The sequence below is a fragment of the Nonomuraea sp. NPDC049269 genome (assembly GCF_043197155.1).
Classification (GTDB): Bacteria; Actinomycetota; Actinomycetes; order Streptosporangiales; family Streptosporangiaceae; genus Nonomuraea.
Genome location: NZ_JBICSO010000001.1, coordinates 699,120 through 756,790 on the forward strand (window position 1 = coordinate 699,120; position 57,671 = coordinate 756,790).

Genomic DNA, 57,671 nt, shown 5'->3' on the forward strand with positions numbered 1-57,671 from the left:
GTAGGCCCGTACGGTCTCCAGCAGTCCCCATCTGGCCGCGCCGGAGTGGCGGCGCACGATGAGCAGGTTCTTGTCCGCCAGGCGACCGAGCATGTGGGCAGCCGCGCTCTGCGTCATGCCGGGGGTGACGGCCACGACGGATTCCAGGTTGAACGGGCCGGCGAAGACGGCAAGCCGCCGAAACAGCGCACGCTCCTGGTCATCCAGCAGCTCGTGGCTCCATCCGATGACCGCGCGCAGCGACTGGTGCCGCTCGTCGGCGCCCCGGCCGCCGACCAGCAAGCGCAGGTGGTCGTCCAGACCGACCAGGAGGGCATCGACCCCCAGGGTGGCCACCCTGGCCGCGGCCAGTTCGATGGCCAGCGGCATCCCGTCGAGCCTCGTGCACAGCAGCGCGAGCGTGGCGGGGTCGGTGGTGAAGCCCGGATCCGCCGCGGTGGCCCGGTCGAGGAAGAGCAGCTCGGCGTGGGAAGTGAGCGGCACCGGAGCCACCGTGGCCGACGTCAGGGGGAAGGGCAACAGGGAGAGGCAGCGTTCGCCGGGCACGCCGAGGCGTTCCCTGCTGGTGGCCAGAATCCGGACGCGGGGGCAGCGGCTGAGCGTCTGCTTGGCGAACCGGGCGACGGCGTCGATCACATGCTCGCAGTTGTCGAGGATCAACAGCGCCTCGCCCTCACCGAGCCGTTCGGCGATGGCCTCGTGCAGGTGCAGGTCCGGACGTTCAGTGACGCCCAGTGCGGCGGCCACCGCCTGGGCGACGTACGCCTCGCTCACGGGCACCAGGTCGACGAACACCCCTCCCGAAGAGAAGGAGCCCTGCGCGGCACCGGCCACCTCGATCGCCAGCCGCGTCTTGCCGACGCCGCCCGGACCCACCAGCGTCACCAACCGGGCGACCCTCAGCGCCTCCAGCAGCCGCTCGCGCTCGGCGCCGCGGCCGATGAACGTGGTCAGCGGCACCGGCAGGCCGGCGATGCCGCGAGACTCGCCCGATCCCCGCCTGGCCAGCCTGCCGAGCTCCCGTCGGTTGGTGACATCGCATTTGCGCAGCAGCGACGACACGTGGTTCTCAACCGTGCGGACCGACAGGTGCAGGTGATCGGCGATCTCCGCGTTGGACAGCTGCGCGCCGACCAAAGCCAGCACCTCTGCCTCACGCTTGGACACAACCCCTGAAGACGCGACGAACACGGGCCCATCATGCCCTGGCCCCGAGGCATAGGCGGTCCTTTGCGTGGTCCTTTGAGTGGTGAACCAGGTACCCGCCCCGGATGTCCGGACGATCCCGCATCCCCATGATGAGCAGACCAGCAAGAACACCGAAAAACAATGGAGCCGCATCATGGGACGAGTCGTTCTCTCCGTCTTCACCACCCTCGACGGCGTCATCGAGAACCCACACGAGTGGACCTTCCAGTTCGTCAGCCCGGACGCCATGAAGACCGGCCTCGACCAGATCCGCGCCGCGGACGCGCTGCTGCTCGGCCGGGTCACCTACGACGGCTTCGCCGCGGCCTGGCCGAGCATGACCGACGAGGCCGGCTACGCCGACAGGATGAACTCCCTGCCCAAGTACGTCGTCACGACGACCCTCGACCAGGGCGAATGGAACAACACCACCATCATCCGCGAAAACCCCGCCGAACGGATCGCGCGGCTCAAGAAGGAGATCGAGGGCGACATCCTGATCTTCGGCAGCGCCGCCCTCGTCCGGTGGCTGCTGCGCGAGCAACTCGTCGACGAGCTGCGCCTGGTCACCTACCCGGTGGTGGTCGGCAAGGGCGCGCGGCTGTTCGACGAGTCGATGGACACCACGGTTCTCCGCCTGACTGGATCACAAGCCTTCTCCTCGGGAGTCGTGGCCCTGACCTACGAGCCGACCGGCGAAGGGCTGATCGATGGGAGAACAGCATGAACGACGAAGTCACCCAGTACATCAGTAACACCGCACCATGGCAGAAGGAGATCTGCGAGAAGTTGCGCGGGATGACCCACGAAACCGTTCCCGTCGTCGAAGAGCGGCTTCAGTACGGCAAGCCGCACTTCCTCAAGGACGGGCATCACGTGGCCGTCATAGCGGTTGCCCGGGACAAGGTCTCCTTCATGGTGTTCAACGCCACGGACATCCCCGCGGTCAAAGGTTTCATCCGAGCGATGGGCAAGGGGGACCGCAAGTGCGCTGACTTCGAAGAAGGGCAAGAGGTCGACTACAAGGCACTCGCCGAGATTCTGGAGAAGACGACGATCGCCTTGTAGGGGCCCGAACTGGGCCTGCGGCCTCCTACCGCTCTTGAGTTCGCTCTTGAAGGCCGCTCCGGGAGTCCGGTAGTTGATCAGCGTTGCGCGGACGCTCGTTCGCCGCGGTCGGCCGCGTCTCGTGCGGCGCGTTCGGTCGCGAGGACGTCGAGGTGGACCTCGCTCGACAACCGGCCCGCAAGGCGTCGTATCCCTCGTCGCGTAGGGCCCGAAGCGCCGGGTCGACCATGGCGCGGGAGGCCGACTCGGGTGGGCTACGCCCGCTGCAGCACTGCCCAGCAGGAGTTGCAGAGCCAGCTAGACGCCCTGCGCGCGGCGGGGTGCGACCCGGTCTTATCGGAGAAGATCAGCAGCCGAATCAAGGTACGGCCGGAGTTCGTCAAGGCGATGGACTACGTTCTCACCATCAAAACGGCGGTCCCGCACCAGCGGGTGATCTTTGTCGTCCATGAGATGAAGCGCCTGGGCCGCGGTGCCGCCGAATTGCTCACCATCGCCGAGGACCTTCGCCGGGCCGATATTGAGCTCGAATTGCTCACGAGTCCGCTACGGGGCATTTACCACCCCAGCGGGCACGGCACGGCGTTGTTCGCGTTCTTCGCCGGGATGGCCGGGTCCGAACGCGAGTACGTGCGCGAGAAGTTCCTGGAGGGTCAGGCCTCGGCTCGCCAAGATCACTCCCGGACAGCACACTGTCCCCGGACTACGGCGCAGCGAGGTCGCCGCACTGGCCGGGATGAGCGTGGAGTACTACGGCGGCTGGGCACTGAGTGGCAGTCTGCTCACCGACGCCGACCGAATCCTGGCCCTCCTCGCCCACGGGCAGGACGCCCCTCCGGCGAAGGCCACGTGAGACACCAGCCGGCATGGTCGTTTTCGAGGTGCCGGAGTCGGCGAAGCTGGTCAAACTCCAGTTCGCGCTGAACAGCGGTTTCGCTGATCAAAAGGGCGAATGGACACTCAATTGATGCAGCAGCCGCAGTTCCCACCGCGATACGGCGGTTAGACACCCGGCATCAAGATCTCCCGCACCCAGTGGGCGGCCAACGGAGCGATCGGCCTGCTCGCGCTCAAGATTGCTCATGTAGAGGGCGCACCGCTGCCTGATGAGCTGGGCGGCAGCCTCTTGCCCCGGAACCTCTCACAAACACATTTCTCACTACCAACCGAAACAAAACATATTCTTTAGGCCCTCAATGAACCTCTGCACGTACTTTGGGCCGCATGGGCTGGATCGAACGCTTGTCAGACTTCTGGTTCGGCAACCGGGGACGCTGTGGCAGGACCGCAGGGTAGCCGCTCGATCCCGGGCGCGGCGGTGGAGTCGTCTCGCCTGGACGATCTGCTGATTGAAGCCGTGTACAGCGCCGGGGCCCATTTCGGCATCGTGTATGTCCTGGACGCAAGCTGTCAGCTCCTGCAGATGGAGACGACGATCGGGCTTCCTGCCGCTATCGCCCGAACCTGGTCCAGGATCAGGACCAACGATTGCGTGCCCGTTGCGGTCTCGGTGCGTGAGCGGCGGCTGACCTGGCTCAGCGACCGGGTGGCCCTGGCCCGCGAGTTCCCGGCGGCGGCGCTGTCGCTGCCGTACCACTTCGCGATGGCCGCCTCTCCGGTGTGCTCCGGTGGTGCCATCTGGGGTGGGTTCGTCCTGGGGTGGCCTACGGGAGGCGAGTCCGGGCTCACCCAGTGTCAGCTCGATGTCATCGACGACACCTGCGCCAGAATGGGCGACCTGCTTCGCCGGGCGAGTGAGCGGGGCCGGCCGATCGTCCCCAAGCCCTTGCCCCGGATCTTGGACCCGATCCAGGCTCACCGGCCGGGGCCGTACGCCGGGCTGACAGCACTGGCGTGTCTCAACTGCTTGCCCGAGGGCTACTGTCACCTGGACACGCACGCGCGCGTGACCCTCATCACGGCGCCGGCCGCGGAGTTGCTGGCTGCGAAGGCGTCCGAGATGGTCGGCCAACGCCTGGGCACGGCGCTGCCGTGGCTGGACGATCCCCTCTATGAAGACCGCTGCCGGACCGCGATCGTCAGCCACCGGGCCACCCAGTTCGCCGCCCGCCGCCCCGACGGGCGGCGGCTGTTGTTCCAGTGCTATCCGAGCCTGCCCGGTATCACCATGCGGATCACGCCCATCACCACGTCCGAGGCTCCCGTCGAGGATGCCGACCGGCGTCCGCGGGTGATCGGGCTACACGGCATGTTGCATCTGGCGGTCTCCCTGGCACGGGCGATGACCGCGCAGGATGTGGTGGACCTGGTGGCCGACCACGTCATGCCGGTGTGCGGCGCCCAGGCGATGGCCATCCTCACCTGGGACAGCGGCCGCATGCGCGTGGTCGCCTCACGCGGCTACAGCCGCCAGGGCCTGGAGGGGTTCAACGGCCGTCCGGTGGTTCATCCGGTCCGCTGGGCGCGCGGTTATGACGAGGGCAGAGCGGCGTTCTACGCCACCTGGGAGGAGTTCCGCCAGACCTACCCCGACGCCATCCGCATCGACGACATGGGCGCTTGGGCGCTGCTGCCACTGGTCGCTCACGGGCGGTCCATCGGCACCTGCGTTATCGCCTACGACCGTCCCCATCAGTTCAGCGACAGCGAGCAGGCCACGTTGACCGCGCTCGGCGGGCTGATCACCCAGGCGTTCGAACGTGCCTGGCTCTACGACAACAAGCACCAGTTCGCCCAGTGCCTGCAGGCGAGCCTGCTGCCGCACGCGTTGCCCCGGATCCCCGGCCTGGACGTGGCCGCCCGGTATGTGGCCGCCACCCCGGGCATGGACATCGGTGGCGACTTCTACGACCTGATCCGCCTCAGCGACAGTATGGCCGCGGCCGTCATCGGCGACGTACAAGGCCACGACATGACCGCCGCCGCACTCATGGGCCAGGTCCGCACCGCCATCCGCGCCCACGCCACCGCCGGCGCCGCCCCGGGCGAGGTGCTCGCGCACACCAACCGGCTGCTCACTGAGCTGGCCACCGACCGCTTCACCAGCTGCCTGTACGTCAGCTTCGACCCGCGCCGGCGCACCGTCGGCCTGGCCAGCGCGGGGCACCCGCCGCCGGTGCTCGGCCTGCTCGGCGCCCCGGCCGAGGTCATCGACACCTCCCCCGGCCTGCTCCTCGGCATCGACCCCGACGCCGAATACGTCACCACGGACGTGAACATGCCACCCGGCGCGGTCATGGCCCTCTACACCGACGGCCTCATCGAACAGCCCGGCCGCGACATCGGCGAGTCCATCGCCCAACTAGCTGCCCGTTTCACCCCCGCGCCCGGCCAGGCCCTGGATGACCTGGCGGAGTTGCTCATCGGTCCGATCACGAACGAGCAGCGTATCGACGACACCGCCCTTCTCCTCCTGCGGAACACCCCGGCCCCCCGATGACCGCCGGCGGGGGTATCTCTCTAGGGTGTGAAAACGATCATCGCGACTCCACCGAAGCCCCCGAGGGATCCTCACAGAAACCGACTGGTCCCAAAAGCCGCCCACAGCCGCCATGCTGAGCTGTAAGTTCCGGTGCTTTGCGGCCGAGAAAGTCCGACGCTATCCGGCTGGGCCGCCGGTGCCCATGAGCTTTGCCGCGGCGCCTCAGTCGTCGACTGGAGCTGAGGATTCTGATCACCGGTGGAGACGTGGGGCGCGGGCCCCACGCGTTCGCCTGGTCATCGAGAGAACGAAACCTGGCGCCGCGGACAGCCCGTCGGTCTCGGCGATGGTGATCGGCCCGGCTCGCGTCATGTACGCGAACGGGTGATCCGGACTCCCTGGGCGGGGATGCCGCGCAAACATATCTCTGGCCGAGGAGCATGCCGCCGACATGGGGTCAGGACCGGCATCGTGGAGTGATTTCTCCGGCGTTACCGCCTCGGACGTCTCGGCCTCGTCCGGCGCGGCCGTCCCTCGTTGGGTGTGGAACTGAATGGAACGCCCTTGGAGTGAGCACGACGACCCGCTCGTGCCGATGACCGGCCCGGGACCGAGGGCCGACTCCACAGAATCGAGGAAGATCCATGATGACCCGGATTTCGCGTCGTCGCAAAATGGTCGCCGCGGTGGCCGCCTGCGGTGTGACCGCGGCAATCACAGCGTTCGCGCTGGCCCAGCCGGCCTCCGCCCTTCCCTTCAGCCAGGCGATGTGCGATCCCCGCGGTTTTCCGCTCACCGCGAGTTCGGCCGTGTACGTGGGGCTCCTCGATAATCCGGTCTTCGTCGACGTTCCGGCGGCGACGACGGTGAAGGTGGAGGTCACTGCGGACGTTTCCGTCCAGGCGGGCTCCGAGCTGCGGCTCACCTACAGCCTGAACGACTCCCTCAAGCAGGAAGGGACTTTCGGACCCGCCAACTTCGCCAATCACCAGGAGTTCGCCGAGACTCGGTCGACCTTCGCCCTGATCCCCGTGGGTCCTGGAAGGACCAACATCAGGCCGGTGATCAGGCTCAACGGTCCCGCTGGCAAGACGGGCGTGGTGCTGCACCGCTGTGTTTCGGTGGAGGCCTCGACCAGCTGAGCGCCGGTCCCCGCCCGATTACGGCGAACCCGCCGAGGGTGAGGCCGGGGGCTGTCCTATGCCTTGGTCTGCGAGTTAGGAGATCGGGCCGCTGGCTGGCTGTCGTCGCGCTCCGATTGTCCCGGCTTCGTACGGTGGCGGAGGTGAAGATCTGCCGAATCGCGTGGCTGACCACCCTTGCCACCTCGATCCGCGAGGGGGGTGGGTGCGGCCGACGCGCTGCCCTGGGCGATGTTCAGGGCAGGTAGTTCTTCGCGGCTCAGGGGTTCACCCCCGCGTTGAGCGCGCTCCCGGACCGAATCCACGTCCGCGTCGAATTGCACCACCAAGCCGCGGCCTCGGTCCGAGGGTCGGCCAACCGGCTCGCCGCAGCCGACGATCTGGACGTTACCGTGGTCGAGTGAGCATCCACGACCGCAACCACGATTACGGATATCTTCCACCACGGTCAAAGAAAAGGGCTGCGGGCGCTGATTCCACTTTCTTTTCACCAATTATGAAGTACGCACTCATACGCTGCGGACGTGAGTGATGAGGCGCGTCGACGCGCTCGGCGGCATCATCACCGAACCCGCCTGGCGCGCCAAGCCCAGCTGGTACCTGGTCGCGACCGAGGACCGGATGATCCCGCCATCAGCTCAGCGGGCCATGTCCGAGTGCGGGCGCCACCGTGGTGGAAGCCGTCGGCAGCCATGCCATCTACATCTCCCATCCGGAGGCCGTCGCCGCACCGATCAGGAAGACTGCTGCCGGCGGCTGAGCGAACGGCCCGCAGATCCGGTGGACACCCCCGCCCGTGTCCACCAGCACGTCGGGACGGCCAGGCCCAGAAGGAACCGCCTTGGCTCAGGAGATCCGCGATGAGTTTTGCGGCGTCCGGCGGTCGTACTGTCGAACCCGGCACCGAGAAGGACTTCTGATGCGCAGCGTGACCTATTCGATGGGCGTCTCACTTGACGGCTACATCGTCGGGCCGGACGGCGGCTTCAACTGGACGGCGCCCGACGAGGAGGTCTTTCGCTCCTGGATCGACGAGATACGAGAGGTCGGCGTCCACCTGTTGGGACGACGGCTGTACGAGACGATGCTGTACTGGGAGACCGCCGACCAGGATCCATCGCTCGACGACTCGATGCTCGAGTGGACCGCGCTCTGGAAGCCGCTCCCCAAGGTGGTGTTCTCCACCACGCTGTCGGCGGTGCAGGGCAACGCCCGCCTGGCCTCCGGCGGCCTGGCGGAGGAGATCGAGCGGTTGCGCGCCGAGCCGGGAAAGGGTGACATCGCGATCGGCGGCGCGACTCTCGCCGCCGAGGCGGCCGCGTCGGGTCTGATCGACGAGTACCGGGCCAGGGTCTACCCGGTGCTGGTCGGCGGTGGCATTCCGTTCTTTCCCCAGCGCGAGCGCCGGGTGGATCTCGAACTCGTCGAGACCCGCACCTTCAGCTCGAAAGTCATCTACCTCCGCCACCGCGTGGCGCGCCAGGGGCGTGGCTGAGCGAACGATCCCGGCTCGATCTCCGCGAGGATGCCCTGGTTGACCAGGCGTTTGAGCATGGCGCGGATGTTCTCGGTGTTCTTGCGCACGATGGCAGGTCCAGCGCTCGCAGCGGGCGGCCGAGATCGGCGAGGGAAGCAGGGGCTTACGGGTGATCCGCAGATCCTCGCGTCGATGCCGGCACCCGGTCAGAGCGCGCACGGCAGGACGGGGCGGCCGCGTACGCCGGGGTCGGCCGCGAAGAGTGCGCCCGCGTCCGGTTGTTCCGTCCGGTCGACGTCGAGGGCCGAGGTGGTGATGAACAGCCGATCGAGGTTCTCGCCGCCGAAGGTGACCGCGGTGACCTTGCGCACCGGAAGCCGGATGACGGCGTCGAGACCGCCCTCCGGGCTGTAGCGGTGCACCGCGGCGCCTCTCCACAGAGCCACCCACACGCCGCCCTCGGCATCGACCGTGAGCCCGTCGGGAGCGCCGTCGGCCGGGTCCACGGACACGAACGGCCGCCGCCCGGTCAGCCCATGCTCGCGGTCGTAGTCCAGGACGTCGATCCGGCGGGTGGTCGTGTCGGCGTAGTAGGCGAGGTCACCGCCGGGGCTGAAGTCCAGGCCGTTGGAGATCGTGACCTCCGGCAGCACCACGCGCAGCCCGCCGCCGGGCTCGGCCACGTACAGCGAGCCGCGGCCGGGGGTTTCGTCGTAGGCCATGCTGCCGATGTAGAAGCGGCCGTCGGGGTCGCAGCCGCCGTCGTTCATCCGTACCGACGGATCGCTCCACGCCTCGCCCAGCGAGCGCAGCGGGGCGTCCAGCTCGTCGGAGTCGGACAGCAGCAGCTCCCGCTCGGCCGCGACCACGTAGCCTTCGCACACGTAATCCCCGGACACGGAGCCCGCGGCGCGCGGGCGGATGGCCGCCGCGACCGCGCCGACGTGGCGGCGGCGGACCGTGCCGTCCGGGTCGAGCGCCAGCACGTCACCGGCCAGCATGTCGACGAACCGGAGCCCGCCCCAGCTTCCGCACCATACGGGGCCCTCCCCGTGCTCGGCGACGGGTGCGGTCACGGTGTACGCGGCGATGGTCATGCCGTTCTCCTCACTGGGCTCGGACCTCCCCATTGTCGATCACGAGCGGCTGACCCCCGGGTAGGTCCACCGGTGTCCCGTCGGCAGGTTCACCACCTCGGGCCCCTCCTCGCGGGCGTCCGCCAGGGACTTGGCCTCGATTCCGGTGCCGTTGCGGCGGATGACGCGGGCGAGCAGGTCGTCGTCGCCGTGGGCGTCGTGCACGGGGACGAGCACGCGGGCGCCCAGGGCGCTGCTCCCGGCGACGGCCTGCTCGGGACCCATGACGATCGGCGGCCCGGCGAACACCCGCAGCCCGTTGACCGGCAGCAGCGCCAGGTCAACCGGCGGGTGTTCGGCGCGGTACCGCTCCAGGAGCGACACGTCGCGGATTTCGCCGCCGAAGAAGACCCGGATCCCGCCGGCGCTGAGCACGTACGCGTTGTGGCGCCACAGGAGGGTGCGCCCCGCGGGGGTCGCCTCGATCGAGAGCTCCTGGGTGGGGTGGCCGGTCTGTCCCCATTCGAGGTGTTCCACCCGACGGAAGCCGAGGTCCCGCGCCTGGCGGGCCATCCGGGGGCTGCTCACGAAGACGGGGGTGGCGTCCTTGCGGGGGAACGTCCGCAGCGCGCGCAGGTCCCAGTGGTTGGGGTAGGAGTGGCTGGCGACGATGGCGTCCAGCCGGGGCAGCTCGCCGACGGTCATGCCGAGCGGTTCGCCCCGGTGCAGATGCCAGCGTTCGGTGAAGAACGGGTCGGTGAGTACGGCATGGCCGTTGATCTCCAGGAGTACGCACGAGTTGGCCACGCGTGTCACGGCCAGAGTGGCTTGGTTGCTCATGCGGCCACGATGAAGGTTAATGTGCGCATGAAGTCAAGCATGACCATCGGCGAGCTGGCCGCCCGGTTCGAGCTGCCCACGCACGTCCTGCGGCACTGGGAGAGCGCCGGGCTGCTGGCTCCGGCCAGGCATGAGAACGGCCACCGCCGCTATGGCCCGGCCGACCTGCGGCGGGTGGCCATGATCTTGATGGGCAAGGAGGCCGGACTGGGGCTCCGCGCGTTGCGCGAGGTGCTCGCCGGGCCCGATCCGATGAACCATGCCGACCTCCTCAGGGAACATGTGGCCCTGCTCGAGCAGCGCATCGCGCGGGCGCGGGCGGCGAAGGAGCTGGTCGAGCACGCGCTGGAGTGCCCGCTGAGCTTCGACGACTGCCCGCACGCCCGCGAGCAGATCGAGTCCCGCATCCCGTAACCCGCTACGAGACGGCTGCCGGCTCCAGGCAGAAACATCGCCCGACGCCATCAGAACCGCATGGTCAATCCCGGCAGGTGTCGAGCATCTCGATCAGCGCGGCCTTCTCCTCCTTCGTGATGCGCAGGGCGTAGTGGTGCTTGACGGTGATCCACGAGCGGGCGTACGTGCACCAGTAGCCGGTGACCGGCGGCCGCCAGGTGACCGGGGTCCGGCCGCCCTTGGCGATGTTGGTGGTGGCGCTGACGGTGATCAGTTCGGGGCGGATCAGGTCGTTGGCGAAGGCCTGGCGGCGGGCGTCGCTCCAGGTGTTCGCCCCCGAACGCCAGGCGTTGGCCAGGGGGACGAGGTGGTCGACGTCGATCTGGGCCTCGCTGGTGAGCATCTTGCCGTCGTACTGGCTGTACCAGGTGCCGGCGACGACCCGGCAGGACGCGTCCCGCTCGACGGCCTCGCCATCACGCTTCAGGACGATCTCTCGGGTGTCGCACATGCCCCACTTCGGGGCCCATTCGGGCATGAAGCGGTCGTGGCTGTAGCCGTCGAGCGTGCCCCGCTCGGCGACGGTCAGCCAGTCGAGTGCCGTACGGGCGCCGTCTTCCGACATCGGGTGGGGCAGCGCGCTCGCGGAGGCGCTGAACGACGGGACAAGCAGGAGAAGCGTGAGAAGTGGGACCACGAACCGCCCTGAGAAGATGGTCATGGATCAGCAGTAACAGCCATCGCCGATCATGTCACGAGAAGTAATTGAGATGGCACCGAAAGTGACTCCATCAAGTGATTGACGGAGCGGCTCAGCCGAACTAGGTTCGCTCACATGACAGAGAACGGCCAGGTCGCCGTGATCTTGAAGGTCGCGACGCAGCTCTTCGCGGCGCTCGGTTACGACGGCACCTCCACCAGGCAGATCGCCGACGCGGCAGGCCTGAACATCGCCACGGTCAACTACCACGTGGGCGGCAAGCGGGAGCTCTACCTCGCCGTGATGGAGCGCGCCCACCAGGCCGAACGCGCGGCCCTGGAAGGGGCGCTGGCCCGCCTGCCGGGCGACGACCCGGTCACCGGGATCCACCGGCTGATCGACGACTACGTCGACTTCTGCGTGTGTCATCCCGAGGTGCCGGCGCTGTGGATGCACCGCTGGCTCTCCGACGCCAGCGACCTCACCGAGCTGGAACGCCAGTACGTCCAGCCACTGGTGGCCATGGTGACCGATGCTCTGCGTCCCGCGGTCGCGGCCGGGGTGATCGACGACGCGATCGACCTGGAGTACACCATGTGGTCGGTCATCTGGTGCGTGCACGGGTTCGCCAAGGGCGGCGTGCTGGACGAGGAGGGCCACCGCAGGGGCGGCAGCGACCAGGTGGCGCTGCGGCGCTTCCGCGCCCACCTGCACCTGACCCTGCACCGCGCGCTCGCGTTCCCCGGCGACGTCCCGTGACCACCGCGCCGGCGGGTGAGCGGCTCGCCCGGAGCCGGTTACTCGGCTACGGCGCGGGCTCCGTGGGCACCGGGGTGTTCTCGGCCGTTCCCGGGCTGCTGCTGCTCTACTACCTGACCGACACGCTGGGCGTGCCGGCCGCCGCCGCGGGTGCCGTGCTGGTCGCGCCGAAGATCTGGGACGTGCTGCTCAATCCGCTCGTCGGCGCCGCCAGTGACCGCGAGGCCGTGCGGACCGGCCGGCGGACGCGGCTGCTGCTGACGGGGGCGGCCGCGCTGCCCGTGGCGTTCGCGTCGATGTTCGCCGTACCGGACGCCGCGCCCGGCGCGCTCTGGGCGGGGGCGGCGTTCCTGGTGGCCGCGACCGCGTTCGCCTGCTTCCAGGTGCCGTACGTGGCGCTGCCCGCCGAGATGTCGGCGAGCCGGGCCGAGCGGACCAGGGTCATGTCGTGGCGGGTCGTCTGCCTGACCGTCGGCATCCTGGTCGCGGGCGGGCTGGCCCCCGCCGTGGTGGACCTGGCCGGTGGCGGCCGGCCCGGCTACGCGGTCATGGGCGTCACGATCGGCGCGGTCATGGCCGCCGCGCTGGTCACCGCGGCGCTGGCCACCCGCTGGGTGACCTCGCGGCCGGGTCCACGGCAGCTCGGCCCGGTGGCCGCGTTCCGCATGGCGCGGGGCAACACGCCGTTCTTCGCGCTGCTGGCGGCGTTCGTCACGCAGGCGCTGGGGGTCGCGGTGATGCTGGCGGGCGCGCCATACGTGGCCTCCTACCGGCTCGGCGACTACGGCCTGACCTCGGTGATGTTCGTCTGCCTTGTCGCCCCGAGCATGCCTGCCGTACCCCTGTGGGCGCGGCTGGCCCGTACCCACGGGCCCGTGCGCTGCTACCTGGCCGCGACGCTGGGCTTCGGGCTCGCGGCGCTGGCGCTCGTCCCGGCGATCGCCGGGCGGTCTTTGGTGGCGACGCTGGCGCTGACCGCGCTGGCCGGGGCCTGTTACGCGGGGCTGCAACTGCTGCCGCTGTCGCTGCTGCCCGACACCGTGCACGCCGACACGGCCCGGACCGGGCACGCGCAGGCGGGCGCGTTCACCGGGCTGTGGACGGCGGGCGAGACGGCCGGGCTGGCGCTCGGTCCCGGCCTGTTCGCGCTGGTGCTGGCGGTGTCGGGGTTCGTGTCCGCGCCGGTCGAGGCGCCGGTCGCGCAGCCGCCCGCCGCCCTGACCGGACTGCTGTTGGGCTTCACCGCGCTGCCCGCCGCGCTCATGCTGATCAGTCTGCCGTTCGTCGTCCGGTACGGCAGGGCCGCAATGAATCACGAGGAGCACGCGTGAACCTGCCCGACACCGGGAGGAGCACCGAGGATCTGCTGGCCGAGCTGGCCAGGCTCAAGGAGCACGACCTGCCGGTCAGGGGCGGCCAGGTGACCGCCTACGTCTACGACACCGGGCGCGACGAGGTGCACGAGGCGGCGGCCCGCGCCTACGCGGAGATGCTGGAGGTCAACAGCCTCGACCCGACGGCGTTCCCCAGCGTGGTGGAGATGGAGAAGCAGGTCGTCGGCGCCGTCGCCGACCTGCTGGGCGGTGGCCACGGCATCTTCACCAGCGGCGGCACCGAGTCGATCATGCTGGCGGTGAAGGCCGCCCGTGACGCGGCCGGGCGGGCCCGGCCCAATCTGGTGCTTCCCGTCACCGCCCATCCGGCCTTCCACAAGGCGGCGCACTACCTCGGTCTGGAGGTCCGGCCGGTGCCGGTCGATCCGGCCACGTTCAAGGCCGATGCGCGGACCGTGGCGGCGGCCATGGACGATGACACCGTCCTGGTCGTCGCCTCGGCGCCGTCGTACCCGCAGGGCGTGATCGACCCGATCGGGGAGATCGCCGCCGTCGCCGCCGCGGCGGGCGTCTGCTGCCATGTGGACGCGTGCGTGGGCGGGTGGCTGCTGCCGTGGCTGCGGGCGGCGGGCGCGGCGATCCCGGCGTTCGACCTGTCGGTGCCGGGGGTCACGTCGCTCTCGTGTGACCTGCACAAGTTCGGCTACGCGCCGAAGGGCGCCTCGGTCGTGCTGTTCGCCGACCCGGCGATGCGCCGCGGGGCGTACTTCGCCTCGGCCGCCTGGCCCGGCTACACGATCATCAACGCCACCGTGCAGAGCTCCAGGTCGGCGGGGTCGCTCGGCGGCGCGTGGGCCACGCTCCAGGCCCTGGGCCGGGACGGCTACCTGGCGCTGGGCCGGGCCACGCTGGAGGCGACGGCCAGATTACGCGCGGGCATCGCGGCGGTCCCGGGCCTGCGGGTGCTGGGCGACCCGGAGAGCGCGCTGGTGGCGTTCACGTCGTCGGAACTCGACGTGTTCGTCCTGGCCGACGAGGCCCGGCGGCGCGGCTGGTTCCTCCAGCCGCAACTGTCGTACGCGGGCATCCCGGCCAACCTGCACATCACGGTCACCGGGGTGACGCTCTCGGGGATCGAGGCGCTGCTGAAGGTCATCGGAGAGTCGGCGGCGGCCGCGCGGGTGCGCGGCCCCACCGTACTCCCCGACGGGCTGGTCGACCTGGTCGTGAACCTGGATCTGACGGAACTGGACGACGCGGCCTTCGCCGAGCTGGCCGCGGCGGTCGGGGTGGACCTGCGGCCCGGCGCGGGCCAGCCGGAGATGGCGCTGGTCAACGCGGTCCTCGACGCGTTGCCCGCGGCCACGCGGGAGGCGGTGCTGGTGCGCTTCCTGTCAGTGATCTACAGCTGAAGCGCGGCGAGCGTGCCGTTCCGTGTCGAGCAGCAGGTCCGCCTCCCGTTGCAACGCGTCGCGGTCCCAGGTGACGACCGCTCCGGGGACGGCGTCCGGCAGGACGTCCTCCATGTAGCGCAGCTTGCGCCACCGCAGGCCGTACACCGCCAGTGCGATCTGGGCGACGCCCAGGACGACGATCATGAGCGCCATGCCCCGGCCGGGCCCGGTGCCCAGTACGGTGCCCGCGGTCCCGCTCAGCCAGCCGCCCTCGCGCATCGCCGGTTCGAAGAACGCGTCGGCGAGCCGGCCGGCGCAGAGGTAGCCGAGCGGTTCCGTGAGGTTCGCGATCATGCGGTTGCTGGCCAGGATCCGGCCCTGGAGCTCCATTCCGACCTTCGTCTGGATCATGGTCTGCCAGTGGCCGTTGAGCAGCGCGAGGGAGGCGGCGACGGCGGCCAGTCCCACGGCCAGGAACAGCGCCGAGGGCAGCAGCCCCACCAGGATCATGCCGGCACCCGTCAGCAGGGTGAACCCGACCATCCCCGTCGCCCGCCGCTCGAACCCGCCCCAGAACGCCATGGCCACTCCCCCGGCGATCCCGCCCACGGCACCGACCACGGAGGCGACGGTCAGCGTGGCGGGTGACGCGAACGACAGCACCAGCGGCGGGGTGAGGGCGATGGCGAAACCGAGCATGAGGTTGAACGCCAGGAAGAAGGCGATCATCGCCACGAAGCCGGGGCGCCGGGCGATGTAGCGGACGCCGTTGGAGATCTCCTTCCAGATCGTCTCCTCCCGCCTGCGGAACAGCGTGTCGGGGAACCGGACGACGAACAGCGTGAGCAGCGAGACGAACACCGTCGCCAGATCCACCACGAGCACGCCGCCGAGCCCGATCAGCACGATCAGCGCGCCGCCGAGCAGCGGTCCCCCGGCCTGGCTCAGCGCGACCAGGGCCTGGGTGACGCCGTTGGTCCGGCCGAGGTACTGCTTGGGGACCAGTTGCGTGGTCGCCGCCAGGTAGGCCGGCTGCTGGAAGGACCCCGCGATCGAGCTGAGACCCGTGGCGATGTAGAGATGCCATACCTCCAGCGACCCCGTGGCGTACATGACCAGGCAGAACCCGGTCCCGCAGACGGCCACCAGATCACCGGCGATCATCACCAGGCGGCGGTTCCATCGGTCCGCCGCCGCGCCCGCGAACGGCAGCACCAGCAGCGCGGGCAGCAGCCCGCAGACCAGGATGACGGAGAACTGCGTCGCGCTGCCCGTCTCCAGATACACCCACACCCCGAGGCCGAACGCCAGGGCCCTGGTGCCGAGCATGGACACGAGCTGGCCGAGCGTGACGAGCAGGAATCCCCACAGGCCCGAGGCGGCCGGCGGGACAATCGGTTTCTCCTGTGCGGGCTCCCGATGTCGCCGCTCGAACCAGCGGGTGAGGATGGCGGCGAGCTCGGCGGCCTGGTGCTTGAGGAAGAAGTGACCGGCGTCCGGGATCACCTCCAGCTCGGTGTCGGCGCAGAGCAGGTCCCACTCGCGGTGCCGTTCCTCGTGGAACTCGGTGAGCCGGTCCCGCTCGCCGACCACGCTCAGCGCGTGCAGCGTGCGGGGACGGTCCTTCGCGTGGCAGTGCTCGGTGTAGAACTGTTCGGCCTGCCGGGAGTCGTGCCGCAGGGCGCGCAGGATGAACGCCTGCTCCTCCGGGTCCAGGCTGTCGGTGAGCCCGCCGATGCCGCGCAGCGTGTCGCGATACAGGCGGTCGGATCGCCAGCGGTCGCTGGGCAGGAGCCTGGCCCACAGGTCGAAGAGCCGTCCCGGCAGGCGCGGCGCCGGGAACGCGCCCCCGAACACCACGCCGACGACGTCCCCGCCCCCGGCCTCCAGACGCTGGGCGATGTCGAAGGCCAGCGCGGCGCCGAGGCAGTGGCCGTACACGATGACGGGGCCCTGGACGGTCGCGCGGATCTCGGCCACGCACCGGGCCGCCAGCGTGTCGAGCGGCTCCATCGGGGCCGACGGGTCGCCGAAGTCGTGTCCCGGCAGGTCGACGGCGAGCAGCGGGAACTCGGGCGGCAGGGCGCGGGCGAGTTCGCCGTAGGCGGCCGCGTTCCCGCCGCCGAAGGGCACCGCGACCACGGTGGCCGCCGTTGCCCTCGCCTGGGTCGCCGGCGCGCCTGGCAGCCGTACGAGGAGTCCGCCTCCGGGGTCGCTGCCTTTGAGCAGGTCGGCCAGCTCGCGGATGGTCGGGTGCTGGAAGATCGCCGCGACCCGCAGCCCGTCCCCGATCTGCCGGGCCAGCCGCATGGCCGAGAAGGAGTCGCCGCCGAGCGCGAAGAAGTCGTCGTCGATCCCCACCTCCGCCAGCCCGAGCACCTCGCGCCAGATCCCGGCGAGGCGCTCGTCGGCCCCGTCGCGCGGAGGCGCCGACGGCCGGTCGCCCGCGATGCCGGGTCCCGGCTCGGGGAGCGCGCGCCAGTCGAGCTTGCCGTTCGGGGTGATCGGCAGCCGGTCCATCTCCACGAAGGCCGCGGGCACCATGTACGGCGGCAGCTTCGCGCGGGCGTACTCGTGCGGCGCCGGGCCTTCCCCGCGGGCGTACTCGTGTGGCCGCGCGCCGTCCCCGCGCATGACGTAGTACGCCACCAGCCGGGCCCGCCCCTCCTCGTCGTGCCGGACCACGACGGCGGCGTCACCGATGCCCGGATGCCCTCGCAGCACGGCCTCGACGTAACCCGGCTCGACCCGGTACCCGCGGATCTTCACCTGCCGGTCCAGCCGCCCGAGGAACTCGAACACCCCGCCGGGCAGCAGCCGCCCCCGATCACCCGACCGGTACGCCAGGGCACCCGCGTCGAACGGATCCCGGATGAACCCGTCCCCCTCGGACAGGTACCCGCGGGCGACACCCGCGCCGCTGATCAGCAGCTCCCCCGCCGCCCCCACGGGCACCGGGCGCAGCCGCGCGTCCACCACGCGCACCCGCACGTTGTCGAGCGGACTCCCCAGAGGGACGACCGGCCCGCCACGATGGCCGCGCCCGGCATCCGGAACGCGGTGGGCGAGCACCGCGACCGTGGTCTCCGATGGCCCGTAGTTGTTCCAGATCGAACAGTCCGGCCGGACCTCGCGGACGGCGTCCACGAGCTCCCACGGGCACGCCTCCCCCGCGAGGACGAGGTAGCGCGCCGGGACGACCGCCGCCAGCAGCCCCGCGTCGCGGACGGCCTGGAGGTGGCTCGGCACGAGCTTCATGAAGTCGATCGGGTGCCGCCGGAAATAGCCGGCCAGCTGCTCGGGATCGACCGCCCACTCGTACGGCACCACGTGCACGGTCCCGCCGGTGGCCAGCGCCCCGTACAGGTTCGTCAGCCCGAGGTCGGCGGCGAGCGTGGACACGAGCGCGAAGTGCAGCTTCTCCGGCACGTCGAGGCGGGTGAGGATCGCGGTGAGGTAGTTGGTGAAGCTGCCGTGCTCGACCACGACCCCCTTCGGCCGCCCGGTGGATCCCGAGGTGAACACCACGTACATGGCCTCATCCCGGGCGATCGGCCGCCCCAGGTCCACCCCGGGATAACCGGCCAGGATCGCGCCGATCTCCTCCAGCACCATGACCCGGACCGGTCTCGTCTGGATAGGCGCGTGGTCGACTTCGGCGTGAGTCAGCAGCACCTTCGCGCGTGACTCGGTGAGGACCGCCGTGAGATGGCTCGCGGGCGCCGCCGGGTCGAGCGGCACGTACGCCGCCCCCGCCTTCTGCGCGGCCAGCATCGCGACGACATGGTCCACGGAGCGCTCGAACAGCAGGGCCACCAGGTCACCGGGCTGTACGCCCTCGGCCACCAGGTGCCTGGCCAGCCGGTTCGCCCGTTCGTTCAGCTCGCCGTAACCGGCCACGTCGTCACGGCACCGGACCGCGTCCCGTCCGGGCTCGAGCGCCGCGTACGCCTCGAACCGGGCCAGCAGGGTCGCGGCCTCGTCGAAGTGCGGCAGTACGGCCGGCGCCGGCCGTACCGTATCCAAGTCGTCGGCTGGGACGGCGGGCGGCGCGCCCGGCCGTACCAGCTCCAGATCGACGGCCGGGACGGCGGGCAGTGCGGCCATCGGCGCGTCCAGCCCGGTCAGGGGCGGACCGGTGAGCAGGGCGTCGACGACCTCGGCGAAGTGGCCGCCGAGACGCTCCACCAGCTCGTGCGACAGCAGCTCCGCCGCGTACGTCAGCGTGACCCGCAGCTCCCCCTCCGTCTCGACCACGGCGCAGGACAGGTCGAACCGGGCCCGCGCGTTCCCCGCCCGCAACGGGGTCACCTTGAGGCCGGGCAGGTTCTCACCGAGGTCGGTCGCGGTGTGGTAGTTGAACATCACCTGGACGAGCTGACCCGCGCCGAGGTCCCGCTCGGGCGCCAGCTCCGCCACCAGCCGCTCGAACGGCAGCTCCTGATGGTCGTAGGCGTCCAGCGCCCGCTCACCGACCCGCCGCACGAGATCGCGGCAGGTCGGCGCCGGGCCCAGGTCGAGCCGGAGCGGCAGGGTGTTGATGAAGCAGCCCACCAGGTCCTCGGCCTCGGGGCGGTCCCGGCCGGAGACGGGCACGCCGACCACGACGTCCTCAGTGGCGCAGTGCCGGTGCAGGACGTACCCGAAGGCGGTCAGCAGGAGCACGAACGGCGTCACGGACGCTTCCCGCGCCACCTCGCGCAGGCGGCGGCAGGTCCGGCGGTCGAGCGTGAGGTCGAGCTCGGCGCCCCGGTCGGAGCGGATCGCGGGGCGTGGCCGGTCCAGCGGGAGTTCCAGGATGGGCGGCATGTCGGCCAACCGCTCGCGCCAGTGGTGGAGGTGGTCGCGTACGACGTCGTCGGTCAGGCGTTCGCGCTGCCAGGCGGCCACGTCGGCGTACTGGACCGGAAGCGGGGCGAGCTCGTGGCCGGCGTAGGCGTCGAAGAGATCGCGGACGAGTCGCCGCGACGACCACGCGTCGGTCGCGATGTGGTGCGTGACGAGCAGCAACGCGTGATCGTCGGCGGCCAGCCGGACGAGCGTGGCCCGCAGCGGGAACTCGCTGTCAAGACGAAAGGGGCACTCCGCCTGCGCGGCGAACACCTCCCGCACGGCGCCGGGCAACTCGGCCCGTCCCCCGTCGGACGGCTCCACCCGTCCCCCGTCAGCCGGCTCCACCCGAGCCGCGTAGGACGGCCCCGCCTGGGCCGCGTCAGGCCGGTCGGCGGCTGTCAGGTCGATGACGTCGAGGGACGGGCCGTGGCCGGGTGGGGCCAGGACCAGTTCGGGTTCCGCGCCGTCGGATGAGCAGGTGGTGCGCAGGACCTCGTGACGGTCCATCACGGTCGCCAGGGCTTCGCGCAGGGCCCCGGCATCCAGCGGACCGGTCAGCCGCATGGCCTGGACGACGTTGTAGGCGGGGCTGGCCGGGTCAAGGTTCTGTAGGAAGTGTAGGCGCCGCTGCGCGAACGACATGGGCAACCGGCCGGTGGTCCGGTCCAGGTGCGGGATGGGGGCGGGCACGGCGGCGGTACGAGAGGCCGCCAGACGGCTCAGCCTGGCCCGCTGTTCGGGTGAGAGGCGTGAGAGCCGTTCGGCCAGCGCGGCGGGCGTCATGCCGCACCCCTCTCGCATCCGTCGGTCAGGCTTCCCTGCCTATCCGGCATACCGGATACTTCCTGCTCACTCACGTCGGAGACGTCCTGAACGACCGCACCGCAACGACCCTGCCGGGCCGCGCCGGAGACGTTCTGCCCGACCACGCCAGAGAAGTCCCGCCCGGCCACGCCGGAGGGGGCGTCCATGACGGCGTCCGAGGCGTCCTGCTCGACGGTCTCCAGCATGGCCAGCAGCTCGTCGGCGTCCATCGCCAGCAGCCGTCGGTCGGCTATCTCCCGGGCGATGGCGGTGACGGTGACCGCCGCGAAGATGTCGCGCACCGACAGCGTGACGCCGAGGTCGCGCCGGATGCGGGAGACGAGCTGCATCGCCGAGATGGAGTCGCCGCCGAGCGCGAAGAAGTCGTCCCCTGCGGAGACCCCGCTGGTCTCGAACAGCTCGGCCCACCGATCGGCCAGCCACCGCTCCACGTCACCATCCGGCACGACGTGCGCTCCGACCTCCACAGACCTCCCCCGGATCGCAGCGGGTTCCGAGTCCGCTGAACTCCCCCGCGCAGTGACAGATCGCGGGTCCGGGAGGCTCTCCGCCTCTACGGGCCGCTGGTCCCATGGGCCCTCCGTCTCAACAGACCGCCGGTCCTGCGGGCCCTCCGTCTCAACAGACCGCCGGTCCTGCGGGCTCTCCGTCCTGACAGACCGCCAGGCCCGCGGGCCCTCCGCCCCAACAGACCGCCGGTCCTGCGCCCCAGCAGACCGCTGGTGCTGCGGGCTCTCCGCTGTGACGGGTCGCCGGTCGGGCTCCGGCGCCGTGATGGGTCGCGTGGCCGGCTCCGTCGTGGGGGTTCCCGGGGACGCGCCCGGCTGGGCGAGCAGGCGCAGGGCCGTACGGTCGATCTTGCCGTTGGGGAGGGACGGGAGCTCGGCCAGTTCGACCAGCGCGGTGGGGATCATGGCCACGGGAAGTGTCGTGGTCAGGTCGCGCCGCAACGCGAGCAGGTCGAGGGCCCGGCCCTTCGCGGGGACGATGTACGCCGTCAGGCGGGCCCGCCCGGCCGACCGCTCCGCCGTCACGTGGACGTCGTTGACCGGGCCGCAGGCGCGGATCGCGGCGGCCACCTCGGCGGGGTGGATCCGTACACCGTTGACCTTCAGCTCGTCGTCGGCCCGGCCGAGGACGACGAGTTCCCCGCCGTCGGACACGCGGCCGAGATCACCGGTGCGATAGGCGGTGACGCCGCCGAGGTCGGCGAAGCGGGCCGCCGTCTCCTCAGGCATCCCCACGTAGCCGTGACCGGTGTGCGGGCTCACCAGGACGATCTCGCCCTCGGCCGCCGGGTTCCGCAGCGCCGCACGGACGAGAGCGGCGTCGAACGGCCCGGCCGGGTCGATGAGGCAGAAGCGCGTCTGGGGGACGGGCCCGCCCGCCGGGAGAGCGCCTGTGAACCGCTCGGAGACGGGCAGCCGCTTCCAGATCTTGGGCAGCGTGGTCTCGGTGGTGCCGTACAGGTTGACGCGGGTCCGGGTGCCGGGGAACACGAGCTGCCACTCCTCCAGCAGGGACGCCGCCAGCGGCTCCCCGGCGAAGAACACCGTCCGCATGGACTCGCACCGGGTACGGCAGTGCCGCAGCCAGCCGCGGGCCACCGACGGCACCACGTTGACGACGCTGACGCGGGAGTGCCGCAGCCAGGCCACGGTCGCCTCCGGCGAGTCGGCCTCGCGCAGGGCCGGGATGACCAGCGTCGCGCCGGCCCACAGCGGCAGGAAGACGTCGCGGACCGCCACGTCGAAGCTCAGCGCGGTCAGGAACGCGACCCGGTCCCCCGGCTCGACGCCGAACTCGGCGCACTGCCAGGCGAGGAACGAGGTCAGCGCGGCGGCTGAGCCCAGCACCGGCTTCGGCCGCCCGGTGGAGCCGGAGGTGAAGAACACGTACGCCCCATCGGCGACCGCGGTCGTGCCGGGCTCGCCGAGGCCGGACGGCCCCGCCGCACCACGAGACACCAGCCCGGAGATCGCCGCCCCGTCAGGCAGCACGACACCGGACGGCTCCGCCGCGTCACGAGACACCAACCCAGGCATCGCCGCTCCGTCACGTGACATCACACCGAGGATCGCCGCTCCGTCACGCAGTACGACGCCGGGTCTGATCAGGCCGAGCAGGGTCTCCTTGCGGCGGGCGGGCAGGTCTGGGTCGAGGGGGACGGGGACGCCGTCGAGCGCCAGGACCGCCAGGAAGTCCACCACGAACTCGATGGACCTGCGCCGTTCGATCACCGTGAACCTGCCCGGCCCCACCGAACCGGACAGCGTTCCGACTCGTTCGTCCATTTTCCCGGCGAGGGCCGCGTAGGTGAGTGATCGCGTGCCGCATTCCAGTGCGACCTGCGTGGGCCTGGTTATCGCGTGCAGGTATATCCGATCGACAAGCCGGCGCTTCTCGATCGAGGGCGTGTATGCCCTGGTGTGCTCCTTCACCGCTCTCCTCAGGTGTCACGAGATATCTGGCCGCGCCATCGCGACCTCACCTGACAAGGCGTTCCAGGGTGTTCCAAGGCGGAGAGGGTCTGTCATACCAGGGGAGGACGAAGAACATACCGGGGGTGGATGTCCGCCGGCGGCATTCGCGAGACGGTAAGGCCATGATTCGACTAGCCCGGACTGCCGCCGCGTTCGCCGTGGTCGCCCTGCTCGCCTCGTGTGGGACGGCCACGACGGCCACCCCGGCGACCCACACGAGTCACGCCGGTGGCCACGCGGCCAAGGCCACACCGGTGGCCGCCCCGTTACGGGCCGGCGAGCGGTTCGAATCCCTGACCATGGCCGAGGCCTACACGCCGAGCGGCCCCAACGGCGGCACCGACGACTACCGATGCTTCGTGATCGACCCCAAGCTGACCAGTCAGGCGTTCCTGACCGGGGCCCAGTTCCAGCCGCAGAATGCCGACATCGTGCACCACGCGATCTTCTTCAGGCTCGGGCCCAAGCAGGTCGCGCAGGCGAAGGCGCTCGATGACAGCACTCCCGGCCAGGGCTGGACGTGCTTCGGCGACTCGGGCGTGGACGAAGCCTCCTGGGTGGCGCACTGGGCGCCGGGCACCAACGAGACGCTGCTGAATCCGCGCTACGGCTACGCGCTGCAGCCCGGCAGCAAGCTCGTCATGCAGATCCACTACAACACCCTCAACGCCAACGGCCACCCCGGCTCCGACCAGTCGAGCATCCGGCTGCGGCTCACCGACAAGACCCTGGAACCGCTGGAGACCGCGCTGTTCCCGGCACCGATCGAGCTGCCGTGCACGCCGCAGGAGACCGGCCCCCTGTGTGACCGGGCCGCCGCCGTCAAGGACGTGGTGCGCAGGTTCGGTCCCGGGGCCGACGGGGAGGCGAATGGGCTGGCCAAGCAGTGCGGGCCGCTCAAGCCGGGGCCGACGCAGCACTGCGACATCCCCATCCCGGGCAGCGTGACGCTGCACGCGCTGGCCGGGCACATGCACCTGCTCGGACGCTCCATCAAGGTCGAGCTCAATCCCGGCACACCCAAGGCGCAGACGCTCCTGGACGTCCCGAAGTACGACTTCGACGACCAGGCGCTGCGGCTGCTCGCCAAGCCCGTCACGGTCAAGAAGGGCGATGTGGTGCGGGTGACCTGCACGCATGACGCCGCATTGCGCTCGCAACTACCGCAGTTGCAGAAGCTGCAGCCGCGCTACGTGGTCTGGGGAGCGGGGACCAGCGACGAGATGTGCCTGGGCATCGCCATCTGGTCAAAGGCCGCATAAGGCGTCAAGGACCGCGCAGAGCGGGCCGCAAGAGAGGGCCTCGTAAGGCTCGAGGACCGCATACGGAGTGCAGGGCGCACGCATACCGCCAGGTCGGTGTACGTGCGCCCTTGATCGGGGTCGGAGCCGGGATCGGGGTCCAGATCCGAGGTCCGGGTCCGAGGTCCGGGCACGGATCCGAAGTCCGGGACCGGATCCGGGGACCGAGGTTCAGGACCGGAGTCCGGAGTCCGGGTCCGGGGTCCGGGCACGGGGTCCGAGGTCCAGGTCCAAGGTCCGGACTCGGGTTGGGGTTGGGTTAGCCGAGTGTGATGCGGTCCACGTTGGGGCCGCCGCCTGCGGTGGTGGCGGTGAGGCGGATCGTGTTGGCGCCGGCCTGGAGGTTCACCGCGACCGTGCCGTTCACCCAGGTGTCCCAGTTTGCCGTGGCTGGGAACGACTGGGTGGTCACCGCCGTGCTGTTCACCGCGACCTCCATCGGCCGGTCCACCGCTGTTCCGTTGGCGTAGCGGATGGTCAGGGTCGCGGCGCCCGCGGTGGCGGCGTTGACGGCGAACTCGACGTACGAGCCCACGAGGTTGTCGTAGTTGACGAAGCCGGTCCCGGTGAAGCCGGTGTGGTTGGACTCGGCCACGCCCTGCGAGATCGTCGCGTCCTCGGCTTGATACTCGGTGCCGACCGGGGTGGGGGCCGACACGTCGACGTAGTCCGCGTTCGGGCCGCCGTTGGCGGTGGTGGCCGTCATGCGGATGGTGTTGGCCCCGGCGACCAGCGGCAGGGTGAACGTGGCCGTCGCCCAGGTGTCCCAGTTGCCGGTGCCGGGGAAGTCACGGGTCAGCGTGGTGCCGTTCGCGGTGATGGTCATCGGGCGGTTCACCGTGGTGCCGTTGGCGTACCTCAGGGTGATGTTGGCGTTGCCCGCGGCGGTGGCGTTGACGCCGAACTCGACGTACGAGCCGACGACGTTGTCGTAGTTGACGAAGCCGGAGCCCGAGTAGCCCGCGTGGTTGGACTCGACCACGCCCTGCGAGATCGTCGCGTCCTCCGCCTCGTAGTGGGGGCTCGCCGTGGTGGGCCGGGCGCGGATGAGGCGGGTCTCGCCGGGGCGCAGGGTGGCGCTGTAGGAGGAGGCGACGGTGCCTTCGGAGCCGCCGGACCACAGGTTCGTGACCTCGGCCGGGCCGGTGAAGCCCACTTGCGACCAGGTGACGCTGACCGTGGAGTTGCCGGACGTACCGGTGTTGTAGAGGGCGACGATGTAGTCGCCGTTCGACTCCCGTTTACGCCATACCTGGTTGACACCACTGTTCACAATGCGCTGGGCGGCGACGCCGTCCTGGTCGACGGCGATGAGCCGGTCGTTGGTCAGCATGGCCAGGTCGGTCGAGGTGAGCGCGGTCAGGTCGGTGCCGAGCAGCAGCGGGCTGGAGATCATCGCCCAGTGCGTCATGTGCGTGCGCCGCTGGTCGGCGGTCAGGCCGACCTGGTCGCCGTTGCCGACCTCCAGCGAGTCGTAGTCGTTCCAGCCGCCGGGCCCGGCGTACTGCTGCCAGGAGGCCGCCGAGGCGAACCGGCTGGACACGTGCGACCAGTCGGTGAGCGGGAACCCGCTCCCGTTCGCCCCGGGACCGCAGTAGCACTCGACGTCGCCCTGGGTGCGCCAGCTGTTGGCCAGCCGCTTCCAGGTGGTGGCCTGGGCGATGGGCAGGTTGTTGGACAGCGCGAAGTTGATCGGCCGGCCGGTCTGGCGCAGCGCCTTGTCCCAGGCTTCGACGTCGGCGACGGTCGTCGCGTCCACGCCGTCGATCTTCAGGTAGTCGACGCCCCAGGAGGCCATCTGGTTCGCCCACGAATTGATGAACAGCTGCGCGCCGGGGTGGGAGTAGTCGAGCCGGTACATGTTCTTGCAGTTGTAGTTCTTGTGCGTCTGCGAGGTGTCGGCGATGTCCTGCGCGTGGTACGAGGTGCCCTCGATGGGTTTGTTGGCGGTGACGGCGTTCTTGGCGATACCGGGCGTGACGTAGAAGCCGAACTTCAGGCCCTTGGCGTGCACGTAGTCGGCCAGCGCCTTGATCCCGCTGGGGAACTTGGCGGTGTCGACGGCCCACCGCCCGAAGCCGTCGACCTGGAAGCCGTTGGAGTCGCACTTCTGGAAGAAGTCGTCGAGGTTGATGTAGACGTAGCCGTGCGCGGCGAGGCCGCTGCTGACCAGCGCGTCGGCCTGGGCCTTCATCTTCGTCTCGTCGGGCCAGCGCCGCACGAAGCTCCAGCTGCTCCATCCCATGGCGGGCCTGATCGACAGGCCGTTGTCGGACGCGACCGCGGGCTGGACGCTCACGAACAAGCCCGCTAAGAGCACGGCCACCGCCGCGACTATCCCTCTCCGTCTCACGGGATTTCCTCCTTATGTTTTACGGCCGGCCCGGTGGGCGCCAAGCGCCGTGCGGGGCCGGGGTCTGTCCAGGGGAACGCTCTTCCGGTGGAGCCGGCGCGCCACCGTTACGTGCGTCTTCTTGACCGTGGCTTCCGTTGGTGCGGCCACCGTGCGGTTGGTGCGGCCACTGTGCCGTTGGTGCCGGCCGCCGTGCGGGCGGTGCGCGTCCGCACGGCGGCCGGGGTTCAGCCGATCGTGATCCGATCGAGGTTCGGGCCGCCGCCGGCCGTCGTGGCGGTGGCGCGGATGGTGTTGGCGCCCGCGTTCAGCGGCACCGTGATCGACTTGGTGACCCAGGTGTCCCAGTTGGTCGTCGCGTCGAAGGCGAGTTCGTCCGAGACGAGCGCGCCGTTGACCGTGATGTCCATCGGGCGGTTGGCCGTGGTGCCGTTGGCGAACCTCAGCGTCAGCGCGGCATCCCCCGCCGACTCGGCGTTCACCGCGAACTCGACGTAGGAGCCGACCAGGTTGTCGTAGTTCACGAAGCCGGTGCCGGTGAAGCCGGTGTGGTTGGACTCGGCCACACCCTGCGAGATCGTGGCGTCCTCGGCCTGGTAGTCGGTGGTGCCGCCACCGCCACCAGGTGTCACGTCCACGCCGATGTAGTCGAGGTTCGGGTTGCCGTTGGCGGTGGTGGCGGTGGCCCGCAGCGTGTTGGCGCCCGCGGTGACCGGCACGGTGAAGGTGTCGACGGCCCAGGTGTCCCAGGTGCCGGTGCTGCCGTAGTCACGGCTCGCGAACACCGTCGTGCCGTTGACCGCGATCGCCGACGGGCGGTTCGTCGTCGTCCCGTTGGCGTACCCCAGCTTGATCGTCGCCGTGCCCGCGGCGGCGGCGGTGAACGACCACTGCAGATAGGAGCCCGCGGCGTTGTCGCCGTTGACATAGCCGGTGCCGCTGTAGCCCGGGTGCGAGTTCTCGAAGATGCCCTGCGAGATCGTCGCGTCCTCCGCCTCGTAGCGGCCGGGTGGCGGCGTCGTGCCGCCGCCGCCCGCGTACTCGCCGCCGACCCAGGCCTCGTCCACCCGCCACCGCGAGATGCCGTGGTGGCCGGTCTTGGTGAGCCGTACGTACCGATGGGTCGAGGCGGTCAGGTCGATGACCTGCACGCCGCGCGCGTTCGGCACCGTGCCGGTCTTGACCGCGCTGCCCCAGCTCGTCCCGTTGTCGCTGACGTACACCTGATAACCGGAGATCCGCGCGGACCCGGACGACGGGTAGACCGTCGAGTCCTCCCGCTGGTTGAACGCCAGGTACTGGATCCGCTTGGCCGAGCCGAGGTCGAAGGTCAGCGACGCGGGTTCGGCGGCGTTGCTGTCCCAGTAGGTGAGGTAGTCGCCGTCACCGGCGGCCGAGGCGGCGTGCCCGCTGGTGGACGAGGTGGCCGACAGGGTGACGCCGCTGTAGATCCCCTCCCGGCCGCTGGAGATGACCTTGAAGACCGTGTCGTACTGGTCCCACGAGGAGATGCCGCTCAGCGTCAGCGTGCCGCCCGCCTGTGTGAAGGTGACGGGGGCACCGGTGCGCAGGTTCGTCACCGAGCTGATCCGGTAGCCGTTGTCGCGCAGCGACAGCGTGCTGCCGGACGGCGGCGTGACGACGTGGATGTAGTGCCGGTTGGGATCGTTCTTGGCGATCGTGGTCACGCCGTGGGCGCCGTTGTTCCAGAAGCCCGGTTTGAGCCCGCCGAACATGTAGCCGCCGCCCTCGGTGCCGCCGAGCGACTCCCAGATCTCCCCCAGGTAGGTGTCGGCGAAGTTGTTGAAGCTCACCTGCTGGGCGGGGAACTTGCCGTTGACCATCGCGGTCTCGGCCATCAGCGCCTTCACCGACGATCCGGCGTTGGTGATGAGCCGGCCCAGCGTGAGCTTGCGGTCCACCGCCTGGTCCGACCCGCCGTACCACCAGGGGCCGCCGGTCGGCAGCTTGAAGTCCGCCTCGATCAGCCTCGGCAGCGCCGTGTAGACCGCCTGCGGGTAGTCGTACGACGGCGTCATGCCGGTCTTCTGCTCGTTGCTGATCATGTCCATGATCGCGGTGTCTTCGTTGTTGTTCGAGATCGTCATGTCGGGACGCTGCTGGTAGATCTTGGCGTAGAGGTTGTTGCTCTCCCAGTAGGCGTTGTCGTTGTCGATCCAGAACCCGGCCAGCTTCGGATAACGCTGCATCTGCTCGAAGAACTGCAGGTAGCTGAACTCGCCGAACCCGTCACGCGTGGTCAGGTCCACGTTGTGGCCGACGTAGCTGGAGAAGGCCGAGGAGTTGAGCCAGTCGCCGGAGCTGAGCCCCTCGTTGTGCCACTGCGGGTCGTCGGTCATGTAGTTGATGACCTTCAGCCCCTGCGCGTCGGCCGCGTCGATCAGCTCGCCGAGGAAGTCGCGCGTCGTGCGGCACGAACCGGGGATCGACGACGGGTACGGCCTGGCGTAGCCGAGCCGGCTGTGGAAGGTGGCCAGGACGATGTACTGGGCGTGCAGCTTCTTGGCCTCGTTCACCCAGTAGGAGGCGCTCCAGCCGCCGTTGGTGACGTCGGCCTCCCAGCCGCTGCAGCTGGTGTGCTGCGGCGAGGTGCGCTCGCCCCAGTGCAGGAAGACTCCGGAGATCGAGTTGCGCAGGAACGCCTGCCGCGGGTGCTGCAGGTCGGCCTGGGCGGGCAGAGCGGTGGGCAAGGCCGTGAGCAGGCCGAGCAGGAGGGCGAGTACGGCGAGCACCGCCGTACGCGACAGCTTCATACCAGGACCTCCAGGTAGTCGAGGTTGGGGCAGCCGTTCGCGGTGGCGCCGGTGACCCTGACGGTGTTCGCGCCCGCGACCAGCGTGGCGTTGACGCTCTTGCTCGCCCACGTGGTCCAGGCGCCGGTGCCGCCGAAGCTCAGCCCCGAGGCGACGACCACGCCGTTGACCGTGACGTTCATGGGGCGGTCGACGGTGGTGCCGTTGGCGTACCGGATCGTGAGGGTCGCGGGGCCGGCGGCGGACGCGTTGTGCGTCCACTGGACGTAACACCCGGCGGCGTTGTCGGTGTTGACGAAGCCGGTGCCGGAGAAGCCCGCGTGGTTGGACTCGACCACGCCCTGCGAGATCGTCGCGTTCTCCGCCTCCAGGCGGGTGGCGACGGCCGCCACCTGCTTGTACGCCCGCATGTTGGTGAGCAGCAGGTAGCAGTTCTGCAGCGAGCCCGAGGTGTCGCCGAGCGAGCGGTAGATGCCCCACTTGGGACGGACCCGGTCGCCGAGGAACGTGTCGCCGGTCTTGGTCGCGTCCACCAGCGTGGTGGCCCCGTCACGCAGCACCCAGCGGACCGAGCCCGCGCTGCCGTCGTCGATCCTGATCTCGTACTCGGCGTCGATCCACTTGTTCTGCAGCGGCTCCAGGTTGGTCCGTCCGACCAGGGTGTCCGACTGGAAGATCTTGTGCTCGATGGTCTGCACCCCGTCCACCCGGCGCAGCGACGTGACGGTGATCGGGTTGGTGCCGGTGCCCGGCATCTTGGTCTGGCTGATGTGGGTGAAGGTCGTGGTGGCCTTCAGCGAGCTCGGGATGAACATCGAGTACGTGACCCGCCACGTCTCGCCCTTCAGCCACTGCAGGTAGCCGCTCGGGTTACGGGTGCCGGTCACCTCCTGCCGCTGCCGGTCGGTCATCGAGTCGCGGTCTACCGTGTGCATGTTGAAGCGGAAGTTGTTGCCTTCGGCGAAGATGTGCGGCTGACCGGCGGGGTGCGAGTCGGCGCGGTCGTCCTCGATCGTCTCGAACGCGCCGAGCCCGACGGACGACGCTTCCGGGGCCCACATGAGCTGCCAGGCGGTCGCCGCCGAGGCCGGGCGGGCAGGCAGGTACGGGGTGAGAAGCGCGGCGCCCACGAGGGTTCCCAGCTGGCGTCGGGTGATTTCCATGACTCCCTATCCAATGGTGATCTTGTCGAGGTTGGGTCCCCCGTTGGCCGTCGTGGCGGTCGTCCTGATCGTGTTGGCCCCCGCGGTGAGCTGGACGGTGAGCGTGGCGGTCTGCCAGGTGTCCCAGTCGCCGGTGCCGGTGAAGTCGCGGGTCACGCCGGCGCCGTTGACCGCGATGGTCATCGGCCGGTTGACCGTGGTGCCGTTGGCGTAGCGGAGCGTCAGCGTGGCGCTGCCCGCCTGCGCGGCGGTCACGGCGAACTCCACGTACGAACCGGCGACGTTGTCGAAGTTGACGAAGCCGGTGCCGGTGAAGCCGGTGTGGTTCGACTCCACGACGCCCTGCGAGATCGTGGCGTCCTCGGCCTGGTAGTCGGTGCCGCCCCCCGAGGCGGTCGCCACGTCGATGTAGTCGATGTTCGGGTTGCCGTTCGCGGTCGTGGAGGTGGCCCGGAGCGTGTTGGTCCCGGCGTTGACCGGGACCGTGAAGGTGTCGGTGGCCCAGGTGTCCCATGTGCCGGTGCTCGCGTAGTCACGGCCGGCGAACACCGTGGTGCCGTTGACCGCGATCGCCGACGGCCGGTTGACCGTGGTGCCGTTGGCGTACCGCAGCTTGATCGTCGCCGTCCCCGCCGTCGTGATCGGGAAGGCCCACTCCACGTACGAACCGGACACGTTGTCGCCGTTGACGTAGCCCGTACCGCTGTAGCCGGTGTGGGAGTTCTCGAAGATGCCCTGCGAGATCGTCGCGTCCTCCGCCTCGTAGCGGCCCGGCGGCGGTGGCGTGTCCGCGCCCGGCAGGCCCCAGGCGGCGCCCGGTTTGGCGATCGGCACCGGCGCGATGACCAGGTCGGGGACGGCGCCCGCGTAGACGAGCACCTCGCGGTCCTTGGGCAGGGCGATGCCCAGCACGCCGCCGCCCAGGTCCTGGACCGTGGCGGGAGTGCCGTCGTCGAGCACGGCGGTGACCGTACCGGTCAGTCCGTGGTCGAGCTTGAGCGGCTCACCGGCCAGGCTCCTGACCCGGATGAAGCGGGTCGTGCCCGCCTGCCGTACCGCGGAGACGAGGAACGCGCCCTGCGTGCGGAAGTCGTGCAGCGTGACGTCCGGCCACGACCCCGGGACGGCGGGGAAGACGCGGACGACGCCGCCCCAGCTCTGGCAGAGCAGGTCGTGGATCGACTGCGAGGCCGACAGCGGCGTCTCGATGACCGGCCCGGCCTCGGTGTAGTGGGTGTTGGCCCGGCACGGGTAGGAGGTCGAAGGGTCGAAGAACTTCAGCAGATAGGACAGCGCCGTGTCGCCACGCCGCATCATGGCGTACATGGAGGCGGCGCCGGTGTAGCTGTAACCGCGGTGGGCGCCGGTCAGGGCGTGCCAGCGCACGATCGACTTCTCGATCAGCGCGCGGTTCCCCGTCTGATCCCAGTTGACCAGGTAGAGGGGATAAATCATCAAAAGGTGGGAGTAGTGGCGGTGGGACTGCGCGTACGGCGTGCTGCCGCCGATCATGTAGCCGTTCGTGTCCGTCGGGTACGCCACCAGCGTGCTGAGCACCTGCTGCCACCTGGTCTTCAGCGGGTCGTCGATGCCCAGGCGGCTCGCCGAGTCGAGCAGCGTCTGGCAGCCCCACCTGATGAGGGCCAGGTCGTAGTTGGTGTCCTGCGGCGGGACCACGGGGTACTCGGGCGACAGCGTGCTCGGCAGGTGCAGCTTGCCGTCACTGCCACTGGCCAGGAAGCGCAGGTAGTAGTTGATCGCCCGGCGCAGCAGCGGGAACAGCGTGTCCCGCAGCAGCGCGTCGTCCATCGTGTGCCGGTAGGACAGCCACACGTTGTGCAGCGCCCACGTCAGGTCGCCGACCTCGGCACCGCTGCCCGGCGTGCCGACACTCCGGTTGGCGAACATGTCGGAGCTGCGCCCCACGCCCGAGGAGTCGCTCCGGTACGCGCTGGGCACGTTGGCGGTGAGCTGGGCCCGGTTCTGGTCGAGCGTGCTGGTGACCGAGTCGAGCTCCAGGTGGTTGGAGCCGTGGATGAGCCAGTACTCCAGCTGCACGTTGAGGTTCCACCACACGCCGGGCCACGGGGTGGGCTCCAGCCACGGCCCGGTCGTCGCCATCACCGGTGCGCCCGCGCGGGTGGCGGAGGCCACCTTGTAGAGCTGGATCCAGTGGAAGCTCTGCAGCCGCTGGTCCGGGATGGACACGAAGCTCTTGCGGTAGAAGGCGTGCCACCAGGTCCGGTGCGCCGCCCGCAGCGTGTCGTACGTGCCCGCGTTCTGGACCTTGCCGAGCGAGGCCGGCTCCGCCGCCGTGTTGGACGGGAAGCTGTGGGCGACCGACAGCAGCAGCAGGTTGCCGCTCTGCCGGTAGGCGGTGGCGGTCTGCCCTCCCCCGGCCAGCGCCTGGAGCACCTGCTTGACGTCGCCGGTGGTCTTGGTCGTCGAGGCCGGGTTGTGCGTGTAGCCGGACGGCGGGTCCTCCGACGCCTGCCTGGGGCTGTCGGCCACCTCCGGGTGGAACGTCCATCGCACCTGCTCGCTGCCCGTGACCGAGGCGCTGGCCACGAACAGCTCGTCGTGGATGAACGCGGTGAACGTGATCTTCCCGGAGGAGGTGGTGACGGTGCCGGTCAGCTCGGCGTCCCACAGGCTCAGCCGCCAGTCGACGGCGGTGATCGTACCGACGGGGTCGAGCGTGAGATGGCCGACCGGCAGCCTGCACGTGCCGAACCCGCTGCCGAACTCCGGCCGGTGATCCTGGACGCGGCCGTGCTGGGTGGTGAAGCGGATCTTGTTGGCGTCCGGCTCCTTGTAGATCATGCTGCCGAGCAGGCCGTCGCCCAGGAACGGGCCCTCGTGCCAGAGCGTGGGCAGCTTGGCCCACCGCAGGTCCTGCTCCCGCAGGAACGCGGCCCACTGGGCGTCCGTGGACATCCGGACGTCGAGCGTCCAGGGCGCCTCGGCATGAGCGGGGGCGGCCAGTGGGCCGGTCAGCGCCGCCGCGGCCAGGGTGCCGAACGCGCCGCCCAGCACCGCCCGGCGCGTCGGCCCGCTCTCACCGCCGTCAGGTTCCATCACGCGAAATCTCCAGTTGACTCGGGGGGTGACAGGCGGCCGCGCCGAAGCGCGGCCGCCTGGTGAGGGGGCGTGCGTCACTGGATGTTGGAGCGCCTGATCACGTCGGCACTACCGTCGCCGTTGTTGTCGGAGTTGGTGGAGCCGAACCAGATGGCGCTGGCGTTCGGCACCTTCTCCACCGCGCGGAGCCGGCCGTACGTCCCGTTGAAGTAGGAGTTGACCGTCGAGACGTTCTCGCCGTTGAGCACGATCCGCCACAGCCGCTGGCCGCGCAGCGCCGCCATGAACACGGTGTTGTTCACGATGGCGATGCCGCTCGGCGACGCCTCCGAGACGCTCCACGTGTACTTGGGGTTGGTCATGCCGGAGGTGCTGCAGGTGCCCTCGCAGGTGGGCCAGCCGTAGTTCTTGCCCGGCTGGATCAGGTTGAGCTCGTCCCTGGAGGAGTTGCCCAGCTCCGACTCCCACAGCCGCCCGGCCGAGTCCCACGCCAGGCCCTGCGGGTTGCGGTGGCCGTAGCTGTAGACGCGGGTGTTGAACGGGTTGCCCGGCGCGGCCGCGCCCGTCTTGGTGATGCGCAGGATCTTGCCGTTGAGCGAGCTGAGGTCCTGCGCGTTGCTGCTGGCCTGCGCGTCGCCCGCGGTGACGTACAGGTAGCCGTCGGGGCCGAACCTGATGCGGCCGCCGTTGTGGTAGCGGTTCTTGTCGATCATGCCCTGCAGGATCGCGCTGTAGCCGCTGAGCGTGGTGCCGTTGAAGTTCATCTTCGCGACACGGTTGCCCTCGGAGGCGGTGTGCATGAAGAACACCTCCTGGTCGGTCGTGCCGTTCCAGGTGGGCGAGAAGTCGAGGCCCATCAGGCCGCCCTCGCCGTCGGTGGTCACGGCGTTGGGCACGGTGCCGACCTGCGTCTTGGTGCCCGACGGGGTGATCTTGAACACCTTGAACGAGTCCCGCTCGGTGACCAGCGCGTACGAGCCGTCGGGCGCCCAGGAGATGTCCCAGGGGATGTCCCAGCCGCCGGCGATCGTGGTCGGCGTCTGCGGCACGGTGCCACAGCTACCGGTCGTGAACGACGCCGACGCCGTGCTCGGGGTGGAGAGCTGGTTGGCCGTGTCCCGCGCGACGACGTCGAGCTGGTAGGTGTGCGCGCACTCCAGCGGCACGCTGGTGCTGGTCGCGGGCGGCGTGCCGGTGACCGTCTGCAGCACGGTGCCGGTGGCGTGGTCGCGGACCAGGTAGGCGCGTACGCCGTTGTCGTCGGTCGAGGCGGTCCAGGTCGCGGTCGCCGAGGTGGGCTGCACGGCGGTCACCGTGGGCTGGCCGGGCTGCGACGGCGGGTCGTCCGCGGGCGCGGGCAGCGTGCGGCAGTTGGCCTCAGGGCTGCTCAGCGACACGTTCCCGGAGGCGTCACGGGCGAACACCGAGATCTGGTACGGGAAGTCGGAGTTCAGCCCCGTCACCGTGTACGGCGGAGCGGGCGCGGTGGCGATCTGCGTGCCCTGGTGGAAGATGTCGTACGCCACGACGCCGACGTTGTCGGTCGAGGTCGGCCAGTCCAGCCGGATGCTGTTGTAGGTGATGTCACTGCAGACCGGCTGCCCCGGGGCGGTCGGCTTCTCGGTGTCGCCAGGGCCGCTGACGCGCAGCCGGTCGAGGTTCGGCCCGCCGTTCGCGGTGGTCCCGGTGGCTCTGATCGTGTTGCCGCCGGCGGTCAGCGTGGCGTTGACGCTGATCTCCTGCCAGGTGGTCCACGCCCCGGTGCCGGGGAAGGACTGACTGGCCACGACGGCCGTGCCGTTGACCGAGATGCTCATCGGCCGGTCGGTGGTCGTGCCGTTGGCGAAGCGGAACGTCAGGGTCTGCGGCCCGGCACTGGCGGCGCTCACCGCGAACTCGACGTAGGAGCCGGCCACGTTGTCGTAGTTCACGAAGCCGGAGCCGGTGTACCCGGCGTGGTTGGACTCCACGACGCCCTGGGAGATCGTCGCGCTCTCCGCCTGGTAGTCGGTGAAGTTCGTGGAGGCGACCTCGGCCTCCAGGTAGTCCCAGTTCGGGTTCCCGCCCGCGCCGGCGGCGGTGGCCTTGATCGTGTTGTTGCCCGCGACGACCGGCGCGGTCAGCGTGACCGTCGCCCAGGTGTCCCAGTTCGTGGTGGCGTTGAACGCCCGGGCCGCGGCGACGACGGTGCCGTTGACCGAGATGTCGCTCGGCCGGTTGGCGCTGGTGCCGTTGGCATAGCGGAAGGCCAGCGTGGCGGTGCCCGCGCTGGGCGCGTTGATCGTCCATTCGACCGAGGATCCGGCGACGTTGTCGCCGTTGACGAAACCGGTGCCGGAGTAGCCGGTGTGGTTGGACTCCACGACACCTTGCGTGATCGTGGCGTTCTCCGCCTCGTATCGAGTGGGCGCCGCGGCGGCCGGAGGGGCCACAACCGTCAGCGCCCCGGCGAAGAGCGCGAGGACACCGGCGAGGACGCGGTACCTGCGTAAGTTCATCGATTCACTCCTGCGGGGGGTGGTATCTCGGGCGAGAGATTGGAGCTTTTCATCGTGTTCCCACAAATAGTCACAACCGTCAACAGATTCTTGATCTTGGAACGATCCAATCTTTAGGAAACTTTCCTAACGCCACTCTTCTTTTGATCGAGCAAAGATCGGATGTCATACAGCCTGGACAGCCGGATATTCCGGATGTTTGGCTATGGATCAGGCGAAAGGTTGGATCTGTCGCTCGACCTATTCGGCGGTATTCCCCGCCTTGGGAGTGGTCAGGCGATATCACAGGTCAGAAGCACACAGGTGAGACATAGGATGTCTTACCTGTGCGCTCACCAGCGTCAGGAGAGTCGCGTGCCCCTCAGAAACCGACATCGAGTCATCGCCATAGTGGCCCTCGGTGCCCTGCTGGTCCAGCCCGTGCCCGCGGCCGTCGCCGCGGCCACCCTCCACGAAGCCGAGAACGCCACCATCTCGCAGGGCGTCGTGGAGTCCAACCATGCCGGGTTCACCGGCACCGGTTTCGTCAACTATGACAACGTGGCCGGCTCGGCGGTCGAATGGACGACCGACTCGCCCCAGGCCCGCCAGGTGCGACTGGTCCTCCGGTACGCCAACGGCACCACCGCCGACCGGCCCATGAGCATCACGCTCAACGGCACGACCATCGCGGCGAACCTGTCCTTCCCGGGCACCGGCGCGTGGACCACCTGGCGGACGGTGACGCTGCAGGCCTCACTGGCCGCCGGCCCGAACACCGTCAAGGCCACCGCCACGACCGCCAACGGCGGCCCGAACGTCGACTCGCTCACCGTCGACGACGGCACCTCGACCGGAACCGACTGGTCCAAGGCCGTCATCGACTCCACGATGGCCCGCTTCACCCCCAGCTCACTGGGTGGCTGGGGCTACACGCAGGGGTTGTACCTGTGGGGGCAGTATCTGGTCTGGCAGCGCACCGGCGACGCCCGCTACCTCCAGTACATCAAGGACTGGGCCGACCGGTTCGTCGACAGCTCCGGCAACATCTCCAACAGCTTCGGCAACCTCGACAGCATGCAGTCGGGCAACGTCCTGCTCGCCCTGTACAAAGAGACGGGCCAGGCCCGTTACCGTACGGCCGCCACCAAGATCAGGACCCGGCTGAACACCTACCCGCGCACCTCAGACGGCGGCTGGTGGCACTCCACCTCCGACTCCCGGCAGGGCCAGCTCTGGGGCGACGGCGTCTACATGGTGGATCCGTTCCTGGCCCGCTACGGCGCCTGGGTCGCGGCCGACACCTTCACCCGCACCGAGCCCGCCAAGCAGATCGAGGTCTACCACAGCCACCTGCGCCGCTCCTCGGGCACGGCCGCCGGGCTGCTGTACCACGCCTACGACGAGCCCGGCGGCCTGACCGCCTCCTGGGTGAAGCCGGCGCTGGGCAACACGAACGGGATCTCCTGGTGCCGGGCGATGGGCTGGTTCGGCATGGCCACCATCGACATCCTGGACCTCCTCCCGGCCGACCACCCGCAGCGGGCCGCGCTGATCGACATCCTGCGCGATCTGGTGCCCGCCTACGCCCGCTGGCAGGACCCGGCCACCGGCCGATGGTTCCAGGTGGTCACCGAGACGTCGAACTCCGCCAACTGGACCGAGACGTCATGCTCGGCCATGTACACGTACACGATCTCGCGCGCCGTCGAACTCGGCTACGTCGACGCCTCGTACCGCGCCAACGCCGACCGGGGCTACCAGGGAGTGCTGAACAAGGTGTCCCTCGGCCAGGACGGACGGACGAACATCGTGGACATCAGCGAGGGCACCAACGCGAGCGACTCGCTGAGCTACTACTTCAACCGGGGACGCCCGGTGAACGACTTCCACGGCCTGGGCGCCTTCTTGATCATGAACGAGCAGATGATGCGAGTCGGCCCCGGCAACTGACCCGCGCGGCTCCCCCTGGGACCGGCGCAGCGCATGCGTCGGCCCCAGGGACCGGTCAGGCCTTGCCGCTCCGCTGAAGCGCCTTGGTGAGCTCTTCCTTGGTCATGGATGAGCGGCCCGGGACCTTGGCTTCCTGGGCTCGGTGGTACAGCTCCTCCTTGCTCAGCCCTCTGCGTCTGTTGCCGCGCCCCGCCGGAAGGCCGTGCTGGATCTCTTGCGCCTTGCGCTCGCTGAAGGCCCGGCCGAGCTCCTCCAGGCGCTCGCGGGGAACCGCCTTCTTGAGCGCTGGAAGGATCTCGCCCTCCTCCTCCTGAACGTGGTGAGTGACCGCCTGAACGAGCTCGGCCAGCTGGGTGTCGAACCGCTCCGTGTCGGGCTGGACGTCCAGAAGTTCGAGCAGCATCCGCTCGGCCGCGTGGTGTTCCTCCTCTCCCTCTCTGACCTGGTTCTTCTCGCTGGGGACGGTCTTGGCGATCTCCGGGTAGATGAGTTCCTCCTCCCCCCTGGAGTGGGCGACGAATTTGGCGGCGAGTTCGGCCAGGAGTGCGGGACGATCCTCGGTGTCCTTCTTGAGGCGGTCGAAAAGCCGCTCCACGTCGCGATGATCTGCCTTGATCATGCTGATGGCATCCAATGTCATGGCTGCCCCCCTCTCTGGCGCCCCCGGTACCCGGCGAGGACGGCCGTACGCGGAGTTGAAGGACAACGGAACAGCTGTTTGCGTTTCTTGGGTACTAGCGACGGGGTGTCTGATAGATCCCGTCTTGTCGGGGTAGCGGGATGACTGCCGAGCAGTAGACGGGAGTCGCACATGAGCACAATGGTGGGAAACTGGAAGATGGCGATCGCCGACGGGTGCCTGCCCGGCGACCAGCTCTACCTGTTCAACATCAGTCCCGGCAACGCCCACGTCGAGCTCACGTTCTGCGCGGAGGGCGGGCAGCCGCTGGGTCCGTTCCGCCTGCGCGTCCCCGCACACCGTACGCAGGCTCTGGCCCTGGAGGACCTGGTCGATCCGCACGACCTGCCACCGGGCCAGTCGTACTCCGTCGTGGTGGTCTCGGACATGCCGGTACTCGTACAGCCTGAGCCGGCGCGTCCGGACGTGCCGAAGCCTCGGCGAACAGCGGCCTGACAGATCGTCAAAGGCACGGCGGCGGGTACTGTTCGAACTCCAGGGGGACCACATTCAGCGCGCCCCCCGATTCGCGGCAGATCTGGCCGACCGGATCAGCGGCGATCCCCGTACGCCACACAAGCGCATGGTTCCCGGGATGGATGCTACCGACCAGCAGCGCACCGTCGGCGCTGAATGACAGCTCCGACGCACGGGACGCGGTCATCGACTCGCCGATCTGGCGCCCGGTGCGGGTGTTCCAGAACCGGACAGTCTCGTCGCCTCCGGAGCTGGCGATGGTCCGGCCGTCGGGGGCGAAGGCCAGCGCGATGATGTCGGCCCGGTGCCCGACCATCGGCGTTCCTTTCGGTGTTGCCGTGCGCACGTCCCACAGCCGGATCGTCCCGTCGGAACCTCCGCTGGCCAGGGTGGCGCCGTCCGGGCTGAAAGCGAGGGTAGCCACCAGGCCGGTGTGGCCGTGCAAGAGATCGGGCAGAGGCGCGCGGGCTCCGGCGGGCCAGAGCCGGATGCCCAAGGGCGTCGCCATGGCGATGGTCGTGGCGTCCGCATTGACCGCCATGGCCGTCACGTTCTGTCCCAGAGGGTAGCCGGTCGAGCGGCCGGAGCGCAGGTCCAGCACCCGCACACCTTGCGAGTCCGTGGTGACATAGGCGAAGAAGCTTCCATCGGAGGTGAAAGCGGCCGGTACGGTCGGCAGGGTGTAGTCCACATGATGCTCGGCGAGCACCTGGTGAGTGGCGGCATCCCAGAGGCGGACCTTCGCGTCCGCCGACGCCGTGGCCAAGCGCCGACCGTCGGCGGACAGCCACACGCGAGCGGCGTACTTCCCCCTGATGTGCGAGCCGATTCGCTTGCCGCTGCGCATGTCCCACAGCTGCGCTCCCAGGGAGGAAGTCGCCGCGGTGAGCAGGCGGCTCCCGTCACCGCTCAGGGCGGCCAGATCAACGCCGAAGCCGTCGATCACGGGTGGGATCACCGTCTGCCGTACGGTGAGATCCCAGCGGCGCAGGGTGCCATCGAGGCTGGAACTGAGCAGCGTCCGTCCGTCCGGGCTGAAGGTCATGGCGCTGACGCCGGCGGTGTGGCCGGTGAGTGGCTGCCCGAGTTGCTCGGCCGACACGGGATCCCACAGCCGGATGACACCTTGCAGGTCCCCGGCGGCGAGGATCGTCCCGTCGCGGCTGAAGGCCAGGCTCGACGCCTGCGCGTCCTCGCGGGTGTAGGAGAGCTGGAATCGCCTGGTGGCGACGTCCCAGCTACGGACCTGGCCACTGGTCGTCGTGGTGAACAGGTACCGGCCGTCCGGGGTGAAGGTCAAGGCGTCGACCGTGGCCAGCGCCCCTTCGGTCTTGATCGGGGAGCCGCGCGGGCGCCCGGTCCGGGCGTCGAGGAATCGGATGTCGCCGTTTCGCCCGCCTGCCGCGATCGTCTCGCCGTCCGGGCTGACGCCGATCGCCGTGACCTCGATCATCCCGGCCTTGATGGCCGAACCGATCTTCTGGCCGGTACGGGCGTCCCAGCGCTGGATCCGATCGTCGGAGCTCCCGGTCACCAAGAGGTCGCCGTCGCGGCTGAGGTCGGCGGCAGTGAAGCCGAAATAGGGGATGGTGACATCGGGCGCGGTGCCGCGCCAGAGCTGGACCCGGTAGCGTCCCATTCCCGCGACCAGCCGGCCGTCGCCGCTGATGGCGATCTTGTCGACGCTGTCCTGGCTGCGCAGCGTCTTGATCCGGGCGAGCGTGCCCGCGTCGCGGATCTCCACTCCGTCGCTCACCCCGGCGAGCACCGTACGGCCGTCGGGCGCGTAGAGCATGGAGGATAGGGACGACTCGACGTGCACGCTCGCCCGGCCGGGTCTGGAGACCGCGGCCCGCAGGGCGTGCTCGGCCTCGGCCGTGTTCGCGATCCGCCTCGCCATCACCGCCAGGCGTCGCGATCGCTCCGGATCGGCGTCCGCGATCCGTTCGCTGTCGGCCGCCCACTGCTTCGACAGCGCCAGATTCCGCTCGCTGGTCGCCCGGCCGGCCGCCACGAACGCGACGCCGGCCGCCACCACGGAGATCACCGCCAGCATGGCGAGCGCGACCACGACCCGGCGCCGTACCCGAGCCCGTCTGGACTCCCCCCGCAGCGACGCCTCGAGGAACTCCCGGGCGATGCCGGAGGCGGGCGGGTGGCGGCCCGGGTCGGCCGACCAGCCCTGGCTGGCCGCTCGCACGGTCGCCAGCTTGGTTCCCTGGTACAGCAGCGAGCTGTCCCGCTCGTACCGCTCCCACTCCTCGGCGCTCCTGGTGAGCTCGCCGAGCAGGATCCGGCTCGCGATGTCGTCCTCCAGCCACGACCGCAGGCGCGGCCAGGCGTGCAACAGGACATCGTGCGAGAGCTCTAGGCCGTCCTCGGTGAGCACGAGCAGGCGTTTGCCGGTGAAGGCGGCCAGCACCGGCGCCAGGTCCGTGCCCACCTCCGAGCGGCGCACCCTGCGCCGCGACAGCCTGCCGTCCGGCTGGACGGCGACCGCGCGCCTGACCAGAGCGCGGGCGAGGACCTGCTGGTCGGGCGACAGCGCCCCGTAGACGGCCTCCGCACTCGACTCGACCGCCGCCAGCACGCCGCCGCTCGTACCGTAGCCGCGAATGGTCAGCCGCTCGCCCTCGCGCGCCTCCCAGGCCAGCAGCATCGCCTGTGACAACAAGGGCAGCGTGCCCACCTCGTAGGCGCCCGTCGCCGACGGGGTGCCGAGATCCTGCAACAGCAGATCGACCAGACCCGGCTCGATGTCCAGCCCCGCCGCGACCGCGGGCGCCGTGACGGCCCGGCGGAGCTCGGACTCGCGCATCGGACCGACGATGAACTGGGCGTCCGCCAGGATCTCCGCCAGCTCGGGATAGGCGGCGCAGTGCCCCCAGTAGTCGCCGCGCACACCGAGGACGACCAGCACCTGCGGATCGGGATCTGTGACCGCGGCCAGGAGCGCCGTGACGAACGCCCGCCCCTGCTCGACGTCGCCGGTGAAGATCTCCTCGAACTGGTCGACCACCAGCACCAGCCGCGAGCCCGGCAGTCCGTACTCGCGCCGGTGAGCCAGCACCACCTGCCGGAAGGTCAGGCGGGGCGAGCTCCGCAGACCTTCGCGGACGACCGAGGAGTCACCACGGCCCAGCGCCGCCAGGTGGACGGCCAGCTCGTCCAGGGGCGTCGGCGTCGGCGTCAACATGAGCTGCGGCCACTCGTGTGAGCCCCGCACCGGCAGCAGCCCCCGGTCGATCGCCGGCAGCAGCCCGGCGCGCAGCAGCGATGACTTGCCCGCCCCCGAAGCCCCCGTCACCGCCAGCAGCGCCACTCCGGACAGCCGCTCGGCCAGCTTGGCCACCAGCGCCATGGTCATCCGCTCGCGGCCATAGAAGATGTCGGCGTGCTCCTGCTGGAAGGGCCACAGCCCCCGGTAGGGGCAGCCACCGCTCCACCTCCCCGGCCTGCGAGGGGCGGGATCGGCGTCGGCCAACCGGGCCAGGTCCTCCCGGATCCGCAGCAGCTGGACCGCCTGGCGGCGCAGCCGCTCGCGATCGTCGCGCTGCTCGATGCCCAGCTCGTGCAGCGTCCGATGGATCTGCGAGGCGCGATCGCTCACCCTCTCCAGCAGCGACCGGAATCCGGCGAAGTCCGCCCCCAACTCGGCGAACGCGTGCGCCAGATGCCGTTGCAACCGCTCGTCGCCGGCGTCCACGGCCGCTTCGAGTGCCGTACCGGCCGTGTCGAGGCGCTCCAGCACGCGGGCCAGCTCCGCCTTGAGCTCCGCCGCGCCGGGCCCGGAGGCCAGCGCGTCGGAGAGGCGTTCGGCGAGCTCGGCCTCTATCTCGTCCTCACTCGGCGACCGGCCGCCATTGCGGCGGCGCAGCGCCTCCACGGCTCTGGTGATGACCTCGCTGAGAACGTTCGTACCGACACCGGCGACGACTCCCACCGCGGCGCCGCTCAGCGGGACCAGCGGGGCCAGCGCGCACGCCGACAGCGCGGCCAGCAGCGCGTACGGCGACAGCCTGACCAGCGTGCTGCCCGCACCGGCGACCCGCGCCCGCACCCGCCCACCACCCGCCACATCCGGATATCGCCAAAAGAAGGACCTTCGTTCCCACAGCCCTCAGCCGCACCTGGGTGTGGTGGGCCGCGTGTGGGAGTTCTTCTTACGGGTGATCCTGGCGATACGGTTGAGCATCATGAGATCGGTCAACGTCATGATCGCGGCCTCCCTCGTAGCCGTCCTCTCGGGATGTGCCGGTGAGGCGGACGGCTCGGCGACACCGGAGCGCCCCGTCCAGACCACCACCCCGACTGCCACCCAGACCCCCTCCCCGCAGGCGGCGGCCATGGGGGTGCCCGCGCCTGATGTGCGCATCCCCACCGACCCCGTCAAGCTGGCCGACGCTCTGAAGGAGACGTCCACCGCGCTGAACGAGGCGATCGACGGCTGGACCAAGGGCTCGCAGGAGCAGCCGCCGCAGGACGTCGTACTGCTCTCCCTCCATCAGCAGCGCATCTACCGCGCGATGGCCCGGAACACGACGCTGACCCAGGGCGTCGTGAAGCGGCTGCCCAAGGGGCTGGCCGCTGAGGCACGCGACAACACCACGGCCATCGCGAAGCTGCTGTCCATGGCCCACCCGATCAGCGCGGCGCAGCGCAAGCGGATGCGCCTGGCGGAGCCGCCGCCCGCCGAGCCCCTGCGCGGCTACATGACGCGGGCCGAGAAGCGGTTCGGGGTCGAGTGGGAGGTTCTCGCGGCGATCATGCTCGTCGAGACGAAGTTCGGCCGGGTCAGATCAGCGAGCTCCACCGGGGCACAAGGGCCGATGCAGTTCATGCCGGGCACGTGGCGGCAGTACGGCCTGGGTGGGGATGTCCACAACGCGCGTGACGCGGTGTTCGCCGCGGCCAACTATCTCAAGGCGTCGGGGGCGCCGCGAGACTACCGGCGTGCGGTGTTCGCCTACAACCATGACGCCCGGTACGTGGATGCCGTCCTCGCGCACGCCCGCCAGATCAAGCGCGACTCGCGCAGCTTCTACGCGTACTACAACTGGCAGGTCTTCGTCCTGTCCACGCAGGGCGACGTCCGCCTCACCGGCCCCCGGTGACGAGTCCGCGTCGCCGCTGGACCTGGCCGGGTTGGTGGATGCCACCCAGCTGCGGCAGTAATCGGCGCCACTGCCTGCCGACAGCTTGTAGCGCTTATTTCACCTATGTACGATAGGAACGTGGCAGCCCAGAAGGGGGACATGGCTTGGGGGGCCTCGAAAGGATCACGCAACCTACGCTGGACGTACTCGAAGCTCTCGTCCGCGCTCACGACGCCGACGAGCAGATCCACGGGTGGGCGATCATGAAGGCGACCCACCGCGCGGGCCCCACCGTGTACAAGGTGCTCGACCGCCTCGAAGACGCCGGATGGATCACCGGCGCATGGGAGGAGCTCGAACCGGACGCGAGCCGCCCCAGGCGCCGGTTCTACCGGCTCACCGGCGAAGGAGTGCCTGCCGCTTGGGCGCTGTTGGCGGAGCGACGTCCCGCCGCCGTCAAGACGCGCCCTGCGTTTGGTTTCACGGCGCTTCGCGTCCTGCGGACGGGTGACCGATGACCACCGAGATCGTGATGCTCATCGTCGGTGTACTCATCGCCGAATGCACCGAGATAGCGCCATGGCTGGCCAAGCGGCTCGTACGCTGGTCCACCCACCTACGCTACGCCGATCAGATCCGGGCCGAAGTTCGCGCCGAGGAACTCGAAGCGGTCATCGATGCCCGGCCCGGCAAACTCTTCAAACTGATCACCGCATCCGTCTTCGTATTCCAGGCAGCCATGGCATGGGCATTCCGCCGTACCCAACACACCTGGTCTCGTGCGCTGCACGCCCGCAACCAGCGTCTGGCGACGAAGATACGGATCGAGCGCCAGCTGGAGATGACAGGCGACATCATCACGCTCGCCAAGCGGTTCGGAGGCTCAGCGAACGGCCTGCCAGGACTCGACGATGGGCTGGCAGTGACTATCCACGAGACCGAGGCACTGAACTGCGGCTTATCGTTAAAGGCCGCAGATCCGGCCGTCACGAGAGTGTTGGTCAGGAGGGCGAAGCGGAACAAAGACCAATATGTCGTGCAATGGGTTCGGGACTCGCCAATCACATCTACCGATTGACCCACACTGGCCCAACCGCGTGCCGCCGCTCACCCGAGTCGTGGCCGCAGCACCATTCATTGGTCCGCGACCGACTTTCACCAGCGGATCCAGCGGCTTACGCTCGTCCATTTCGGCAGGTCAGCTGCGGTTATTCGGATGGCGGGCCGCTGATCGGCCGCGCCGACACCGTCATATGGGGCGCGTGGGGTGTCGTTGACGAGCGTCCGGTGCCGGCCACTGGTGATTATGACGGCACGGTGTGGTTGGAGGATCCGGTCGCACGTAAGTCTTTCAACGCCCCGCTGACCACCACGTCGGAGGTTAGGATCCAAGTGACAAGGCCCTTGATGGGTGGGCGCGCGCAGTCGCCCGCGAACGGAGGCCACAATGGGATGGGACCTCGCCATCAACCTGGCCGCGTCATTCATCGCGTTCCTGGCCGGATGGTTCTTCCGCACGAGCGTGAAGCGGCGCAGGGAACTCCGACCGGCCTCACGTGTCTGGAAGCTCAATCCATCGCTGCCGACCAGCATCGTCACGGGGGACGGCCCGGTCATTGATGTCACCGATTACATGACCCAGACGGTCTGGCCGGCCGAATATGCCGCGGCAACCGAAGTTTCGCTTTATCTGGCGCGGGTCTTCGGCTGCCGAATGGACCGGATCTGCACGGCCGAGCGTTTTCCGAAGGATAAGGCGCTCGAGGGGAATCTGATCGTCATCGGCGGACCTGTCAGGAATGAGGTGTTCCGTGCGCTGGCCGAGAGGATTCGGCTGCCATACTCATTCTCCGGGTTCGACCTCATCCGCGCCGATGACAAGCACACGTTCTCCGCCAGGATCTCCAACGGCAAAGTGGACCGGGACATAGGTCTGGTCGTCTTGGCCCAGAATCCCTTCAATCAGAAGGCACGCCTGGTGATGCTGGCAGGATGCCGGGTCTTTGGTTCACTCGCCGCCGCCCGCAGTGTGGTCGACCCGCTTATTGAAGAGACGTGCGCTCGGCTCACCGGAGGAGACTCCGCGTGTTTGGTGGTGGAAGTGGATGTCATCGATCAATATATCGCCCGCCCAAGGGTGGTCGACTGCATCCCTCTATCCCGTTCACTTCATATGGAGCGCCTCGATCCACCCGGCTCCGGGGATGCTCTACCATTGTAGTTCGGTGTCTCGAGATGGTGGTGAAACCGGTGGATCTTCATCAGTTGCCGACGGTGGAAGCTGCGGTCATTCTGGGAGGAGGTCTGGACAAAAACGGGAAATTGACGAAGCTCGGCACGGACCGGCTCGATAAAGGTGCCGAGCTGTGGAGATCTCGGCCCACCACCCGACTGATCGTGATGGGCGGCCATTACTGGTGGTGGAGTCCACGGGCGGAGCGTTCGGAGCAGCTCACCTCACAGCTACGCGCCGAATATCTCCTGAGTGCGGGGGTGCCGGAAGACGCGATAGTCCAGGCCGATGGCGAGGCCAGGGACACCATCAGCGAAGCCTTCGTCGCGTCGGTCGCGATCGCCGAGCTGAGCGTCGGGGGCGTGGCGCTGGTGACTTCGGACAAACACATGTATCGAGCTTTCTATGTGTTCACCCGAGTGTTGGGGCCAGAAATCCCCTTGATTCCCGTTGAGGTGCCCTGCGGAGACCTGCTGAATGACGAAGAAGAAGCGGCTTACCTGAGTGCGACGAGGCGGGAGATCGAACCCTTGGGCAGTCCGGTTGCGGTTCCGCCGAGTTGGGAGGAATGGTACCGGAAACACGAGGAGATGTACGAGGAGTTCGCGCGCATCAGAGAGCACTTCGCCGCACAGGAGGGGGCGGCCAGCCAGGCCTACGGCTCGAACGGCAGCACCTGAGGATCCACGCTAGTGAAACACCAGCATATCCATGCTATCGACTATCGGAGCGGTTCCCGCGTCCGACTTCGCATCGTGAATCAACGCCCGCAACCCTTTGGCGAACTGGTCGTCGTCGAGGGGAGCAAGGCTGGAGTCCGCCCGGACTCGCACCCGCTTCAGGAACACCCGCATATCGGGGGCGGTAATCTGACGGACGGATTGCAGGGAGTGCAACTCGAAACCGGCCTTGGTGAATGCCGAACAGGCGGCTTCGAGAGAGGGTGACGACGACTCCACGACCTGGCGGGCGCCGGGAAAATAGTGGAACAACGTGATCCCACCGGTTCTCCCAGGGAGAATGTTGCGAATCACGACCGGTTGTCCCTCTCGCACCACTCTGCGCAGCTCCATGGCACAGCGTGCGAGGTCCGTCAGATGGTGCAGAACATGGGAAAGCCATGCTGCGGCGCACGATGCGTCCTCGAGGGGTATCTGCTCGCCACGACCACCCACATAAACGATTCCACCGCGCTTACGAGTCTTGGCGGCGACTTCCCGCATTTTCGATGACGGCTCCACTCCGACGACTCGGGTTTCGAACCATTCCGCGATGGCAGCCGAGAAGAGCCCGGTCCCCGACCCCAGGTCAAGCAGGCATTGACCGCTGAGACCGCCGAAGTGCTCAACTAAGCGCAGCCTCCACTCTGAGAATCCGTCCACCTGCGGCAGCGCCCTGCCAAGATCGTAGACCTCGGCCACATCGTTGAAGTCTAATTTCTTCACTCTGCTCGTTTTGCACCCCTTGTGGAGCATGCGGGAAATCCTTCGACGTCGCGATCGTAGCCCAAGAGAAGCAGCGCGGCTCGTACTGCCGCACATACATCGCCTCACGGCCGACTCCTCGCGAACCTTTCCCCCTTAGCCTCGCCGTTTCGGTCGAGATGCGGCCGGAAGCGGGGAGGAAATACGAAAGTGCCTTCTGAGCTGGGGCGATGAACCTTGTCGAGGGATCTTGCCGATGCCACCGGTCTGACCACCGAGAAGACATAGTCAGTCCGCACCACGTCTTCCCTATCTCCTCTGGGCTCATCGAGGCCTAGCTAGCCCGCCCACGCCCTCAGTCACCGGAATCAGGCCCGGCGACCGGCCTCTATAGAGCGCGCCGCGCCTCTATAGAAGGTGCTGGAGCACGATTCGAGAGTACTTGGAGCGCCCCGGCCGAGCCTTTCTCACAGAGGTCAGCACCTCTGGAGAAAGGACCCGACATGAGCGAGCAGAACCACCCGGCACCGACGTCCAAGAACGTCACCGGACTCCTTTTACGGCTGGGCGCGGGAGCCACGGCCACGGCGTTCCTGGCTTCGGCGCTGGTCGCCGCGACGACCGCGCCCGCCGCGGCCGTGACGCGCGGCAACATAGTCGCCGTCGCGCAGAGCCAGTTCGCCAACGCCTCCCGCAACCACGAAGAGCCGATGGGCAGTGGTTGCAACTACTACACCGGGTACTTCCGGTCCTGGAAGCCGGCGGGCGGCTGCCCGGCCACGGACGGCGTGCAGTGGCGGGACAGCGACTGGTGCGCGGACTTCTCGAAGTACGTGTGGAAGAACGCGGGAGTGCCCGAAGCCGACGTCGCCGAGACCAATGGCGGCGTGCTCACCGGCTGGGCCAGCTCCTTCAAGGACTACGGCACCAAGCACGGGACCTGGCACGCGCGTTCCACCGGTTACGCCCCCCAGCCCGGCGACGCGGTCGTCTTCGACTGGGACCAGAGCGGCGACATCGACCATGTCGGGATCGTCAAGTCCTCGAACGCCACCACCGTCTACACCATCGAGGGCAACAGCGGCGACCGCATCAAGGAGAACAGCTACTCGCGCACGAACGTCGACATCGTCGGCTATTCCGCGCCGGTGGGCGCCGAGGACGGTCCGCCCGCCACTCCCGCCACCGACGCGAGCGGCACCAGTGACGTTCGGGCCGACTTCAACGGCGACGGGCTGGACGACGTGGCCGCGTTCTACGACTACCCAGGGGCCCGGACGGTCCTGTTCATCTGGTCGGCCAAGGCCGGAGGCGGCTTCAACCCGCCCGTCAGCATGTGGGACTCGGGAGCGGGCAACTTCGAACAACCCCGCGCCAAAGCCATCGCGGGTGACTTCAACGGCGACGGACTCGCAGACATCGGCACCTTCTACGACTACCCCGGCGCCCGCACGGGCCTGTGGATCTGGACCGCCAAGACCGGCGGCGGCTTCAACTCCCCCGTCATGTCCTGGGACTCGGGCGCGGGCAACTTCGAACAACCCCGCGCCAAGGCCGTCACCGGCGACTTCAACGGCGACGGCCTCGCAGACATCGGTACGTTCTATGACTACCCCGGCGCCCGCACCGGCCTGTGGATCTGGACCGCCAAGGCAGGCGGCTTCAACTCCCCCGTCATGTCCTGGGATTCGGGCGCGGGCAACTTCGAACAACCCCGCGCCAAGGCCATCGCCGGCGACTTCAACGGCGACGGACTCGCAGACGTCGGCACCTTCTACGACTACCCCGGCGCCCGCACCGGCCTATGGACCTGGACCGCCAAAACCGGCGGCGGCTTCAACCCGCCCACCATGTCCTGGGACTCCGGCGCAGGGAACTTCGAACAACCCCGCGCCAAGCCCATCGTCGGCGACTTCAACGGCGACAACATGACCGACATCAGCACCTTCTACGACTACCCCGGCGCCCGCACCGGCCTATGGACCTGGACCGCCAAAACCGGCGGCGGCTTCAACCCGCCCACGATGACCTGGGACTCCGGCGCAGGAAACTTCGAACAACCCCGCGCCAAAGCCGTCACCGGCGACTTCAACGGCGACGGACTCGCAGACATCAGCACCTTCTACGACTACCCCGGCGGCCGAACCGGCCTGTGGACCTGGACCGCCAAAACCGGCGGCTTCAACGCCCCCACCATGACCTGGGACTCCGGAGCGGGCAACTGGGACCAGTTCCGTACCAAGCCTGTCTGATCGTGCGAGCTGGCTGCGGCGCGCAAGCCGCAGCCAGCGGACTTCTCACCTTTTTGGAGAAAATCATGAAGATCACCCCTCTCATCGCAACCCCGCGTTTACCCTTCACCCGCCGCCTGACCGTGTCGGCCGCCTTGGCCGCAGGACTCCTCGCCGGAGGTGCTCTCCCTGCGGCAGCGCAGGAGCCGACCCCCGCCCCCACCACCAGCCGCGTCCCCGGCCCGGCCGGCGAGCCGGTGCCCGAGTCGCTCGCGGCGTCACTGTCCTACACCGCCTGCGTTCCGGGCGGCGAGACCAGCGCGGACACCGCGATCGCCAACCAGGTCCGGCCGCAGATGAACGGCCCCCGCATGGGGAAGAGTGTGAACTCCTACAACGTCTCCTGCGCCCGGATCATCACGGACACGTCCAAGGGCCGAGGGCTGGACAAGCGAGCGGCGGTGATCGCCGTGACCACGGCCATCACCGAGAGCACCCTGCACAACTACACGGAGGCCGGCGACCACGACAGCCTGGGGCTGTTCCAGCAGCGTCCGTCCCAGGGCTGGGGCACGCCCGCGCAGTTGATCGACCCCGTGTACGCGACCAACGCGTTCCTCAACGCCATGCTGCGCAAATATCCGAACAACTCCTGGATGAGCGGGGACATAGGCGCCATCTGCCAGAAGGTGCAGGTGTCGGCGGTCCCGGACGCCTACGCCAAGGAGGTCCACGACGCCCAGCTTCTCGTCGACGCTCTGTGGAACGCGGGGACGACACCGTCGACGGACCCTCCGTCCGGCACCTCGGAGGTGAAGGCGGACTTCAACGGTGACGGGCTGGACGACGTGGCCGCGTTCTACGACTACCCAGGGGCCCGGACGGTTCTGTTCGTCTGGTCGGCCAAGGCCGGAGGCGGCTTCAACCCGCCCGTCAGCATGTGGGACTCGGGAGCGGGCAACTTCGAACAACCCCGCGCCAAAGCCATCGCGGGTGACTTCAACGGCGACGGACTCGCAGACATCGGCACCTTCTACGACTACCCCGGCGCCCGCACGGGCCTGTGGATCTGGACCGCCAAGACCGGCGGCGGCTTCAACTCCCCCGTCATGTCCTGGGACTCGGGCGCGGGCAACTTCGAACAACCCCGCGCCAAGGCCGTCACCGGCGACTTCAACGGCGACGGCCTCGCAGACATCGGTACGTTCTATGACTACCCCGGCGCCCGCACCGGCCTGTGGATCTGGACCGCCAAGGCAGGCGGCTTCAACTCCCCCGTCATGTCCTGGGATTCGGGCGCGGGCAACTTCGAACAACCCCGCGCCAAGGCCATCGCCGGCGACTTCAACGGCGACGGACTCGCAGACGTCGGCACCTTCTACGACTACCCCGGCGCCCGCACCGGCCTATGGACCTGGACCGCCAAAACCGGCGGCGGCTTCAACCCGCCCACCATGTCCTGGGACTCCGGCGCAGGGAACTTCGAACAACCCCGCGCCAAGCCCATCGTCGGCGACTTCAACGGCGACAACATGACCGACATCAGCACCTTCTACGACTACCCCGGCGCCCGCACCGGCCTATGGACCTGGACCGCCAAAACCGGCGGCGGCTTCAACCCGCCCACGATGACCTGGGACTCCGGCGCAGGAAACTTCGAACAACCCCGCGCCAAAGCCGTCACCGGCGACTTCAACGGCGACGGACTCGCAGACATCAGCACCTTCTACGACTACCCCGGCGGCCGAACCGGCCTGTGGACCTGGACCGCCAAAACCGGCGGCTTCAACGCCCCCACCATGACCTGGGACTCCGGAGCGGGCAACTGGGACCAGTTCCGTACCAAGCCGATCTAAGGTCCTCACCACACGCGACCGCCGCGGTGATCATCGATCACCGCGGCGGTCGAACTCATGTACGCGGCGACCACTCGATCAGGGAGTGCAGGGCCGCGGGAGCGCCGGTGGTCAGGGCCCAGTAACGATCGCCGTACGACCAGTGCCACCACTCCGTCGGGTAGTTGACGAACCCGGCCGCGGACATGACGCCGATGAGGATCTCCCGGTTGGCGCGGGCGTGCTTGGAGATGTTCGGCGCGGCCGTGTAGCAGGCGTCGTCGCTCTCCTCCGGGCTGGCGTTCACCTCGGTGCCCATGTCCAGCTCGGCGCCGTCGCCGGTGCACAGGGTGAGGTCCACCGCCGCGCCGCATACGTGCGGGCCGATGTGGGGCGGCGCCAGGGAACGGCTGGCCTGCACGTACACGTGCTCAGGCGACCAGTCGGGGTTGTCCGCGCCGAGCTGCGAGGCGTACCGCTGGAAGTACAGTTCCTGCAGCGCGGGCGGCCGGTACGCCTCGACCACGAGCAGCCGCAACCCGTCGGGCAGGCCGTTCTGGGCGCGCAGGAGGCGCTCGACGTGACCTTGGCGGACGTGCGCGTACGCTCCGCCGGGGTCGGCCATCCGCTGGTCCAGCCGCAGGCCGGGGACGGTGCGCAAGTCTGCCAGCGGCTCCGCGCGATCCTCGACGGGGATCTCGCTGATTCTGGGGTCTGACATGAGGATGATGTCCGGCACGACGCTCTCCTTGCACAGAAAAGGGGCTGTTTAGGAGGACGTTGAGCGAGGGCACTCCAAATTCACTCCAGAAAAGCACCAGACGAGCGCAGTTCGCCGTACTCGCGGGTGCCGTACTCGGCGAAGACGGCGAGCGCCGCGGCTCGCATGGAGGCGGCGGCGGGGGCGTCCCCGGCCGCCTCGCGGGCGGCGGCCAGGTCGCGCAGGGTGCGGGCGCGGAACAGCGGCAGCCCCAGCCGGTCCCACAGCGCGACGGCCCGGCCGAGATGCTCCTCGGTCTGCGCGTGCCTGCCGTGGGCCAGGTGCAGCTCGCCGACGGTCCGCTCGACGAGCGCCATCCCGAACCGGTCGTCGTTCCGTTCGCACACCTCCATCGCCTCCCGCAGCTCGGGCAGGATGCCGGCGTCGCCGCCGAGCCGGATGCGGGTCTTGGCCAGGGCCTGCACGCAGTACGCGAGCATCAGCGGGTCGCCCGCCTCACGCAGCAGGGCCACCGCCCGCGCGCACAGCTCCTCGGCCCGGCCGAACTCGCCGACGGCCCGGTGGACCAGGCCGATGGTACGCAGCGTGATCCCCTCGCCGCGCTTGCTGCCCAGCCTGCGGAAGGCGGCCAGGGCGTCGTCGAGCAGTTCGCGGGCGGCGGCGATCTCACCCTGTTCGAGCAGCACCGATCCGGCCAGCCGTTTGACGTATCCGACCGCGGCGTCGTCGCCGAGCGAGCGGAACACCTCCGCCGCGTCCCGCAGGTGGGCCAGCGCCGCGGCCAGGTCGCCCAGCTCGCGGCAGGCGTTGCCGATGCCGGCGACGGCCACCGCCTGCCCGTGCGCGTCGCCGCCCGCGCGCAGCAGCGGCAGCGCCTGGCGGAAGAACGCCTGCGCCTCCGGATAGCGGTCCTGCCGGTAGCGGAGCTGGCCGAGCCCCACCAGCAGCGTCGCCTCGGCCAGCGGATCGCCCGCCCGCCGTGCCGCGCCCAGCGCCGACTCGTGCGTACGCCGCCACTCCTCGAAACGGGTGTCCACGGAGAACGAGGAGGAGCACAGGGCGGCGGCCACCTCGCAGGCCACCTCGTGCAGGTTCATGGCGGCCGCCCGCTCCACCGCGACGACCAGGGCGGGGCTCTCGGCGCTGAACCACGTGACCAGGTCGGCCACGTCCGCGTCGACGGGCCTGGCCATGGCGTACTCGCGCCGCAGCGTCAGCGCGCCCGGCGGCCGGGCGGCGGCGGCCCGGGTGATCAGCCACAGCCAGCCGCCCAGGGCGCGGTTCACGGCCGCCGCGCGCTCCTCGGGCGGCTCTTCGGCCTCGGCGCGTTCGGCCGCGTACACGCGCAGGAGGTCGTGCAGGCGGTAGCGGGCCTGCCCGGCCGCGTCCACGGCGACATCGTCGAGGAGCTGGGCGTCCATCAGGCGTTCGACGACCTCCTCGGCCTCGGTCTCGGGCACGTCCAGGAGCGCCGCGGGCACCCAGGACGCGAAGTCGGGCACGCCCAGCAGCCCGAGCAGGCGAAACGCCCGTTTCGCCCCCTCGTCGAGCCCCCGGTAGCTGAGCGCGACGCTGGCCCGTACCTCCAGGTCGCCGGCGGTGAGCTCGTCCAGGCGGCGGTGTTCGTCGGCCAGCCGTCCGGCCAGCGTCGCGAGGGGCCAGTTCGGGCGGGCCGCCAGCCGCGCGCCCGCCGTGCGCAGCGCGAGCGGCAGATGACCGCAGAGGCGGACGATGTGCCCGGCCGCCTCCGTCTGCGCCCGTACGCGCTCAGGACCGGCGATGCGGGCGAGCAGGTCCACTGCCGCAGGGGTGTCGAAGACGTCGAGGTCGCTCACCCGCACCCCGTCCAGGCCGGCGAGCCTGCGCCTGGCCGTGATCAGCACGGCGCAGGTGGGGCTGCCCGGGAGCAGGGGGCGTACCTGCTGCTCGGAGCCCGCGTCGTCGAGCACCACGAGCACCCGCCGGCCGTGCAGGGCGCTGCGGTAGGCGTCCACGCATTCGGGCACCGTCGACGGAATCGCGGACGGCGGCAGGCCGAGCGCCCGCAGGAAACGGCCGAGCACCTCCAAAGCCGGGGCAGGAGAGCCGGTGACGCCGCGCAGGTCGGCGTAGAGCTGCCCGTCGGGGTAGGCCGGGGACGCCTGGTGGGCGGCCTTCACCGCGAGCGTCGACTTGCCGACTCCGCCCTTGCCGGAGATGACGCACACCGTGACCGTGTCGCTGGGGGCGCCGAGCAGGGCGGTCAGCTCCGCGAGCTGGCGCTGCCTGCCGGTGAAGTCGGCGACCCCGCGGGGCAGGTGCGCCGGGACCGGCTGTGATTTGGGCAGCGCCGGAGCGGGGTCCAGGGCCGGGTCCGCGCGCAGCACCGCCTCGTACAGTTCCTGCAGCTCGGGGCCGGGATCTACGCCCAGCTCGTCGGCCAGCGCCTTGCGGCCCTCGTGGTAGACCGCCATCGCGTCGGCCTGGCGGCCCAGCCGGTACAGGGCCCTCATGAGCAGGGCGCGGGGGCGCTCTCTGGTGGGATGCAGGCGGACCAGCTCGGTGAGCTCGCCAGCCGCCTCCGCGTGCCTGCCCAGCGTCAGCTCCGCGTGAAGCAGCTCCTCCTGGACGAGCAGCCGCGTCTCGTCGAGGCGGGCGGCCTCGCCGCGCAGCACGTGCCCGATGCCGCCGAGCGCCGATCCGCGCCACAGCGCCAGCGCCGCGCGCAGGCTCTCGGCCGCGCGGTCGTGCCCACCGTCCGCCGCGTGCCGCCGGCCTTCGGCGACCATCCGCTCGAACGACTCCACGTCGAGCCGGCCGGGCTGGAACCGGGCCGCGTACCCGGGCGGCCTGGTCTCGATCACCTCCGCCTCGCCGCCGTCCGCGAGCGTGCGGCGCAGGCCGTACACGTACGTCTGGACGAGCGCGGAGGCGCTGCGCGGCGGGTCGTCGCCCCACAGCACGTCCACGAGCCGCTCGCTGGAGACGACCTTCCCGTCGGCCAGCAGCAGCGCGGCCAGGAGGGCGCGGGGTTTCGGGCCGCCCAGCGCCAGGCGCTTGCCGCCGTCCCAGGCTTCGACGGGGCCGAGCAGACGGAACTCCACTGATCCCCCTCGGGGCGGTGACCTTGTCCCCGCAGTGATAACACCGCGGGACCCCGTACGCCACCGCCCCGAGGAGGAAATCGGTCAGTCAGATCAAGCAGCGCATCGCCGACGGATACGGCGCGAAGGTGACGGTGGACGGCCAGGAGTTCGCGGCCTTCCCGCCGCCGGTGAGCCTGCTGGAGGCGGGCGGGCTCGGGCTGCCCGCGCAGAAGCAGGAGTGGCTGCGCGGCCTGGCCAGGGCGGTGCTCGACGGCGTGCTCACCACCGAGCACCTGCGCTCGCTCGGCCCCGAGGGTGCCCTGGCCGAGCTGCGCGCCATGCCGGGGGCGGGGCCGTTCTCGGCCGGGTTGATCCTGATCAGGGGGGCGGGCGCGCCGGACGCGTTCCCTGGCGACGAGCCGCGGCTGTTCGGGATCCTGCGCGAAGCGTACGGGCTGCCGGAGGACGCGTACCGGAGGCTGGCCGACGCATGGCGGCCGTACCGCTCCTAGGCCTCGTTCCTCTTCCGGTCCTCCGCGTACGGCGTGATGGACGATCGGGGTGACCGGGGAAGCTTCGGCGAGCGGCCCGTGTTCGCACCTGCATGGAGAACCGTTTCGCGGACGTGGCTGTCATCCGGCGACTGCTCAGCCAGGCGCAGACGTGGGCTTTCGTGGGTCTCAGGGACAACCCGGACCGCACGGCCTACGACCAGGCCCGCCTGCTCCAGTCGAGGGGCAAGCGGATCATCCCGGTTCACCCGAACGCCGAGACGGTTCTGGGTGAGCGCGGATACCGGTCGCTGGCCCAGGTTCCGGACAGCGTGGACGTCGTGGCCGTGTACCGGCGTTCGCGCGACGCCGGGGAGTCGGTGGACGACGCGATCGCGGCCGGCGTCAAGGCGGTCTGGCTCCCGCTCGGCGTCATCGACGAGGCCGCCGCCCAGCGTGCGCTGGACGCGGGCCTCGACGTCGTGATGGACCGCTGCCTGGGAGTCGAATGGGCGCTGCGCCGCGCTAGCTAGGCGGTCGCGGATCTCTGGTGAGGCCTGGATCGTAGGCCCAGTCGGAGATGAGCACCTTCAGCGCCTCAGGTGGCCGCTCCGGGGTATGGGTGGACAACCCCGCATCCGGAAATACGACGCTCAATAGCGAACGTTTCCGCGCGTGGGCGGAAAGCGGTTTTGCGGACGAGGCGCTCGGCGGCTCGACCAGCGCCATCGGAATTAAGCGCCGAAACCAAATACTGGAGTGGCCGAAGCCCGGTAACGCAGCCGACGAATATGGGGAGTGCAATCGCGTAGGCTGGGACAAGTGCGATTAAGAGTAGCGTTCACGGAGCAGGCGGCCCGCATCGGCCGGATCGCCACCACCGCCCTCGGTGCGGTCTTCATGGCTTCGGGGTGCGTGTCACCACCGGCCTCAGTGACAATGCGGGTCGATCCCGCCGCTCTCAACGACGTTCGCGGAATAGGCGAGGTGCGGGCGGAGGCCAGTGACGAAAGCGAGAGAGACGGCAGGACACAGGTCGCGCGAGACCTCGTCATCGACGTCGGGGCCACAAGCGGCCGAGCGGCGCTCGACAAGGCGGCCGATCTACTGGCAGCCCGTAAGTGGCTGATCAAAGCGCAGAACCGGCCGACAATCGTGTTGATGGAATCCGCCCGATGGGGCGAAGCGTACGCGACTCTGCGTCCGTTTAATCCTGCGTACTTCGAAGACAAGCCAGAAGTTCTGGAGCAACTTAGGAAGGCTTCCGCCAAGGAGGAATCGCTCGTATACCTTAGTGTATATGAAGGGACAATATGATAGAGAACTTTAAGGCTGAGTTTGCGGCTTGGTGTTGAGACCCCAATCGAATGATCATGGTCCCGCCGTTCACGGTAGCTGCTCCTGCAAGGGCCGTCGGTGC

General features: G+C 69.5%; 39 protein-coding genes and 1 pseudogene (1 of these 40 only partly in view). 24 read left to right on the plus strand and 16 right to left on the minus strand.

The annotated features are described in order from the left end of the window. Nucleotides 1–1,167 carry the beginning of a LuxR C-terminal-related transcriptional regulator gene (locus ACGFNP_RS03380; RefSeq protein ID WP_393314255.1) on the minus strand. It extends 1,641 nt beyond the left edge of the window, so 1,167 of the gene's 2,808 nt are visible here — the first part of the coding sequence; its start codon is at nt 1,165–1,167; the stop codon falls past the left edge of the window. Nucleotides 1,168–1,342: 175 nt separating this feature from the next. Here ACGFNP_RS03380 and ACGFNP_RS03385 point away from each other — a divergent pair, with 175 nt between their 5' ends. The 6 genes and pseudogenes from ACGFNP_RS03385 to ACGFNP_RS03410 all read left to right on the plus strand — a co-directional run bounded on the left by ACGFNP_RS03385 (nt 1,343) and on the right by ACGFNP_RS03410 (nt 8,275). Further along, nucleotides 1,343–1,915 carry a dihydrofolate reductase family protein gene (locus ACGFNP_RS03385; protein ID WP_393314258.1) on the plus strand — a complete coding sequence of 191 codons (573 nt, stop codon included), beginning with the start codon at nt 1,343–1,345 and terminating at the stop codon, nt 1,913–1,915. Continuing rightward, nucleotides 1,912–2,256 carry a DUF1801 domain-containing protein gene (locus ACGFNP_RS03390; RefSeq protein ID WP_393314261.1) on the plus strand — a complete coding sequence of 115 codons (345 nt, stop codon included), beginning with the start codon at nt 1,912–1,914 and terminating at the stop codon, nt 2,254–2,256. Before ACGFNP_RS03385 ends, ACGFNP_RS03390 begins: the two co-directional genes overlap by 4 nt. Before the next feature lie 249 nt (nt 2,257–2,505). Next, nucleotides 2,506–2,916, plus strand: a pseudogene (locus tag ACGFNP_RS03395) (recombinase family protein); the annotation flags it as partial. 832 nt (nt 2,917–3,748) lie between these two features. Next, nucleotides 3,749–5,656, plus strand: coding sequence for a PP2C family protein-serine/threonine phosphatase (locus tag ACGFNP_RS03400; protein ID WP_393314263.1), 1,908 nt, complete (start codon nt 3,749–3,751; stop codon nt 5,654–5,656). 656 nt (nt 5,657–6,312) lie between these two features. Beyond that, nucleotides 6,313–6,780, plus strand: coding sequence for a hypothetical protein (locus ACGFNP_RS03405; protein ID WP_358340165.1), 468 nt, complete (start codon nt 6,313–6,315; stop codon nt 6,778–6,780). A gap of 919 nt (nt 6,781–7,699) precedes the next feature. Next, a complete protein-coding gene (locus tag ACGFNP_RS03410) occupies nt 7,700–8,275 on the plus strand; it encodes a dihydrofolate reductase family protein (RefSeq protein WP_393314265.1) in 576 nt (191 codons plus the stop codon). A gap of 188 nt (nt 8,276–8,463) precedes the next feature. Here the strand turns inward: ACGFNP_RS03410 and ACGFNP_RS03415 are convergent, their stop codons facing one another. After that, nucleotides 8,464–9,354 carry an SMP-30/gluconolactonase/LRE family protein gene (locus ACGFNP_RS03415; RefSeq protein WP_393314268.1) on the minus strand — a complete coding sequence of 297 codons (891 nt, stop codon included), beginning with the start codon at nt 9,352–9,354 and terminating at the stop codon, nt 8,464–8,466. Nucleotides 9,355–9,393: 39 nt separating this feature from the next. After that, nucleotides 9,394–10,173 carry an MBL fold metallo-hydrolase gene (locus ACGFNP_RS03420; RefSeq protein ID WP_358340158.1) on the minus strand — a complete coding sequence of 260 codons (780 nt, stop codon included), beginning with the start codon at nt 10,171–10,173 and terminating at the stop codon, nt 9,394–9,396. 39 nt (nt 10,174–10,212) lie between these two features. Here ACGFNP_RS03420 and ACGFNP_RS03425 point away from each other — a divergent pair, with 39 nt between their 5' ends. Beyond that, complete coding sequence (locus ACGFNP_RS03425) at nt 10,213–10,587, plus strand: MerR family transcriptional regulator (RefSeq protein ID WP_393314272.1); 375 nt, start codon at nt 10,213–10,215, stop codon at nt 10,585–10,587. Nucleotides 10,588–10,651: 64 nt separating this feature from the next. On the opposite strand, the gene ACGFNP_RS03430 is transcribed toward ACGFNP_RS03425, so the two are convergent. Next, nucleotides 10,652–11,290, minus strand: coding sequence for a DUF1524 domain-containing protein (locus ACGFNP_RS03430; protein ID WP_393314275.1), 639 nt, complete (start codon nt 11,288–11,290; stop codon nt 10,652–10,654). A 114-nt stretch (nt 11,291–11,404) separates the two neighbouring features. Between ACGFNP_RS03430 and ACGFNP_RS03435 the strand changes: the two genes are divergently transcribed. Genes ACGFNP_RS03435 through ACGFNP_RS03445 form a run of 3 tightly spaced genes read left to right on the plus strand, consistent with a single transcriptional unit; the run spans nt 11,405 to nt 14,774 of the window. Then, nucleotides 11,405–12,028, plus strand: a complete 624-nt coding sequence (locus tag ACGFNP_RS03435; protein WP_393314278.1) for a TetR/AcrR family transcriptional regulator — start codon at nt 11,405–11,407, stop codon at nt 12,026–12,028. After that, a complete protein-coding gene (locus tag ACGFNP_RS03440; protein ID WP_393314281.1) occupies nt 12,025–13,359 on the plus strand; it encodes an MFS transporter in 1,335 nt (444 codons plus the stop codon). The genes ACGFNP_RS03435 and ACGFNP_RS03440 overlap by 4 nt, the downstream gene beginning before the upstream one ends. Continuing rightward, nucleotides 13,356–14,774, plus strand: coding sequence for a pyridoxal phosphate-dependent decarboxylase family protein (locus ACGFNP_RS03445; RefSeq protein WP_393314284.1), 1,419 nt, complete (start codon nt 13,356–13,358; stop codon nt 14,772–14,774). Before ACGFNP_RS03440 ends, ACGFNP_RS03445 begins: the two co-directional genes overlap by 4 nt. On the opposite strand, the gene ACGFNP_RS03450 is transcribed toward ACGFNP_RS03445, so the two are convergent. Both ACGFNP_RS03450 and ACGFNP_RS03455 read right to left on the minus strand, forming a co-directional pair. Continuing rightward, the gene (locus ACGFNP_RS03450) at nt 14,757–20,372 is read right to left on the minus strand and encodes an amino acid adenylation domain-containing protein (RefSeq protein WP_393314287.1); all 5,616 of its coding nucleotides are present in this window, start codon (nt 20,370–20,372) and stop codon (nt 14,757–14,759) included. The genes ACGFNP_RS03445 and ACGFNP_RS03450 overlap by 18 nt on opposite strands. Next, a complete protein-coding gene (locus tag ACGFNP_RS03455; RefSeq protein WP_393314290.1) occupies nt 20,369–22,855 on the minus strand; it encodes an AMP-binding protein in 2,487 nt (828 codons plus the stop codon). The genes ACGFNP_RS03450 and ACGFNP_RS03455 overlap by 4 nt, the downstream gene beginning before the upstream one ends. Nucleotides 22,856–23,019: 164 nt before the next feature. Here ACGFNP_RS03455 and ACGFNP_RS03460 point away from each other — a divergent pair, with 164 nt between their 5' ends. Further along, nucleotides 23,020–24,159 carry a monooxygenase gene (locus ACGFNP_RS03460; RefSeq protein ID WP_393314293.1) on the plus strand — a complete coding sequence of 380 codons (1,140 nt, stop codon included), beginning with the start codon at nt 23,020–23,022 and terminating at the stop codon, nt 24,157–24,159. 298 nt (nt 24,160–24,457) lie between these two features. Here ACGFNP_RS03460 and ACGFNP_RS03465 read toward each other — a convergent pair whose 3' ends face one another. From ACGFNP_RS03465 to ACGFNP_RS03485, 5 genes are all read right to left on the minus strand, one after another. After that, a complete protein-coding gene (locus tag ACGFNP_RS03465) occupies nt 24,458–26,551 on the minus strand; it encodes a carbohydrate-binding protein (RefSeq protein ID WP_393314296.1) in 2,094 nt (697 codons plus the stop codon). Between the two features lie 227 nt (nt 26,552–26,778). Beyond that, a complete protein-coding gene (locus tag ACGFNP_RS03470) occupies nt 26,779–29,325 on the minus strand; it encodes a carbohydrate-binding protein (RefSeq protein ID WP_393314299.1) in 2,547 nt (848 codons plus the stop codon). Further along, on the minus strand, nt 29,322–30,488 hold the full coding sequence (locus tag ACGFNP_RS03475; protein ID WP_358340138.1) for a CBM35 domain-containing protein: 1,167 nt from the start codon (nt 30,486–30,488) through the stop codon (nt 29,322–29,324). Before ACGFNP_RS03475 ends, ACGFNP_RS03470 begins: the two co-directional genes overlap by 4 nt. 6 nt (nt 30,489–30,494) lie before the next feature. Next, complete coding sequence (locus ACGFNP_RS03480) at nt 30,495–33,566, minus strand: carbohydrate-binding protein (protein WP_393316587.1); 3,072 nt, start codon at nt 33,564–33,566, stop codon at nt 30,495–30,497. A 77-nt stretch (nt 33,567–33,643) separates the two neighbouring features. Then, a complete protein-coding gene (locus tag ACGFNP_RS03485; protein ID WP_358340136.1) occupies nt 33,644–36,067 on the minus strand; it encodes a PQQ-dependent sugar dehydrogenase in 2,424 nt (807 codons plus the stop codon). A gap of 354 nt (nt 36,068–36,421) precedes the next feature. On the opposite strand from ACGFNP_RS03485, the gene ACGFNP_RS03490 reads away from it, so the two are divergent. Continuing rightward, the gene (locus ACGFNP_RS03490; RefSeq protein WP_358340134.1) at nt 36,422–37,999 is read left to right on the plus strand and encodes a glycoside hydrolase family 88 protein; all 1,578 of its coding nucleotides are present in this window, start codon (nt 36,422–36,424) and stop codon (nt 37,997–37,999) included. A gap of 55 nt (nt 38,000–38,054) precedes the next feature. Here ACGFNP_RS03490 and ACGFNP_RS03495 read toward each other — a convergent pair whose 3' ends face one another. Continuing rightward, a complete protein-coding gene (locus ACGFNP_RS03495) occupies nt 38,055–38,639 on the minus strand; it encodes a hemerythrin domain-containing protein (RefSeq protein WP_358340132.1) in 585 nt (194 codons plus the stop codon). Between the two features lie 171 nt (nt 38,640–38,810). On the opposite strand from ACGFNP_RS03495, the gene ACGFNP_RS03500 reads away from it, so the two are divergent. Continuing rightward, complete coding sequence (locus ACGFNP_RS03500) at nt 38,811–39,134, plus strand: sensory rhodopsin transducer (RefSeq protein ID WP_358340130.1); 324 nt, start codon at nt 38,811–38,813, stop codon at nt 39,132–39,134. Nucleotides 39,135–39,141: 7 nt separating this feature from the next. On the opposite strand, the gene ACGFNP_RS03505 is transcribed toward ACGFNP_RS03500, so the two are convergent. Beyond that, nucleotides 39,142–43,215 (minus strand): hypothetical protein, encoded by a 4,074-nt coding sequence (locus ACGFNP_RS03505; RefSeq protein ID WP_393314305.1) that lies wholly within the window; start codon nt 43,213–43,215, stop codon nt 39,142–39,144. 136 nt (nt 43,216–43,351) lie between these two features. Between ACGFNP_RS03505 and ACGFNP_RS03510 the strand changes: the two genes are divergently transcribed. The 5 genes from ACGFNP_RS03510 (at nt 43,352) to ACGFNP_RS03530 (ending at nt 47,164) form a co-directional block, all read left to right on the plus strand. Continuing rightward, nucleotides 43,352–44,269 carry a lytic transglycosylase domain-containing protein gene (locus tag ACGFNP_RS03510; RefSeq protein WP_358340126.1) on the plus strand — a complete coding sequence of 306 codons (918 nt, stop codon included), beginning with the start codon at nt 43,352–43,354 and terminating at the stop codon, nt 44,267–44,269. 146 nt (nt 44,270–44,415) lie between these two features. After that, complete coding sequence (locus ACGFNP_RS03515; protein WP_393314308.1) at nt 44,416–44,769, plus strand: PadR family transcriptional regulator; 354 nt, start codon at nt 44,416–44,418, stop codon at nt 44,767–44,769. After that, complete coding sequence (locus tag ACGFNP_RS03520; protein WP_393314311.1) at nt 44,766–45,329, plus strand: hypothetical protein; 564 nt, start codon at nt 44,766–44,768, stop codon at nt 45,327–45,329. Before ACGFNP_RS03515 ends, ACGFNP_RS03520 begins: the two co-directional genes overlap by 4 nt. A 369-nt stretch (nt 45,330–45,698) precedes the next feature. Then, complete coding sequence (locus ACGFNP_RS03525; protein WP_358340120.1) at nt 45,699–46,472, plus strand: hypothetical protein; 774 nt, start codon at nt 45,699–45,701, stop codon at nt 46,470–46,472. A 14-nt stretch (nt 46,473–46,486) separates the two neighbouring features. Beyond that, nucleotides 46,487–47,164: a YdcF family protein gene (locus tag ACGFNP_RS03530; protein WP_358340119.1), complete on the plus strand. Its 678-nt coding sequence runs from the start codon at nt 46,487–46,489 to the stop codon at nt 47,162–47,164. A 9-nt stretch (nt 47,165–47,173) separates the two neighbouring features. Here ACGFNP_RS03530 and ACGFNP_RS03535 read toward each other — a convergent pair whose 3' ends face one another. Then, a complete protein-coding gene (locus tag ACGFNP_RS03535) occupies nt 47,174–47,959 on the minus strand; it encodes a class I SAM-dependent methyltransferase (protein ID WP_358340118.1) in 786 nt (261 codons plus the stop codon). A gap of 452 nt (nt 47,960–48,411) precedes the next feature. Between ACGFNP_RS03535 and ACGFNP_RS03540 the strand changes: the two genes are divergently transcribed. Continuing rightward, nucleotides 48,412–50,160: an FG-GAP-like repeat-containing protein gene (locus tag ACGFNP_RS03540; protein ID WP_393314315.1), complete on the plus strand. Its 1,749-nt coding sequence runs from the start codon at nt 48,412–48,414 to the stop codon at nt 50,158–50,160. A 65-nt stretch (nt 50,161–50,225) separates the two neighbouring features. Continuing rightward, nucleotides 50,226–51,995: an FG-GAP repeat domain-containing protein gene (locus tag ACGFNP_RS03545; RefSeq protein ID WP_393314318.1), complete on the plus strand. Its 1,770-nt coding sequence runs from the start codon at nt 50,226–50,228 to the stop codon at nt 51,993–51,995. A 55-nt stretch (nt 51,996–52,050) separates the two neighbouring features. On the opposite strand, the gene ACGFNP_RS03550 is transcribed toward ACGFNP_RS03545, so the two are convergent. Further along, on the minus strand, nt 52,051–52,713 hold the full coding sequence (locus ACGFNP_RS03550) for a M15 family metallopeptidase (protein WP_358340114.1): 663 nt from the start codon (nt 52,711–52,713) through the stop codon (nt 52,051–52,053). A gap of 62 nt (nt 52,714–52,775) precedes the next feature. Beyond that, the gene (locus ACGFNP_RS03555) at nt 52,776–55,778 is read right to left on the minus strand and encodes a BTAD domain-containing putative transcriptional regulator (protein ID WP_393314321.1); all 3,003 of its coding nucleotides are present in this window, start codon (nt 55,776–55,778) and stop codon (nt 52,776–52,778) included. A gap of 128 nt (nt 55,779–55,906) precedes the next feature. Here ACGFNP_RS03555 and ACGFNP_RS03560 point away from each other — a divergent pair, with 128 nt between their 5' ends. From ACGFNP_RS03560 to ACGFNP_RS03575, 4 genes are all read left to right on the plus strand, one after another. Then, nucleotides 55,907–56,272 (plus strand): hypothetical protein, encoded by a 366-nt coding sequence (locus ACGFNP_RS03560; RefSeq protein ID WP_393314324.1) that lies wholly within the window; start codon nt 55,907–55,909, stop codon nt 56,270–56,272. Nucleotides 56,273–56,364: 92 nt separating this feature from the next. Continuing rightward, nucleotides 56,365–56,784 (plus strand): CoA-binding protein, encoded by a 420-nt coding sequence (locus ACGFNP_RS03565; protein WP_393314327.1) that lies wholly within the window; start codon nt 56,365–56,367, stop codon nt 56,782–56,784. Between the two features lie 47 nt (nt 56,785–56,831). Then, nucleotides 56,832–57,083 carry a hypothetical protein gene (locus ACGFNP_RS03570; protein WP_393314330.1) on the plus strand — a complete coding sequence of 84 codons (252 nt, stop codon included), beginning with the start codon at nt 56,832–56,834 and terminating at the stop codon, nt 57,081–57,083. Next, nucleotides 57,074–57,568: a hypothetical protein gene (locus tag ACGFNP_RS03575; protein ID WP_393314333.1), complete on the plus strand. Its 495-nt coding sequence runs from the start codon at nt 57,074–57,076 to the stop codon at nt 57,566–57,568. The genes ACGFNP_RS03570 and ACGFNP_RS03575 overlap by 10 nt, the downstream gene beginning before the upstream one ends. Nucleotides 57,569–57,671 lie beyond the last annotated feature (103 nt).

Bases quoted from the DNA above. Each gene is read 5' to 3' on its own strand.
- ACGFNP_RS03390 (WP_393314261.1), top strand. From the start codon at position 1,912: ATGAACGACGAAGTCACCCAGTACATCAGTAACACCGCACCATGGCAG.
- ACGFNP_RS03545 (WP_393314318.1), top strand. From the start codon at position 50,226: ATGAAGATCACCCCTCTCATCGCAACCCCGCGTTTACCCTTCACCCGC.
- ACGFNP_RS03450 (WP_393314287.1), bottom strand. From the start codon at position 20,372: ATGACGCCCGCCGCGCTGGCCGAACGGCTCTCACGCCTCTCACCCGAA.
- ACGFNP_RS03410 (WP_393314265.1), top strand. From the start codon at position 7,700: ATGCGCAGCGTGACCTATTCGATGGGCGTCTCACTTGACGGCTACATC.
- ACGFNP_RS03535 (WP_358340118.1), bottom strand. From the start codon at position 47,959: ATGCTCCACAAGGGGTGCAAAACGAGCAGAGTGAAGAAATTAGACTTC.
- ACGFNP_RS03570 (WP_393314330.1), top strand. From the start codon at position 56,832: ATGAGCACCTTCAGCGCCTCAGGTGGCCGCTCCGGGGTATGGGTGGAC.
- ACGFNP_RS03485 (WP_358340136.1), bottom strand. From the start codon at position 36,067: ATGAACTTACGCAGGTACCGCGTCCTCGCCGGTGTCCTCGCGCTCTTC.
- ACGFNP_RS03470 (WP_393314299.1), bottom strand. From the start codon at position 29,325: ATGAAGCTGTCGCGTACGGCGGTGCTCGCCGTACTCGCCCTCCTGCTC.
- ACGFNP_RS03520 (WP_393314311.1), top strand. From the start codon at position 44,766: ATGACCACCGAGATCGTGATGCTCATCGTCGGTGTACTCATCGCCGAA.
- ACGFNP_RS03540 (WP_393314315.1), top strand. From the start codon at position 48,412: ATGAGCGAGCAGAACCACCCGGCACCGACGTCCAAGAACGTCACCGGA.
- ACGFNP_RS03385 (WP_393314258.1), top strand. From the start codon at position 1,343: ATGGGACGAGTCGTTCTCTCCGTCTTCACCACCCTCGACGGCGTCATC.
- ACGFNP_RS03405 (WP_358340165.1), top strand. From the start codon at position 6,313: ATGGTCGCCGCGGTGGCCGCCTGCGGTGTGACCGCGGCAATCACAGCG.
- ACGFNP_RS03415 (WP_393314268.1), bottom strand. From the start codon at position 9,354: ATGACCATCGCCGCGTACACCGTGACCGCACCCGTCGCCGAGCACGGG.
- ACGFNP_RS03460 (WP_393314293.1), top strand. From the start codon at position 23,020: ATGATTCGACTAGCCCGGACTGCCGCCGCGTTCGCCGTGGTCGCCCTG.
- ACGFNP_RS03480 (WP_393316587.1), bottom strand. From the start codon at position 33,566: ATGGAACCTGACGGCGGTGAGAGCGGGCCGACGCGCCGGGCGGTGCTG.
- ACGFNP_RS03435 (WP_393314278.1), top strand. From the start codon at position 11,405: ATGACAGAGAACGGCCAGGTCGCCGTGATCTTGAAGGTCGCGACGCAG.
- ACGFNP_RS03510 (WP_358340126.1), top strand. From the start codon at position 43,352: ATGAGATCGGTCAACGTCATGATCGCGGCCTCCCTCGTAGCCGTCCTC.
- ACGFNP_RS03425 (WP_393314272.1), top strand. From the start codon at position 10,213: ATGACCATCGGCGAGCTGGCCGCCCGGTTCGAGCTGCCCACGCACGTC.
- ACGFNP_RS03420 (WP_358340158.1), bottom strand. From the start codon at position 10,173: ATGAGCAACCAAGCCACTCTGGCCGTGACACGCGTGGCCAACTCGTGC.
- ACGFNP_RS03530 (WP_358340119.1), top strand. From the start codon at position 46,487: ATGGTGGTGAAACCGGTGGATCTTCATCAGTTGCCGACGGTGGAAGCT.
- ACGFNP_RS03500 (WP_358340130.1), top strand. From the start codon at position 38,811: ATGAGCACAATGGTGGGAAACTGGAAGATGGCGATCGCCGACGGGTGC.
- ACGFNP_RS03475 (WP_358340138.1), bottom strand. From the start codon at position 30,488: ATGGAAATCACCCGACGCCAGCTGGGAACCCTCGTGGGCGCCGCGCTT.
- ACGFNP_RS03565 (WP_393314327.1), top strand. From the start codon at position 56,365: ATGGAGAACCGTTTCGCGGACGTGGCTGTCATCCGGCGACTGCTCAGC.
- ACGFNP_RS03525 (WP_358340120.1), top strand. From the start codon at position 45,699: ATGGGATGGGACCTCGCCATCAACCTGGCCGCGTCATTCATCGCGTTC.
- ACGFNP_RS03495 (WP_358340132.1), bottom strand. From the start codon at position 38,639: ATGACATTGGATGCCATCAGCATGATCAAGGCAGATCATCGCGACGTG.
- ACGFNP_RS03430 (WP_393314275.1), bottom strand. From the start codon at position 11,290: ATGACCATCTTCTCAGGGCGGTTCGTGGTCCCACTTCTCACGCTTCTC.